The sequence below is a fragment of the Lactobacillus johnsonii ATCC 33200 genome (genome assembly GCF_000159355.1).
In the GTDB taxonomy this organism is placed as follows: Bacteria; Bacillota; Bacilli; order Lactobacillales; family Lactobacillaceae; genus Lactobacillus; species Lactobacillus johnsonii.
Map to the genome: position 1 here is coordinate 450,353 of NZ_GG670120.1, position 57,671 is coordinate 508,023.

General features: G+C 34.3%; 50 protein-coding genes, 5 pseudogenes, 1 riboswitch and 1 other annotated feature (1 of these 57 cut by a window edge). Of the genes and pseudogenes, 44 read left to right on the forward strand and 11 right to left on the reverse strand.

The window, feature by feature from the left end; all coding sequences use genetic code 11:
• Positions 1–61 precede the first annotated feature (61 nt).
• The 7 genes from HMPREF0528_RS02235 (at position 62) to HMPREF0528_RS02270 (ending at position 9,696) form a co-directional block, all read left to right on the forward strand.
• The gene (locus tag HMPREF0528_RS02235; RefSeq protein ID WP_004894520.1) at positions 62–3,403 is read left to right on the forward strand and encodes a DEAD/DEAH box helicase family protein; all 3,342 of its coding nucleotides are present in this window, start codon (positions 62–64) and stop codon (positions 3,401–3,403) included.
• Positions 3,404–3,487: 84 nt separating this feature from the next.
• Positions 3,488–3,901, forward strand: a complete 414-nt coding sequence (locus HMPREF0528_RS08835) for a hypothetical protein (RefSeq protein WP_004894523.1) — start codon at positions 3,488–3,490, stop codon at positions 3,899–3,901.
• Between the two features lie 88 nt (positions 3,902–3,989).
• On the forward strand, positions 3,990–4,886 hold the full coding sequence (locus HMPREF0528_RS02245; RefSeq protein ID WP_004894524.1) for a restriction endonuclease: 897 nt from the start codon (positions 3,990–3,992) through the stop codon (positions 4,884–4,886).
• A gap of 357 nt (positions 4,887–5,243) precedes the next feature.
• Positions 5,244–5,444, forward strand: a complete 201-nt coding sequence (locus HMPREF0528_RS09285) for a hypothetical protein (RefSeq protein ID WP_162252112.1) — start codon at positions 5,244–5,246, stop codon at positions 5,442–5,444.
• 9 nt (positions 5,445–5,453) lie between these two features.
• A complete protein-coding gene (locus tag HMPREF0528_RS02260) occupies positions 5,454–6,008 on the forward strand; it encodes a hypothetical protein (RefSeq protein ID WP_004894531.1) in 555 nt (184 codons plus the stop codon).
• Positions 6,009–6,368: 360 nt separating this feature from the next.
• The gene (locus HMPREF0528_RS02265; protein ID WP_004894537.1) at positions 6,369–6,794 is read left to right on the forward strand and encodes a (deoxy)nucleoside triphosphate pyrophosphohydrolase; all 426 of its coding nucleotides are present in this window, start codon (positions 6,369–6,371) and stop codon (positions 6,792–6,794) included.
• Positions 6,784–9,696 (forward strand): DEAD/DEAH box helicase, encoded by a 2,913-nt coding sequence (locus HMPREF0528_RS02270; protein ID WP_004894539.1) that lies wholly within the window; start codon positions 6,784–6,786, stop codon positions 9,694–9,696. The genes HMPREF0528_RS02265 and HMPREF0528_RS02270 overlap by 11 nt, the downstream gene beginning before the upstream one ends.
• Positions 9,697–9,815: 119 nt before the next feature.
• Here HMPREF0528_RS02270 and HMPREF0528_RS02275 read toward each other — a convergent pair whose 3' ends face one another.
• Positions 9,816–10,733 (reverse strand): prenyltransferase, encoded by a 918-nt coding sequence (locus HMPREF0528_RS02275; protein ID WP_004894541.1) that lies wholly within the window; start codon positions 10,731–10,733, stop codon positions 9,816–9,818.
• A 168-nt stretch (positions 10,734–10,901) separates the two neighbouring features.
• The gene (locus tag HMPREF0528_RS02280; RefSeq protein WP_004894543.1) at positions 10,902–11,792 is read right to left on the reverse strand and encodes a YitT family protein; all 891 of its coding nucleotides are present in this window, start codon (positions 11,790–11,792) and stop codon (positions 10,902–10,904) included.
• Between the two features lie 56 nt (positions 11,793–11,848).
• Between HMPREF0528_RS02280 and HMPREF0528_RS02285 the strand changes: the two genes are divergently transcribed.
• Positions 11,849–13,045, forward strand: coding sequence for a CCA tRNA nucleotidyltransferase (locus HMPREF0528_RS02285; RefSeq protein ID WP_034525079.1), 1,197 nt, complete (start codon positions 11,849–11,851; stop codon positions 13,043–13,045).
• 46 nt (positions 13,046–13,091) lie between these two features.
• On the opposite strand, the gene trhA is transcribed toward HMPREF0528_RS02285, so the two are convergent.
• Positions 13,092–13,757, reverse strand: coding sequence for a PAQR family membrane homeostasis protein TrhA (gene trhA / locus HMPREF0528_RS02290; protein ID WP_004894546.1), 666 nt, complete (start codon positions 13,755–13,757; stop codon positions 13,092–13,094).
• Positions 13,758–13,901: 144 nt separating this feature from the next.
• Between trhA and HMPREF0528_RS02295 the strand changes: the two genes are divergently transcribed.
• The 16 genes from HMPREF0528_RS02295 (at position 13,902) to HMPREF0528_RS02370 (ending at position 29,605) form a co-directional block, all read left to right on the forward strand.
• Entirely contained in the window at positions 13,902–14,759 is an 858-nt protein-coding gene (locus tag HMPREF0528_RS02295; RefSeq protein WP_004894549.1) for a DegV family protein, read from the forward strand.
• Positions 14,759–14,986, forward strand: a complete 228-nt coding sequence (locus tag HMPREF0528_RS02300) for a YozE family protein (protein ID WP_004894551.1) — start codon at positions 14,759–14,761, stop codon at positions 14,984–14,986. The genes HMPREF0528_RS02295 and HMPREF0528_RS02300 overlap by 1 nt, the downstream gene beginning before the upstream one ends.
• A 7-nt stretch (positions 14,987–14,993) precedes the next feature.
• Entirely contained in the window at positions 14,994–16,445 is a 1,452-nt protein-coding gene (locus HMPREF0528_RS02305; RefSeq protein WP_004894554.1) for a S41 family peptidase, read from the forward strand.
• Between the two features lie 2 nt (positions 16,446–16,447).
• A complete protein-coding gene (gene ylqF, locus HMPREF0528_RS02310; RefSeq protein WP_004894556.1) occupies positions 16,448–17,287 on the forward strand; it encodes a ribosome biogenesis GTPase YlqF in 840 nt (279 codons plus the stop codon).
• Positions 17,284–18,036 carry a ribonuclease HII gene (rnhB, locus tag HMPREF0528_RS02315; protein WP_004894559.1) on the forward strand — a complete coding sequence of 251 codons (753 nt, stop codon included), beginning with the start codon at positions 17,284–17,286 and terminating at the stop codon, positions 18,034–18,036. The genes ylqF and rnhB overlap by 4 nt, the downstream gene beginning before the upstream one ends.
• Before the next feature lie 52 nt (positions 18,037–18,088).
• Positions 18,089–18,934: a DNA-processing protein DprA gene (gene dprA, locus HMPREF0528_RS02320; RefSeq protein WP_004894562.1), complete on the forward strand. Its 846-nt coding sequence runs from the start codon at positions 18,089–18,091 to the stop codon at positions 18,932–18,934.
• A gap of 65 nt (positions 18,935–18,999) precedes the next feature.
• Positions 19,000–21,081 carry a type I DNA topoisomerase gene (gene topA, locus HMPREF0528_RS02325; RefSeq protein WP_004894564.1) on the forward strand — a complete coding sequence of 694 codons (2,082 nt, stop codon included), beginning with the start codon at positions 19,000–19,002 and terminating at the stop codon, positions 21,079–21,081.
• 97 nt (positions 21,082–21,178) lie between these two features.
• Positions 21,179–22,495, forward strand: coding sequence for a methylenetetrahydrofolate--tRNA-(uracil(54)-C(5))-methyltransferase (FADH(2)-oxidizing) TrmFO (trmFO, locus tag HMPREF0528_RS02330; protein WP_004894568.1), 1,317 nt, complete (start codon positions 21,179–21,181; stop codon positions 22,493–22,495).
• Between the two features lie 2 nt (positions 22,496–22,497).
• Positions 22,498–23,421: a tyrosine recombinase XerC gene (gene xerC, locus HMPREF0528_RS02335; RefSeq protein WP_004894570.1), complete on the forward strand. Its 924-nt coding sequence runs from the start codon at positions 22,498–22,500 to the stop codon at positions 23,419–23,421.
• Between the two features lie 4 nt (positions 23,422–23,425).
• Positions 23,426–23,950, forward strand: a complete 525-nt coding sequence (gene hslV, locus HMPREF0528_RS02340) for an ATP-dependent protease subunit HslV (protein WP_004894572.1) — start codon at positions 23,426–23,428, stop codon at positions 23,948–23,950.
• 10 nt (positions 23,951–23,960) lie between these two features.
• A complete protein-coding gene (hslU, locus tag HMPREF0528_RS02345) occupies positions 23,961–25,355 on the forward strand; it encodes an ATP-dependent protease ATPase subunit HslU (RefSeq protein ID WP_004894575.1) in 1,395 nt (464 codons plus the stop codon).
• 27 nt (positions 25,356–25,382) lie between these two features.
• Positions 25,383–26,270: an aldose 1-epimerase family protein gene (locus tag HMPREF0528_RS02350; RefSeq protein WP_004894577.1), complete on the forward strand. Its 888-nt coding sequence runs from the start codon at positions 25,383–25,385 to the stop codon at positions 26,268–26,270.
• Between the two features lie 60 nt (positions 26,271–26,330).
• Positions 26,331–26,933 (forward strand): LysR substrate-binding domain-containing protein, encoded by a 603-nt coding sequence (locus tag HMPREF0528_RS02355; RefSeq protein WP_034525201.1) that lies wholly within the window; start codon positions 26,331–26,333, stop codon positions 26,931–26,933.
• A 152-nt stretch (positions 26,934–27,085) separates the two neighbouring features.
• Positions 27,086–27,649, forward strand: coding sequence for a metal-dependent hydrolase (locus HMPREF0528_RS02360; protein ID WP_034525081.1), 564 nt, complete (start codon positions 27,086–27,088; stop codon positions 27,647–27,649).
• 267 nt (positions 27,650–27,916) lie between these two features.
• Positions 27,917–28,378: a hypothetical protein gene (locus tag HMPREF0528_RS02365; protein WP_004894587.1), complete on the forward strand. Its 462-nt coding sequence runs from the start codon at positions 27,917–27,919 to the stop codon at positions 28,376–28,378.
• A 195-nt stretch (positions 28,379–28,573) separates the two neighbouring features.
• A complete protein-coding gene (locus HMPREF0528_RS02370; protein ID WP_034525083.1) occupies positions 28,574–29,605 on the forward strand; it encodes a YeiH family protein in 1,032 nt (343 codons plus the stop codon).
• A 47-nt stretch (positions 29,606–29,652) separates the two neighbouring features.
• Here the strand turns inward: HMPREF0528_RS02370 and HMPREF0528_RS02375 are convergent, their stop codons facing one another.
• On the reverse strand, positions 29,653–30,135 hold the full coding sequence (locus HMPREF0528_RS02375) for a hypothetical protein (RefSeq protein WP_004894592.1): 483 nt from the start codon (positions 30,133–30,135) through the stop codon (positions 29,653–29,655).
• 102 nt (positions 30,136–30,237) lie between these two features.
• On the opposite strand from HMPREF0528_RS02375, the pseudogene HMPREF0528_RS09370 reads away from it, so the two are divergent.
• Positions 30,238–30,282, forward strand: a pseudogene (locus HMPREF0528_RS09370) (hypothetical protein); the annotation flags it as partial.
• 171 nt (positions 30,283–30,453) lie between these two features.
• Here HMPREF0528_RS09370 and HMPREF0528_RS02380 read toward each other — a convergent pair.
• Positions 30,454–30,912, reverse strand: coding sequence for a pyridoxamine 5'-phosphate oxidase family protein (locus HMPREF0528_RS02380; protein ID WP_004894595.1), 459 nt, complete (start codon positions 30,910–30,912; stop codon positions 30,454–30,456).
• 188 nt (positions 30,913–31,100) lie between these two features.
• Here HMPREF0528_RS02380 and alsS point away from each other — a divergent pair.
• Positions 31,101–32,781, forward strand: a pseudogene (gene alsS / locus HMPREF0528_RS02385) (acetolactate synthase AlsS).
• 92 nt (positions 32,782–32,873) lie between these two features.
• Positions 32,874–33,505: pseudogene (budA, locus tag HMPREF0528_RS02390) on the forward strand (acetolactate decarboxylase).
• A 45-nt stretch (positions 33,506–33,550) separates the two neighbouring features.
• Here the strand turns inward: budA and HMPREF0528_RS02395 are convergent.
• Together HMPREF0528_RS02395 and HMPREF0528_RS02400 are read right to left on the reverse strand one after the other, a co-directional pair.
• Positions 33,551–33,964, reverse strand: a complete 414-nt coding sequence (locus HMPREF0528_RS02395; protein WP_004894612.1) for a DUF3021 domain-containing protein — start codon at positions 33,962–33,964, stop codon at positions 33,551–33,553.
• A 1-nt stretch (position 33,965) separates the two neighbouring features.
• Entirely contained in the window at positions 33,966–34,400 is a 435-nt protein-coding gene (locus HMPREF0528_RS02400) for a LytTR family DNA-binding domain-containing protein (protein WP_004894614.1), read from the reverse strand.
• Between the two features lie 325 nt (positions 34,401–34,725).
• Between HMPREF0528_RS02400 and HMPREF0528_RS09375 the strand changes: the two genes are divergently transcribed.
• A complete protein-coding gene (locus HMPREF0528_RS09375) occupies positions 34,726–37,137 on the forward strand; it encodes a DUF1542 domain-containing protein (RefSeq protein WP_004894630.1) in 2,412 nt (803 codons plus the stop codon).
• A gap of 108 nt (positions 37,138–37,245) precedes the next feature.
• Here the strand turns inward: HMPREF0528_RS09375 and HMPREF0528_RS02410 are convergent, their stop codons facing one another.
• The gene (locus HMPREF0528_RS02410; RefSeq protein ID WP_004894633.1) at positions 37,246–37,929 is read right to left on the reverse strand and encodes a TMEM175 family protein; all 684 of its coding nucleotides are present in this window, start codon (positions 37,927–37,929) and stop codon (positions 37,246–37,248) included.
• A gap of 171 nt (positions 37,930–38,100) precedes the next feature.
• Here HMPREF0528_RS02410 and HMPREF0528_RS02415 point away from each other — a divergent pair, with 171 nt between their 5' ends.
• The 9 genes and pseudogenes from HMPREF0528_RS02415 (at position 38,101) to brnQ (ending at position 47,080) form a co-directional block, all read left to right on the forward strand.
• On the forward strand, positions 38,101–38,652 hold the full coding sequence (locus HMPREF0528_RS02415; RefSeq protein ID WP_004894636.1) for an aldo/keto reductase: 552 nt from the start codon (positions 38,101–38,103) through the stop codon (positions 38,650–38,652).
• Positions 38,653–39,003: 351 nt separating this feature from the next.
• Positions 39,004–39,603: an HAD family hydrolase gene (locus HMPREF0528_RS02420; RefSeq protein WP_004894638.1), complete on the forward strand. Its 600-nt coding sequence runs from the start codon at positions 39,004–39,006 to the stop codon at positions 39,601–39,603.
• A 22-nt stretch (positions 39,604–39,625) separates the two neighbouring features.
• On the forward strand, positions 39,626–40,249 hold the full coding sequence (locus tag HMPREF0528_RS02425) for an NUDIX hydrolase N-terminal domain-containing protein (RefSeq protein ID WP_004894642.1): 624 nt from the start codon (positions 39,626–39,628) through the stop codon (positions 40,247–40,249).
• A gap of 139 nt (positions 40,250–40,388) precedes the next feature.
• Positions 40,389–41,084, forward strand: a complete 696-nt coding sequence (locus tag HMPREF0528_RS02430) for a response regulator transcription factor (RefSeq protein ID WP_004894644.1) — start codon at positions 40,389–40,391, stop codon at positions 41,082–41,084.
• Entirely contained in the window at positions 41,077–42,429 is a 1,353-nt protein-coding gene (locus tag HMPREF0528_RS02435) for a sensor histidine kinase (RefSeq protein WP_004894647.1), read from the forward strand. Before HMPREF0528_RS02430 ends, HMPREF0528_RS02435 begins: the two co-directional genes overlap by 8 nt.
• A 129-nt stretch (positions 42,430–42,558) precedes the next feature.
• On the forward strand, positions 42,559–43,206 hold the full coding sequence (locus HMPREF0528_RS02440; RefSeq protein ID WP_004894650.1) for a PepSY domain-containing protein: 648 nt from the start codon (positions 42,559–42,561) through the stop codon (positions 43,204–43,206).
• Positions 43,207–43,357: 151 nt separating this feature from the next.
• Positions 43,358–44,401, forward strand: a pseudogene (locus HMPREF0528_RS02445) (zinc-binding dehydrogenase).
• A gap of 161 nt (positions 44,402–44,562) precedes the next feature.
• On the forward strand, positions 44,563–45,309 hold the full coding sequence (locus tag HMPREF0528_RS02450; RefSeq protein ID WP_004894655.1) for a DUF4097 family beta strand repeat-containing protein: 747 nt from the start codon (positions 44,563–44,565) through the stop codon (positions 45,307–45,309).
• Positions 45,310–45,390: 81 nt separating this feature from the next.
• Positions 45,391–45,636: a binding site (T-box leader), on the forward strand.
• A 64-nt stretch (positions 45,637–45,700) separates the two neighbouring features.
• Positions 45,701–47,080 (forward strand): branched-chain amino acid transport system II carrier protein, encoded by a 1,380-nt coding sequence (gene brnQ / locus HMPREF0528_RS02455; protein ID WP_375710879.1) that lies wholly within the window; start codon positions 45,701–45,703, stop codon positions 47,078–47,080.
• Between the two features lie 96 nt (positions 47,081–47,176).
• Here brnQ and HMPREF0528_RS08975 read toward each other — a convergent pair.
• The 3 genes and pseudogenes from HMPREF0528_RS08975 to HMPREF0528_RS02465 form a co-directional block, all read right to left on the reverse strand.
• Positions 47,177–47,961 (reverse strand): annotated as a pseudogene (locus tag HMPREF0528_RS08975) (transposase).
• Positions 47,962–48,189: 228 nt separating this feature from the next.
• Complete coding sequence (dapF, locus tag HMPREF0528_RS02460; RefSeq protein WP_004894664.1) at positions 48,190–49,191, reverse strand: diaminopimelate epimerase; 1,002 nt, start codon at positions 49,189–49,191, stop codon at positions 48,190–48,192.
• A 14-nt stretch (positions 49,192–49,205) separates the two neighbouring features.
• Positions 49,206–50,558 (reverse strand): aspartate kinase, encoded by a 1,353-nt coding sequence (locus tag HMPREF0528_RS02465; protein WP_004894666.1) that lies wholly within the window; start codon positions 50,556–50,558, stop codon positions 49,206–49,208.
• Positions 50,559–50,716: 158 nt separating this feature from the next.
• Positions 50,717–50,898, forward strand: a riboswitch (Lysine riboswitch).
• Between the two features lie 90 nt (positions 50,899–50,988).
• Here HMPREF0528_RS02465 and lysA point away from each other — a divergent pair.
• The 7 genes in view from lysA to HMPREF0528_RS02500 are tightly spaced (at most 18 nt apart) and all read left to right on the forward strand, a layout consistent with a single transcriptional unit that may run on beyond the window.
• Positions 50,989–52,293, forward strand: coding sequence for a diaminopimelate decarboxylase (gene lysA / locus HMPREF0528_RS02470; RefSeq protein WP_004894667.1), 1,305 nt, complete (start codon positions 50,989–50,991; stop codon positions 52,291–52,293).
• Positions 52,294–52,311: 18 nt separating this feature from the next.
• On the forward strand, positions 52,312–53,022 hold the full coding sequence (gene dapD / locus HMPREF0528_RS02475; protein ID WP_004894669.1) for a 2,3,4,5-tetrahydropyridine-2,6-dicarboxylate N-acetyltransferase: 711 nt from the start codon (positions 52,312–52,314) through the stop codon (positions 53,020–53,022).
• 2 nt (positions 53,023–53,024) lie between these two features.
• Entirely contained in the window at positions 53,025–54,173 is a 1,149-nt protein-coding gene (locus tag HMPREF0528_RS02480) for an N-acetyldiaminopimelate deacetylase (protein ID WP_004894673.1), read from the forward strand.
• Between the two features lie 2 nt (positions 54,174–54,175).
• Positions 54,176–55,114, forward strand: coding sequence for a 4-hydroxy-tetrahydrodipicolinate synthase (dapA, locus tag HMPREF0528_RS02485; RefSeq protein ID WP_004894674.1), 939 nt, complete (start codon positions 54,176–54,178; stop codon positions 55,112–55,114).
• A complete protein-coding gene (dapB, locus tag HMPREF0528_RS02490) occupies positions 55,107–55,886 on the forward strand; it encodes a 4-hydroxy-tetrahydrodipicolinate reductase (RefSeq protein WP_004894675.1) in 780 nt (259 codons plus the stop codon). The genes dapA and dapB overlap by 8 nt, the downstream gene beginning before the upstream one ends.
• A gap of 15 nt (positions 55,887–55,901) precedes the next feature.
• The gene (locus tag HMPREF0528_RS02495) at positions 55,902–57,083 is read left to right on the forward strand and encodes an aminotransferase class I/II-fold pyridoxal phosphate-dependent enzyme (RefSeq protein WP_004894677.1); all 1,182 of its coding nucleotides are present in this window, start codon (positions 55,902–55,904) and stop codon (positions 57,081–57,083) included.
• Positions 57,080–57,671: the 5' portion of an aspartate-semialdehyde dehydrogenase gene (locus tag HMPREF0528_RS02500; RefSeq protein ID WP_004894679.1), read on the forward strand. It continues 467 nt past the right edge of the window; the window shows 592 of its 1,059 coding nt (coding positions 1–592); its start codon is at positions 57,080–57,082; its stop codon lies off the right edge, out of view. Before HMPREF0528_RS02495 ends, HMPREF0528_RS02500 begins: the two co-directional genes overlap by 4 nt.

Sequence of the window (57,671 nt, forward strand, 5' to 3'; positions counted from 1 at the left end):
TTTGAAAATATAGTATACTTAAATAAAACGCTCTCAAGCAAAATTCTCAGTCAAATAGGAGATGTTATCCGTGACTAACTTTGATTATTTACTAGAAGAACCACAATTTAAAGATTTTGTGCAAATAGCAATAGCAGCAGAAAAAGTGGCTGTTATTGATCCTGCAACATCAGTTATTGACTGTAGACGTGCAATGGAATTGGCAGTTAAGTGGATGTATTCAGTTGATTCGGACCTAAAGACCCCCTATCAGGATAAACTAGTAACCTTAATCAATACCTTAGATTTTAAAGATATTGTTGATCCTAATACTTGGCAAGGTCTAGAATTAATTCGCCGTTTAGGAAATGTTGCCGTACATACCAATAGAAAAGTATCACTAGATGAAGCTATTTTGTGTTTGAAGGCTTTGTTTAGTTTTTTTGACATGCTTGATTATTGTTATGGAAGCAATTATCAGAAGAAAGATTTTGATAAGTCGATTGTTGGAAATTATCGTCTTGAGTTTATTCCGAAAGTATCGCCGATAGAAGAGTCAACAATTTCTCTTGAAAAACTTACAAAGAAGAATGAATCTTTACAAGAATCTTTAACTGCACAAAGAAAAGCACAAGAGGAGAGCTATACTCCAAAACCATTTGGAATCTCTGAGTTTAAAACTCGAAAAATCTATATTGATACTATGCTAGCAGAAGCAGGTTGGATTGAGGGACAAAACTGGTTAAATGAGGTTGAGCTTAAAGGAATGCCTAACAAAACTGGCAAAGGATATGCTGATTACGTCTTGTATGATGATGCGCATTTACCCTTAGCAGTTATTGAAGCCAAGAAAACTTGTAAAGATGTAGCAGTTGGGCGCCAGCAAGCTAAATTATATGCTGATATATTAGAGAATAAGTATGGTCGTAGACCAGTTGTGTTTTTAAGTAATGGGTTTGAAACACGAATTATTGATAATCAATATCCAGAAAGGCAAGTTTCATCAATTTATTCTAAGCGTGATTTAGAAAAATTGTTTAATTTGCAAAAAGTACGTCAGCCTTTAACGAATATTGTAGTAGATGATAATATTGCGGGACGTTATTATCAAAAGGCTGCTATTCAGGCTGTTTGCGAAAGTTTTTCAAAAGAAAATAGACGTAAAGCTTTGTTAGTCATGGCGACGGGGTCGGGTAAAACAAGAACTGCAGTTGGATTAGTAAAAGTTCTTTTAAACGCTGGTTGGATTAAACATGTTTTATTTTTAGCTGATAGGGATGCTTTGGTAACACAGGCTAAAAGAAGCTTTGTCAATTTACTACCCGATCTTTCTGTAACTAATTTAGTTGAAGATAAGAAAAACTATAATGCTCGATGTGTTTTTTCTACCTATGCAACAATGATGAATGTCATCGATACAGCAATAGATGATGAAAAGCAAAAACTGTATACAGCAGGCCATTTTGACTTAATTATTGTCGATGAGGCACACCGATCAATCTATAATAAATATAGAAATATCTTTACTTACTTTGACGCTCCATTAGTTGGTCTAACTGCTACACCTAAAGATGATATTGATAAAAATACTTATTCTATTTTTAACTTGGAAGATGGAGTGCCTACTTATGGCTATGATCTAGCCCAAGCTGTTGACGATGGATATTTAGTACCCTATAAATCAATAGAGACTCACTTAAAATTTATGGAGAAGGGCATTAATTATGATGATTTAAGTGATCAAGAAAAGGAAGAATACGAGGAAACTTTCACGGATGAAGATGGTGAGTTACCGAAGAAGATTGAATCAGGAAAGTTGAATAAGTGGCTGTTTAATAAAGATACGATTCGCAAAGTTCTAAATATTTTAATGAGTCAAGGATTAAAGATTAATTATGGCGAAAGAATAGGTAAAACTATTATTTTCGCTAAGAATCATCGCCATGCTGAAGAAATTCTAAAAGTCTTTAATGAAGAATATCCTCAATTTTGTAAAAATGGCCATGGGCAACCTTATGCAACCGTAATTGACAATTATACTAATTACTCGCAAAGTGCAATTGATGAATTCTCCGATCCAAATAAATTACCGCAAATTGCTATTTCCGTTGATATGTTGGATACAGGAATTGATGTCCCAGAATGTTTGAACTTAGTATTTTTTAAAAAGGTAATGAGTAAGGCCAAGTTCTTCCAGATGATTGGTAGAGGAACCCGTTTATGTCCAAATTTGTTAGATGGAAAAGATAAAAAAGAGTTTTACATCTTTGATTTTGGTGATAACTTCCAATTTTTCCGTATGGAAAAAGGACATGAAGCTGGTGTCCAAGAAACGTTGCAAAGTGCTTTGTTCAACTTAAAAATGGAATTAGTACGAAAATTACAAGAAGCACCATATCAAACGGAAGACTTTAAGCAGTATCGAAAATCTTTGATTGAAGACCTATCTAAGAAAGTTAAAGAATTAAATAGAAAAAATTTTGCTGTTAAACAACATCTTGCTTATGTTGATAAATTCTCTCAAATCGACAACTATAATAATTTAACTTATGAGGACATCGTAAATGTTCAAAAAGAGCTAGCACCTTTAATTCTTCCAGATAATGATGAACCAAATGCCCTACGCTTTGATGCTTTAGTCTATAAAATGGAACTGGCAAAAATGTCACAAGAATCCTATGGACGATTAAAAGTAGATCTTTGTAATAAGATTTCTAAATTATCTGATTTAATGACCATCCCACAAGTTAAAGCAAAAGCCGAATTGATTAAAGGTATATTAGAGCCAGAATATGTCGAATCTACGAATGTTCAAGATTTAGAACATATTCGTCAAAATATACGTGATTTAATTCAGTATCTTCCAAAAAAGGGAGTAGTGTACTATACAAATTTCACTGATACTATATTAGATTCAACTATTCATGATGCTGAGCTTGAAACTGATACTTTAAAAAATTATAAAGCAAAGGCAGAATTTTATATAAAGCAGCATCAAAGTGAAAATTTAATGTGTAAGATTAGGGATAATGAGCCTTTAAGTAGTGAAGATTTGAGAGAATTAGAAGATATTCTATGGCAAAAATTAGGAAGCAAAGAAGAATATCAAAAAGAAATTGGGGATAAAACTCCTGGTGAATTTGTGCGTAGTATTATTGGTTTAGATATAAACGCGGCCAAGAAAGCCTTTAGTAAGTATTTAGATACAGTTCCACTCAATAAACAGCAGATATATTTTATCAATGAAATTATTGAATATATTGTTAAAAATGGAACATTAACTGATATGCATGTATTACAGGAATCTCCATTTACAAATCAGGGGTCAATCTCGGAACTCTTTGAATCAGATATAACTATCTGGTTCAAAGTGAAAACAGCAATTGATGAAATTAATAGTAATGCTGGAGTAGGCGCAGCTTAAAAATAGAGAGAGTTAGAATTAATGCAGTATCTAAACTGTAAATTGACGGTGTAAAAGGGGTATTGATTTGGAATAATAAGTATTATGCTTGAAGGAAAATATTATTTAATTAAGAGAAGTGACCATAAATGGAAATTTTATTGGACACCGTATGAGCCAGCACCGAAAAAAGATTTTGATGATTGGGGAGTAGCAGTAATTGATACTTCCTGGAAAACAGAGGACCCACGTCCTAAACATTTACGGGGTAAGCCTTTAGATTATCAATTACAACCTTGGATTCAAGTGTTACGTGATCCTAATGTATATTCTGAAAAATATGATATGTATGGTAAGGACTGGCGTGGGTACTCATTAACATATGAAGTTATGCGCTGTCTAATTCATTCAAACAAGAATTGTCGTCGCATGTTATCAGTTGGAGTATGTCAAATGGCTTTTCCGGATAGCTGGCCAAAACAAGAATGTAGTTTTTTCTATAAAGAAAATTTAACTTAAATAATCAGATTTTTATCTTTAACATGTTTAAGTAGATATTAGATTGATAAACCTATGGAAGAGTAACATAATGACGAGCTTCACAAATATGAATAGACAAGACCAACAAGCTTATCTAATGAAACCCATAATTGATGAGTTAAAACAAGTTGGCGGCCAAGCAACTACAAGAGATTTAAAGCGGGCAGTTGTTGAAAGAGAAGAAAATATTCCAGAAAATATCTTAACGATGTATAAAACATCAAGAAATGGGAGAAAGTATCTCCCATTTAATTATGCATTTAACTTTGCAATCTCTAACTTAATTATGGCTGGGATGCTTAAAAGACCTAAACAAGGAATAGTGGTTCTGACTGAAAAGGGACGAGAATATAAAGGAAATAGAACTGAACTTAGTGATACAGTTTATAAAATCTCCCTTCCGCAGTGGCAGAAGAAAATTGAACAAAATAAAAAGAGTAAAGAATCTAACATTGACATGAGAGAAGAAGAATCATTAGACAACCTTGAAGAAGATTGGAAAGGACCTCTCCTGAATGCTCTACTTAATCTAAGTCCAGGAAAATTTGAACTTTTTTGTCGTGCTCTAGTAGCAAAAATGAATGTCGACATTGATGAGACTATCGGAACTAGTCTTACTGGTGATGGTGGTGTAGACGGCTATGGTTACATTAAGACAGATGATTTTAGAACTGCGCGTGTAGCGATTCAAGCTAAAAGATGGAATCCTAGCAATTCAGTTTCATCCCCTGAGATTGATAAATTTCGTGGTGCAATGGATAAATTCAGAGCTGAATATGGAATTTTTATTACTACTTCTACTTTTACTAGAGATGCAATTAAAGCATCTCGTGCAGGAACAAGAGTAATTACCTTAATCGATGGCGATCACTTACTAGAATTAATTGCTAAATATGAACTCTATGTGACTAAGAAAGTAATTACTACTTATGAACTAGATGACTTTTTTGAAGATGAAAATTGATTAATAAATTAAAGTCTTTAGTGTCAAAGTTCATCAAAATTACTAATTTATATGAGATAGCTGATGATTTTTTATAGGTATTAAGAATGATAAAACTTATGAGGGCCTAACCGATAATACATTTGATTCAAAAACTGAGAAAAAATTGGTACTTTTTCTTTATGACATTGATGAGGAACATAATAAATTAAGGAGTAGCAAAGGAACTAGTATTTTCATTCCACTTAAAAAAGTTACTCAAGTAGAAGCAATAAGATTCAGTAATCCCCGTTGGGGAGGTCCACTGACTAATAAATTTGAGACTGTGGAAGAATGGAGAGAAAGAATGAAAAAGTATATTGATAAATAAAGTTCAAAGTGAATAAAATGATACCAATAGATAAAAAACTCCAGACCAAAAATCACAAAACTGTATCTTTAAATCAACAAGTTTCTCAAGAAACTCAATACTTATTATCTACTTCAGCAAATCGAAAGGCATTGCAAAAAGGGATAGTGCAATCGCATAGTAATAAAATCTTAACTCCAGAAGAATGGGATAAATTAAAGATCTTTTGAGGAATAAATATGTATGCCTGGATTATACCTAAAGATATGAGTAAACCCTACTTATCACCAATCTTTGCTCGGGCAATTCATAGTGGAGATTGGCCGGAAAACGAAAAAGTCTGGCATGAATTTTGCATAGCTCTAGATTGCTCTAAATCCAATTTGATAGAAATAGATACCTACGCTAAGGATGGAGTTATGCATGTTGTGACTATTGACAGTGATAGCTCTAACTGGACTCCTAAAAATGTATATTTCGGTTCAATGGATTTTTTAAATAAATATAATCCTGAAAAAATTTGTGAAGAAATATCATCGCAAGATTTAGGAGAATGTATCAAAATAGATAAAAAATATGACTATCAAGAAATTAGAAAAATAAAAACTCAAAAAGATATCGATGATTTGATGAGTAGTGCCTTGAGCTTTCATGATGCGCATATTGAAAGTATTGAAGCTAAAAATGATGAAATTCATGTAATTTTTAACTCATATTGGAATAGAAAAATAGAATTATGGTTTGAAGAAAAGCCGAAATATGAAAATAGACTTGAAGATCCTGAATATTATTAGTGGGATGGTGGATCAATTTTCATGAATCAAGGTTATATATACTTGTGTGATGAGATTAATGCGCATTCTCTGGATGAAGGTTACTGGGGCATGAATTTTGCAGGTAAAGAACTGTTTTATAGAATTTTACCTAGTGATAATAATTAAAAATTAAATAAATTTACAAATGGCTACTTTTTCAAATAAGAAAAAAGTGGCTTATTTTTTATCTTGATTTCTGGTAATAATACTATAAATCCTCTCAGCTACTTCTTTCACTTTGTTAGAACTATCCTTATGAATACTGACTCCAACATCAAGATTAAGCGCAGATTTTTGGTATACTTATTTTGTGATTTTAAAGATGAAAGTTGATTAACAATGAAAAAACAAATTAAAGTTGTTGGTGCTGCAATTCTTAATCAAAAACAAGACAAAATCTTAGTAGCTAAAAGAGCTTCAAACCGGATATTGCATGATATGTGGGAGTTTCCTGGTGGTAAAATTGAAGCTAATGAAACACCAAAGCAAGCTCTTCAAAGAGAAATTAAGGAAGAACTAAATGTAAATATTGAAGTAGGTCCACAAGTTGGAAGAAGTACAGAATTTGAGTATGATTTTGGAGTAGTTCAGTTAACAGTTTTTTATGCTAAACTTCAGACACATGATTTTAAATTAGTTGCTCATAGTTCAATTAAGTGGGTAAGTGAAGAAGAACTAGCTAATCTGTCTTGGCCGAAAGCAGATGAAGAGATTGTTGAAGAATTAGGAAAACAAAAATTAGAGGATATAAATTTTGCAAGATAATATAAAAGGCGACTTACTAGAGACAGTAAAAAATAATTTTATTGATAAAGATGACTATCTGGAGGTTGGTAATTTATCAGCTGGCTTGATTTTGAATCAATCAAAAGGTACTAATGTTTATCGTGTTTTAAAAATGGAATTAGCTACTTGTAAGTCTTTCACTTTTGCTGTTGCATTTATTAACCAACAAGGATTAGCATCATTAAAAACAGTATTACATGATCTCTATAAGCGTGGCATAAAGGGACGTATTCTAACTTCAACTTATTTATATTTTAATAAACCGGCAATTTTTAGAGATTTACTTGAGGTTCAGAATGCTGAAATTCGGTTATTTAATGAACGAAATGATAATGACGAGGTTCTTCCTTTTCATGCTAAGGGATACTTATTTGACCATGATAAATATACTTCTGCAATTATTGGAAGTTCAAATTTAACCTCTAGTGCTATTTTTGGTAATTACGAGTGGAATTTACGTCTCAATTCTCTTTCAAATGCAAAGATCACTCAAGAACTTACTTTTCAAATTGAAAATGAATGGAATAAGGCAATTCCTTTAACTAAAGAATGGTATGAAGCTTATAAATTAGAATATAAAAAAATAAAAAAGAAAAACAACCTAGATCATCTAAATGATTATCAAATTGCAGATCAGAATATAATTGAGCCTAATTTAATGCAAAAGGCTGCCTTGGGAGAAATTGCAAATCTACGTCGAAAGGACATTAATAAGGCTTTGATTATTTCTGCTACTGGTACTGGAAAAACTTACTTAGGTGCGTTTGATGTTAAAAATTTTAAACCTAGAAGATTTCTTTTTGTTGTACATCGTGAGCAAATTTTAGAAGATGCATTAGAAAGTTTTCATAAGGTAATAGGTGGAACAAAAAAAGAATATGGGATATTCAGTGGAAATGATCAAAGTGGAATTAAAGCTAAATATGTTTTTGCCACTTCTCAAACTTTATCAAAAGATATCAATTTGAAACAATTTGCTAAGGATGAATTTGATTATGTGATGTTTGATGAGGCTCATCACTTAGGTGCAAGTCAATATCTAAAAATTTTTAATTATTTTGAACCTAAGTTTTGTTTAGGAATGACTGCAACTCCGGAGAGAACAGACGATTTTAATATATTTAAGCTATTTGATTATCACATTGCATATGAAATCAGGTTGCAAGATGCTTTAGAAAATAAAATGCTAGCTCCCTTTCAATACTATGGGGTTGAAGATTATGTTTATGAAGATCATGTTATCAGTGATACAAGTTCTCTAAGTGATCTAGTGGCTGATGAGCGCGTGGATTATATAATTGAACAAACGAAATACTACGGCTATTCCGGAGATATACTTCATGGATTAATTTTTTGTAGCAGAAATAAAGAAGCAGAGGAGTTAGCTGAAAGTCTCAGACAAAAAGGGATACAAGCAAAATCCCTATCAGGAAAAGACGATGTTGAAACTCGTGACGAAGTAGTTGAAGAACTAGAAAAAGGAAAGATTAATTACATTGTAACAGTTGATATTTTTAATGAGGGAATCGATATTCCTTGTATTAATCAAATAGTATTATTACGTAGTACTAAATCAAGTATTGTTTTTGTACAACAATTAGGTCGTGGACTACGTAAGTTTCCGGGTAAAGATTATTTAACAGTTATTGATTTTATTGGAGCATATGATAATAACTACATGATTCCAATGGCTTTATCAGGCGATAAATCACATAATCGAGATAATTTAAAAGACGATCTTGAGGTAGAGCCTATTTATGGTGTATCGGTTATTAATTTTACTCATGTTGCTAAAGAAAGAATATATGAATCGATTAATCATTCTAATTTAACGGTTAAAAGGAAGCTCCGTAATGAGTATTTGAATGAGAAAAAGAAAATTGGTCGCATTCCTATGATGGCTGATCTGCAAGCTAATTCAATTGATTGTCAAGTAATTGCCGATAAATATAAGAATTACTATAAGTTTCTACTTGAAATGGGAGAAGAGATACCTAAATTAGAGACTTACCAAGAGAAAGTCTTGACATTTTTGACTGTTGTCTTAGCTAATGGAAAACGACAACATGAACTATTGCTTTTACAAGAATTATCAAAGAGAGAAAAAATAAGTAAAGAAGATTATAGTAAGATATTAAATAAAAATAATTGTTACTTTGATCAAAAAACTAGTGAATCTATAGATTGCATTTTGTCTTTAAGCTTCTTCGACGGAAAAGCACTTCCTAATAAAGAATCATATGGTGGACGATCACTTATTAGCAATGAAGATAATTTTTATCAACTTGATTCTGTTTTAAAAGAAAGTTTAAATAATACTTTCTTTAAAGATTTATTTGTAGATGCCCTTAAAACTGGAATACTACGATCAAAAAGATATAATTCAAATCAAAGTTTTACAGTTGGTGAGAGGTATACTCGTGCGGATGCATGTCGATTATTAAATTGGAAACACATTGTTTCAGGACAAAATATTGGTGGGTATCGCTTTGATGATAACTTAAAGAATTGTCCAATTTTTGTAACATATGATAAGCGCAAAAGTCACTCGATTAATTATCCAGATCACTTTATTAGTCCCAGTTTGATGAATATTTATTCAAAGACTAATCGAAAATTAGATAGTAATGAAATAGCTAAATTTAAAGACCCAGATATTGATTTGCATTTATTTGTAAAAAAATCTGATGATGATGGAGTTAGCTTTATCTATCTTGGTGAGTGTAGTTCTATTAAGAATAGTTTTGTTCAAGAATATCAAAAAGTCATCAATAAAAAATCATTGGAGGAGAAAACGGTACCTGTGGTTTCTTTTAATCTTAAGTTGAAAATACCAGTTGAATTAAATAGATACTATATGTTAACTAAGCTCCAATATTAAGTAAAAAATGAATTTATTCCATTAAAACGGTTGATTAGCTAATCGACCGTTTTTTCAACCGAAAAACGCGCGCAAAAATAAAAACTACCGATTTTTAACTTAAAGTCGGTAGTTTTTTGCTATCTTTTTATTAAGGCTAAAATGAAAAATAGGCCAATGTAAATTGTGAAGTACAGTGACTCGTTTTTGATGAAGATCATATAGGTTTTGTGCTTGTCCGGATTATTGAAGAAAGTCTGTAAATTTTTCCATAAAAATGGGGTTATTAGCACAACTAGGGTATTAAACCAGCTAATTTGGTTTATAGCTGCTAAAAGAATGGGAGTAAGAAAGCCCAGAATGGTAAGGATTTTCAATAAATAAATCGATTTTTTAGTTCCAAGATAACTTGCAAAGGTCTTTCTACCATTAATAAGATCTTCACGTAAATCGCAGGTATTATTAGCTAGTTGGGTGGCAAAAAATAAGAAGAATATTGGTAAACACTTAAGTAGGGTCGTTAAGAAAGTGTTCCAGGTAAAAGTGTATTGTCCGCAAATGGCAACATACACGCCGACTTCAATAATAAAAACTGAAATCATCCCACTAACAATTAATTCACAAAATTTGGTTGCATTAAGTGGCTTAGGACCAGCAGTATAAAAAATTCCAAAGAAATAGCCAATCATCCCCAGTATTAAAACAATATAGTTAGTTCGGTATACTAAAATTAGACCTGGAATAGCTGAAACCATATACATAATGATCATTAATTTTTTAAGCGCCGGTAGTGAAAGTTTCATGCGCCCAATAGTATTAGTAACAATTAAGAAATGCGGATCTTTGCCGTGCAAATAATCAAAATAGTCATCTGCAATATTAACTGCTAGATCAAATAAAAAGACATCTAAAAAGCAGAGTAAAATATTGATAATGTTTAGATAGTGAAAGTCTTGATAGGCAATTGCACTGGCAAATAAAAACCAAATTAGATTTAAAGGCGCAATATAAATTTCTGATAGTTCGTAGAAGGCTGCCCAAGTAATTTTATTTCCCATTGTTTTCCTCGATATTATAAATTAAATCCTTAATTTATAATATTCATTTTTTAATTGATGTAAAATAGGGCGCTATAATTGACAGACAAAAATTTGGAGTTAACTCCAAACTTTTTACCTTTAAAGATAAAAAAGAAACTAGCAACAACTAGTTTCTTCCTTAAATTACTATCTTCTAAAGAAAATATGTCTCTTTTTTCTTTCGTAAGTAAAGCCTTGACCTAGTGCTTCATGAACATCGATAACTGAAACAAAGGCATTAGGATCTTCACGCAAGATTAATTCTTTAACCTGACTAATTTCACGCGGTGAAATTACACAGTAAATGATTTTTTTAGCTGATCGATCAAATCCACCCTCTGCATTTATGAAGGTATATCCTCGATCTAGCTGAACATCAATCATTTTAGCGATCTGTTCATATTTATCAGAAATAATAAACAATCCCCGTGCAGCATAGGAACCAGCTTGAATAGAATCAGTAATTCTAGCTAAAACAAAACTAGCTAGCAAAGTATAAATCATATGCTTAATATCAAGATAACTAAGAGAAATCGTTAATACAAATGCATCAAGAGCGAGTAAAGATTTTCCAACCGGAATTCCTAATTTTAAGTCTAAGATTCTCGCAATAATATCTGTTCCACCTGTGGTTCCGCCATATTTAAATACAATACCGATTCCAACACCAGAAAACAAACCTGCTAGTACACCAGCAATAAAAAGATCATGATCTAAATTTAATTGGTTTATAATAGGAAGATGAAGCCAAAAGGATAAGAAGAAGGATAGACAAAGTGTACCCCAGATTGTCAAGGCAAGGAGCCGTTTGCCCATAAAGCGATATCCGATTATAATTAGGGGGATATTTAGAAGTAACGTAGATAAACCTGGATTGATGTGGAACCAATACCGAAGTAAAAGGGCAATACCACTAATCCCGCCATCAGCAAGTTTGTTAGGGATGCTGATGGCATCTAAGCTAAAGGCATATATGCTGCAGCCTAGAGTAATAAAGAAGATTTGTTTAAAGAGTTGTTTATTAAATAATTTAGTCATGTTACTTCCTTCTTTCTATATTAAGACGTGTGAAAATTAAGGGGAATAGGGAATATATGAAGATTAATAATTTACCTAAAGTTTTTACTGCCGCGCTTCCAGTTTTAAAAGAGATTAATGAGGCGGGGTATGAGGCCTATTTTGTCGGCGGGAGTGTGCGAGACTTGCTTTTAAATCGGCACATTCATGATGTCGATATTGCAACTAGCGCCTATCCAATGGAAATTAAGCAAATTTTTAAGAAAACAGTTGATACTGGAATTAAGCACGGAACCGTCACTGTTCTTTATGAGGGTGAAAGCTATGAGATTACAACTTTCAGAACTGAATCTGGCTACCAAGATTTCCGTAGACCCGACCATGTAACTTTTGTCCAAAACCTATCAGAAGATTTAAAGCGGCGTGATTTCACTATTAATGCTCTAGCAATGGACGTAGATGGTAATATTATTGATCACTTTGACGGACTAGGTGACTTAGAAAAGCATTTGATTCGTGCAGTTGGAAAAGCTGAGAATCGTTTTCATGAAGATGCCTTGAGAATGATGCGTGCAGTTCGATTCATGAGTCAATTGCAATTTACGCTTGAACCAGAAACAGAACAGGCAATTAGTGACAATCATGAGTTACTAAGTAAAATTTCTGTTGAACGTATCAGAGATGAATTCGTAAAAATGGGTATTGCTCTTGGCAGCCAAAAGGCATTCCAAATCTTTTTAGATACTGGTTTATCAGAAGAAGTACCTGGTTTTAGGGGTAAAAAAGAGAATTTAGCTCTTTATCCTCAACTTAATTTTAGCCCTACTAATGAAGCTAATCTATGGGCTTTGATGATTATTTTACTAAAATTACCAAATGACAAGATTCCTCACTTTATGCGGATGTGGAAGAATTCTAATGCAATGGAGCGTCAAGTAGCTGATATTGTTGCTTTCTTTGACTTAATTAGTTCGCATGCTCCAAATAATTATGATCTGTATAAAGCTGGTTTAGAAACAATTGTTTCAACAATCGATTTAGCTCATATTTTGGGCCAACCAATCAATGGGAGTGCCTTGGTTGATAGTTACGAAGCATTACCAATTAAGAATAATCGTGACTTAGTAGTAGATGGACACTTTTTATTAAAAAATGGTATCCCAGCTGGACCAAGAGTTGGGCTTTTATTAGAAGAAATCAAAAAAGCCGTTTTAGAGGGAGTAATTAGTAATAACGAGGCAGCGATTACTGAATTTATTTCTTTAAATCATTAACTAAAAAAGCAGGCAGTGATAATTGTGTTCACTGTCTGCTTCTTTTTTAAACATAGAATAGAATTGAAAAATACATCAGAATTGAGCCTAATAAAACAAACATGTGCCAAATCACATGAATGTAGGGAACACCGCGCATTGAAAATAAAATTGCACCGACAGTATAGGCAATTCCGCCCCAGACTAAGAGCCAAAATCCAGTTGGCCCAAGAACTGGGTAAAGGGTACTGGAAGCAATAATCACAATCCAGCCCATTAATACGTAAAGGATAGTATCTAAAACAACATGTTTTCCCTGATTAAAGATATAAAATAAAATGCCAAAAATGGCTAGGGCTAAAATAATACCAAACATTACCCATCCCTTTACCCCGCCAATTGCGACTAAGGTATAAGGGGTGTAGGTTCCAGTAATTAAAATAAAAATTGAAGAGTGATCGAATATTTGAAATACTCGCCTAGCTCGGGTAAAAATCAAACTATGGTAGAGTGTTGAAAAAAGATAAAGGATAACCAAACTAGAACCATAAAGAGTAAAAGCTGTCACCCTCAGGGCACTTCCTGTATGGGCAGCTTTCACAATTAAAATTACTAATCCTGCAACAGCTAGCCCAAAGCCAATTCCATGAGTAATAGCACTAAAAATGTTGTTCAAAATGTTATAGGTTTTAGACCGATTTTTAGGTTCTTGCCACAATTGTTTAAAAGACATTCATTTATTCCGCCTTATATAATAACTTTATAATCTATTTAATAAATTTTAACTCATTTTTGTATTTTTGATATACTTGAGATTGTACTTAATAAATTCTAACATAGAATAATAATTATAGAAGAATAGGGGATAGCACTTAGAATGGCTAAGATTAAAGTAGTAACTGATTCCTCAGTTCAATTAACTCCTGAAGAAATTGATAAATACGATATTACAGTCGTTTCATTAACTATTACTATCGATGGTAAGACTTACACAGATGGCATTGATATCAGTCGAGAAGAATTTGTAAAGAAGATGGATGCGTCTGAAGAATTACCAAAGACAAGTCAACCATCAATTGGAATTTTTGAAAAAATATTTAAAGAATTAACTGCCGATGGAAGCCAAGTAGTAGGAATTTTTCTTGCTCGTTCTTTAAGCGGGACAATTGAAGCTGCTAGACAGGCTGCTGACATAATTGGAAAGACTAAAGAAGTAACTTTAATTGATTCTGAACTAACTGATCGTGCAGAAGCTTATCAAGTGCTGGCCGCTGCTAAGGATGCGCAAGCAGGCAAGAGTCTTGAAGAAATTGTAAATCAAGTTGAAGACCTTAAAAAGAAGCAAAAATTACAGATGATGGTAGTTAACCTAAATAACTTGATTAAAGGTGGACGTCTTGGCCCATTAGCTGGTAAAATTGCTACTTTACTAAATATTAGAATTGAATTGCATATGCCAGGTGGAAATTTAGACGTTGCTAAGAAAGGCCGCGGAAAGAAGTTTTCTAAGAACTTTAATAAACGTGTTTTAAAAGATATTGAAGAACATAAACAAGATATCAAAGAAGTAGCAATTTCTTATGTTGATACGCCTGAAGATATGGAAGTTTGGACTAATAAAATTAAAGAAATTAACCCTGATATTAAAGTGTTAACTCGTGTTACTAGTCCAATTATTGCAACTCATGCTGGTAGTGGTGCTTATGCAGTATTCTACACAACGGAGGACTTTTAATGGCTTATCGTGAGAGCTTTTATCGTTTTTTAATGACTCAAAGAAATCCTGATTCTTTAGATGATATTGCTGAATTTGCTAACAATGCTCAACATGACAGTTCTTTTCCAAAACAAGAAGAAGACTATGAAAAATTGTCAGAATATTTAGAATTAAATGCTGGTTATTTACCAAGCATGAGCGTTTTTGACAAGGCATATCAATTATATTTAGATAATATGAACTGAGGCTAATATGGCAGAAGTAGAACCAAATAATTCTCATCAAAATAAAGAAATTTCAAATAATAAAAAGAAGCATCTTCCCAAATATGCTCAATTTTTGTTAACTGGTATAGCTGGTGCGGCAATTGGTGCAGGTTTGACCTTTGGAATTATGGAAGTTAAGGAACTAAAGTCACCTTTTTATCAAGTTGAAAAAGTGTATGAGCAATTACAAGGTTCATATTATAAAAAAGTCTCACCACAAACGTTGCGCCAAGGGGCAATTAACGGGATGCTTAATAGTCTTAATGATCCTTTTTCTGAGGGATTAAGTGGGGCAAACCAAGAACAAGTTAATAATATTTTAGAGGGTTCGAGCTTTGGCGGAGTAGGTATTCAGATGGCAGTACGCAACAATAAAGTTGTTGTGGACTCTATTGTTGCTGACTCTCCAGCTTCAAAAAGTACTATTAAACCTGGCGATGAGATTGTTGCTGTTAATAATAAAAAAGTAAGTGCAGCTCAGTTTAGTAAAGTAGCTCCTTTAGTTAGAGGAAAAATTGGTACAAAAGTTACCTTGAAACTTAGACGTGCTAATTCTACTTTCAACGTTACCTTAAAGCGCGCTAAAATCTCCCAATCTAGCTTAACTAAGCGAACTGAAGGTAACGCAACAATTATTACAATTACACAATTTGACGTTAATACCGCTAAAGATTTAAAGAGTGCTTTAAAGTCAATTAATACTAAAAAATATCCTAAGTTAATTATTGACTTACAGGATAATCCTGGTGGCGCAATGGATGCTGCTTTGAAGTCTGCATCATATTTCTTGCCAAATAATAAAATTATTATGCAATATCAGGACCGCAAACAAAAAGAAGTTATTCGCTCTGATAAAAAGCTTTCTGGGGGCTACCATACAAACCTAAAGCCAATTATTTTAATTAATGCAAATACAGCTAGTGCTAGTGAAATCTTTACCGCAGCTCTTGTTCAAAATCATCGGGCAGTTTCTGTCGGTCAAACAAGCTATGGTAAGGGAACAGTGCAGGAAGTAGGGCAGACGCAAGATTCTGAATATAAATATACAATTGCTAAGTGGCTTACTCCAAATGGAACTTGGATCAACCAAAAGGGGCTAAAGCCAACCTATCCTGTTCCTGAATCTTCTTTAGCTAAACTACCTCAATTCCAAAGTATGAGTATTTTGAAGAAATCAATGACTGGTGTTGATGTGGCAACTCTGCAGCAATACTTGACTGCCTTAGGTTATATGCCAAAGTATGTTACAGGAGTTTTTGATGATAAAACCAAGAATGCGGTTATTGAGTTTCAAAAAGCTCATGGCTTGACAGCAGATGGTATAGTAAATGGGCAAGTACAAGCACAACTTTATTTAGCAGTTGCACAAAAACTGCAAGATGATAATTCTGCTTTAAAGAAGGCAATGAGTTTAAATCTAAAGGATATGGAGGATTAAAAATGGCAACTATTCAATGGTATCCAGGACATATGAATAAGGCTAAAAATCAGTTAGAAGATAATCTAGACCTGATTGATGTCTTAATCGAAGTTTTAGATGCGCGTTTACCAGTTTCTTCTCGTAATCCAATGATTGGACAATTAACAAAGAAGAAACCGCATATTATTGTTTTAAATAAGGCTGATTTGGCTGATCCAATTCAAACTAAAAAATGGACCCGTTATTATCAAGATGAGGGTAACTTCGTGATTTCGATGGATGCCCAGCATACTACAAATATGACTAGTCTATTTAAAATTATTAAGTTGGCTGGTAAGGAAAAGACAGATAAATTAATTGCAAAAGGTGCATCAAATCCAATGATTCGAGTAGCTATTGCAGGAATTCCAAACTGTGGTAAATCTACTATTATTAATCGTATGGTTGGAAGAAATGCTGCAATTGTTGGTGATAAGCCTGGTGTAACACGTGGACAGAGTTGGTTAAAGACAAAGACTAATGTTCAGATTTTAGATACACCAGGGATTTTGTGGCCTAAGTTTTCTGATCAAGAAGTAGGTTACAAATTAGCAGCTTGCGGGGCAATTAAAGCGGATATTTTTCATCCCGATGACGTTGCCTTATTTGTGATTGAATTTTTGAAGCAAAATTATCGCGATGATCTTGTTAAATTTGCACGAATTTCAAGTGAAGAGATGGACAGTATGTCTAATCCAGATTTATTGTTAGCAATGACCAATAAATACGGTATGCGAGATGACTATGATAAGTTTTCACTCTTTATGCTTCAACGCTTACGTAAGGGAAAATTGGGAAGGATTACGTTCGATCTTAGATGACGATTACTGAAATAAAAAAATTACTTCAAGGAGAAATAAGTAAAGAGCAGTTAGAAGAATTAAAAGCAGATGAACGAAAGGGTGTCCAAAAGCTCTTAATTAGCTATGAAAAAAGACAAGCTAAATATGCTAAAGCATTAGCTCAATTTCAATCCCGTTTTTCTTATGAAAAAGAATTTTGGCAAAAGGATCGACTTGTTGCTGGGGTTGATGAAGTAGGGCGTGGACCGCTTGCTGGCCCTGTAGTTACAGCTGCGGTTATTTTGCCACATGATTTTGACTTAATTGATGTTAATGACTCAAAAAAATTATCACCTAAGAAGAGGCAGGCGCTTTTTCCAAAGATTCTAGAAAAAGCTGTCAGTGTTAGTGTCGGCTTAGCTAATAATGATGTAATTGATCAGATTAATATTTATGAAGCAGATCGTGTGGCAATGGCTCATGCTGTTCAAGGTCTAAAAGTAAAGCCGGATGCCTTATTAGTTGATGCGATGAATGTACCTTTAAACATTCCCCAAGTTAAATTAATTCATGGGGATGCTAAGTCTAACTCAATTGCTGCCGCTAGTATTGTAGCTAAAGTGTTTCGGGATAACTTAATGGATGCTTATGGTGAGCTCTATCCAGAATATGATTTTAAACATAATGCAGGCTACGGAACCCGTGAGCACATGGAGGCTCTTAAAAAATACGGTCCAACCCCGATTCATCGGAGATCTTTTGCTCCAGTTAGTGAATACGAAAAATAATTAAAAAATAAACCTTCACTTTTGCGTACATGATAGTGGAGGTTTTATTTATATGAATTTGAAAGAATTTTGTTTAAGGTTAAAATTACAGCAAGGTCTTGGCATTACTACTATAGGAAAAATTGTAGCAAATTTTACTGCTGGTGAAGAAGTAACAGTTGACAAAATAGAGAGTTTATCATTAAAATCAAATATCCAAAATCTTGTTTTAGCTGCAATGAAAAATGATAAGTTTAATTCTTGGATTGAAAGAATTGAATTACAGTGTGATGTTATCACTATTTTTGATACAATCTATCCAAATGCACTCCGTGAAATGTATAATGCACCAACACTTCTTTTTACTAGAGGAGATTTATCCTTGCTTAAAAAGGAGATTACAGTTATAGTTGGCGCAAGACAGCCGACAAATTATAGTCGTTTTGTCTTAAAACAATTAATTCCGCAGCTGATACAGCAAGATTTTGTTATTGCTAGTGGCTTAGCACGCGGAGTGGATGGAATTGCTCATCAAGAAACATTAAAAAATAATGGTAAGACAATTGCCGTAATTGGAAATGGACTCAACCATTTTTATCCGCAAGAAAACAAAATGCTCCAGGAAGAAATTATGGCCAAGGGACTATTGATTAGTGAATATTTACCGGATACTCCTCCAAGGCCTTATAGATTTCCAGAGCGCAATAGAATACTTGCGGGCTTAAGCAAAAATATTATTGTGACTGAAGCTAGAAAAAGATCGGGCTCCTTAATTACTGCAAATATTGCTTTAGAAGAAAATCGCAATATTTTTGCAGTTCCGGGACCAGTCTCAAGTCCTTTGTCAGAAGGCCCTAATGAGCTAATTGCCGCTGGTGCTTATCCATTGGTTAATGCTGATTTTAAAAATTTGCTTTAGTTGACAAGAGTAAAATTTTTGGTATTTTAGAATTTGGTAGAAATTGTGCAAGGAAGGGGCATTCTATGCCTACTAAACGAAAAAATAAAAAGAATTTAGTTATTGTTGAGTCTCCTCATAAGGCTAAGACAATTGAAAAATATTTAGGAAGAAATTATCATGTTATCGCTTCAAAAGGCCATATTCGTGATTTACCCAAGTCTCAAATGGGAGTTGATGTAGAACATGACTATGAACCAAAATATATCTCCATTCGTGGAAAAGGCGATACGATTAAAGAATTAAAGAGCGAAGCTAAAAAAGCAAAATATGTTTATCTTGCTTCCGACCCGGATCGAGAAGGAGAAGCGATTGCTTGGCATGTCGCTCATGCATTAAATTTAGATCCAAAAGAACATAACCGCGTTGCTTTTAACGAAATTACTAAAGATGCTGTTAAGAATGCCTTTAAGAATCCAAGAACTATTGATATGGATATTGTTGATGCTCAACAAGCTCGTCGTGTCCTAGATCGTTTGGTTGGTTATTCAATTAGTCCGATCTTGTGGCAAAAGGTAAAGAAAGGCTTGTCAGCTGGACGTGTTCAATCCGTTGCCTTGAAGTTAGTAATTGATCGTGAAAATGAAATCAAGAACTTTAAGCCAGAAGAGTACTGGACTATTGATGCTGATTTCGAAAAAGGCACAGAAAAGTTCAAAGGTGCTTTTTATGGCATTAAGGGCAAAAAGCAAGAGTTGCCAAATAACGAAGCAGTTCAAGATGTTTTAAAGCGAATTGATAAGCGGAAAAACTTTGAAGTTACAAAAGTAGTTAAAAAGGAAAGAAGACGTCAACCGGCTGCTCCTTTTACCACTTCAACTATGCAACAAGAAGCAAACAAGCGCTTAGGCTACAGAACTCGTCGAACAATGAGAATTGCTCAATCTCTTTATGAAGGTGTGAACCTTGGTAAGGGATCTGTCGGTTTGATCACTTACATGCGTACTGACTCAAAGCGTATTGCCAATGTTGCAAAGCACGAAGCTTCAAAATTTATTCATGAAGAATATGGTGAAAATTACGCAGCAGTTAAGCCACAACATTTTAAAAATGATGCAGATGCTCAAGATGCCCATGAAGCAATTCGTCCTACTTCAGCTTTTAGAACTCCAGCTTCTGTAAAAGAGTATTTAACAACCGAAGAATATCGACTATATACTTTAATTTGGTCAAGATTTATTGCTAGTCAAATGACTCCAGCTGTTTACGATACAGTTAGAGCTGATATTGAGCAAAATGATGTAACCTTCAGAACAACTGGCTCAAAACTTAAATTTGCTGGATTTACGAAGGTATACGATAACCAAAAAGAAAAGAGTAATGAACTTCCTGAGTTAAATGAAGGCGATAAGGTTAAGCTTAAGAAGACTGATGATCGTCAACACTTTACTCAACCACCTGCACGTTATACAGAAGCTAGTTTAGTTCGTGCTCTTGAAGAAAACGGCGTTGGTCGTCCATCAACTTATGCACCAACAATTGATACCATTCAGAAACGTTACTATGTAAAACTTGAAGGTAGATCAATTGTACCTACAGAATTAGGTGAAATCGTAGATAAGTTAATTGAAGAATTTTTCCCTGATATTGTTAATGTTGACTTTACAGCTCAACTTGAAAATGACCTAGATGGGGTTGAAGTAGGGAAGAAGAACTGGATTAAAGTAGTTGATGAATACTACAAGCCATTTTCTAAAGAATTAGATAAAGCAGATCAACAAATTGAAAAGGTTCAAATTAAAGATGAACCTGCAGGCTTTAACTGTGATATTTGTGGAGCTCCAATGGTTATCAAAATGGGACGCTATGGTAAGTTCTATGCTTGCTCACGCTTCCCAGATTGTCGTAATACTAAACCAATCGTTAAGAAGATTGGCATAACTTGTCCTAAGTGTGGTAAGGGCGAAGTTATCGAAAAGAAATCAAAACGTAACCGTAAATTCTACGGCTGTTCACGCTACCCAGATTGTGACTTTGTTTCATGGGATCAACCAATTGGTCGTAATTGTCCAAACGATGGTCATTTCTTAGTTCAAAAGAAGAACAAGAAAGGACTAGTAATCCTTTGTCCAAATGGTGATTACCGTGAAGAACCAGAAGAAAATTAAATTATAATAAAAATCAATGATATCATTAAAACGAAAGCGGTTTAATGATATCATTTTTATATAGACTTGAAATAGTCGAGCAGAAAGGAAAGATTGCATGGTAAAGAATGTAACCGTAATCGGCGGAGGTCTTGCAGGGAGTGAAGCTGCATGGCAATTAGCTAAGCGTGGCATTGAAGTAGATTTATATGAAATGCGACCTAAGAAAAATACGCCTGCTCATGAAACTGCAAACTTTGCAGAATTAGTATGTACTAACTCAATGAGATCTAACCAACTGTCAAATGCTGTTGGTTTATTAAAAGAAGAAATGCGGCAGCTGGATTCCTTAATTATGAAAGCAGCGGATGAAACTGCAGTACCTGCTGGTGGAGCTCTAGCTGTTGATAGAGATAAGTTTAGTGCAGTTGTAACTAAAACTTTGAAGGACTTGCCAAATGTTCATGTTCATGAGGAAGAAATCACTGAGATTCCAAAAGATGGTATCACGATCATTGCGACTGGTCCATTAACCTCAGATACACTCGCAGAACAAATTAAGGAGTTTTGTGGTACTGACTCACTTCATTTCTTTGATGCGGCTGCTCCAATTGTGGCAGCTAGTTCCATTAATCGTGATATTGTGTATAAAAAATCACGTTATGACAAGGGTGAAGCTGCATATTTGAATTGTCCAATGACTAAAGAAGAGTTTTATAATTTCTACAAAAATTTAGTTGGGGCCGAGACAGCTACCTTACATGGCTTTGAAGATAAGAATGTTTTTGAAGGATGTATGCCAATTGAAGTAATGGCCAAAAGAGGAGAAAAGACAATGCTCTTTGGTCCACTCAAGCCAGTTGGTTTAGAAGATCCTAAGACTGGAAAAACTCCTTATGCAGTTGTGCAATTGCGTCAAGATAATGCAGCTAGCACAATGTATAACATCGTTGGTTTCCAAACTCATCTAAAATATGGTGAGCAAAAGAGAGTCTTTTCAATGATTCCAGGTCTTGAAAATGCAAAATTTGTTCGCTATGGTAAAATGCACCGCAACACCTATATTGCTAGCCCTGAAGTTTTGAATGCAAATTATGAAGCCAGAAAGCAAACTGGTCTCTTCTTTGCGGGACAAATGACAGGGGTAGAAGGTTATGTTGAAAGTGCCGGTTCTGGGTTAGTTGCCGGAATTAATGCGGCTAGAGAAGCTTTAGGAGAAGAAACGCTAGTCTTTCCTAAGTCAACTGCCTTGGGTTCTATGGCCAACTACATCACAACCACTAGCGCAAAGCATTTCCAACCAATGAATGCTTCCTATGCACTCTTGCCAAAATTAGATTACAAGGTAAGAAACAAACAAGAACGACACTTAGAAATTTCAAAGCGAGCATTGAAAGATCTTGAAGCCTTTAAGGAAGAGAAGAAGCTTGATTAATAATGTCTAAAGAAAATGATAAATTAATCAAACAATTTCAAGATTACTTGAACTATGAACGTAATTATAGTAAAAATACTGTAAACTCTTACTTAAATGACCTAAATGAAGCTAAGGAGTTTTTTAAAGAAAATGGAGGCTTTAGCGGCTGGGATCAAGTCAAAAGTCGCGATGTTGAAATTTTCTTACAAAACTTAGCGACTCAAAATAGGTCAAGAACTACTCAAGCGCGTAAAATGTCTAGTTTAAGATCTTTTTATCGCTTTCTCGTTAAGCGAGAAGTGCTAGATAATGATCCAATGCAGACAATTAGTTTAAGATTAGGCGAAAAGAAATTACCACAATTTTTCTATGAAAAAGAAATGCGGCAGGTCTTTGATAGTCTTGCTGGTCATGAAAAGTTGGTAGTAAGAAATCGTGCAATGTTTGAACTTTTTTATGCGACTGGGATGCGTTTAAGTGAGATGGCATCTTTAAAGCTAGATCAGATTGATTTTGATTTAAAGATTATCTTAGTTCATGGGAAGGGTAATAAAGACCGCTATGTTCCCTTTGGAAAAGATGCGGCCAATGCTTTAAAAGAATATTGTGATGAAAGTCGACTAGATCTACTAGGTAAAAATGAAGATCTAGGCTATGTATTTTTAAATAACCGGGGACAAAAGTTAACTGGTCGCGGAATTGAATACATTATGCAGCAAGTTTTTATTAAAGCGGGAGTTGGTGGAAAGGTTCATCCCCATATGCTTAGACACTCTTTTGCAACTGAAATGCTTAATAATGGAGCAGACCTAAGGAGTGTGCAGGAGCTTTTAGGCCATGAATCTTTGTCAACGACGCAAATCTATACTCATGTCACAATGAAGCATTTACAAGCTGATTATCAAAAATTTTTCCCAAGAAAAGATAAGAAAGACGAGGCATAATAATATGACAACAATTTGTTCTGTTAGATATAACAATAAAACCGCCATCGCTGGTGATGGTCAAGTTACCTTAGGTGAAAAAGTTATTGCTAAGGCAACTGCTAAAAAGATTAGAAGAATTTATCATGATCAAGTAGTAATCGGCTTTGCTGGCGGTGTTGCAGATGCAGTTAGCTTGCAAGATATGCTTGAAGGAAAGCTTGAAACTTATTCTGGTGACTTACGTAGAGCTGCCGTTGAAATGGCGCAAAGCTGGCGTAAAGATCCAACTTTAGCTAAATTACAAGCTATGGTAATTGCTTTTAATGATAAAGACTTATTATTAATTTCTGGTAATGGTGAAGTACTTGAGCCAGATGAAGACGTGGTAGCTATTGGTTCTGGTGGTAACTTTGCCCAAGCAGCTGCAATTGCCATGACTCGCCACAGTAATGGGATGAGCGCAAGTGAAATTGCTAAAGAAGCTGTTAAGATTGCTTCTGGAATTGATGTGTTTACAGATGACCACATTACTACTGATGAAATCTAGGTGAAATATTTTGACTGAGAAAAAAACTCCAAAACAAATTGTAGAATTACTTGATAAATATATTATTGGCCAAAACGAAGCTAAAAAGTCTGTTGCTGTTGCATTGTATAATCGCTATCGTAGATTGCAACTACCAAAACAAATGCAACAAGATATTACGCCAAAAAACATGTTAATGGCAGGTCCTACTGGTGTAGGTAAGACCGAAATTGCACGTCGACTTGCTAAAATTGTCGATGCACCTTTTGTAAAGGTTGAAGCAACTAAGTTTACTGAGGTTGGTTACGTTGGACGTGATGTTGAATCAATGGTTCGTGACTTAGTTGAAGAAGCAGTTCGAATGGAAGAAAAAGATCAATTTGAACATGTTAAAATGCAAGCTACTAAGAAAGCTAATAATCGTCTAGTGAAGTTAATTGTGCCCGGAATTAAGCGTGAAAACCGTGAAAATTCCATGCAACAAATGATGCAAATGCTTTCCGGTAACTTCAACATGAATCAACCTCAAGATAATGAAGAAGTAACTGATGATATTCGTAATGAACGTCTTAGCGTAGCTGATCAACTTAATAAGGGATTACTTGAGAATCGTGAAGTTACCATCGAAGTAGAACAAGCTCCAAAGGTAAACCCAATGGGCGATATGATGGGCCAAATGGGAATTGACATGTCAAGTTTGATGGGTGACCTAATGCCTAAGAAGACTGTTAAGCGTACATTAAAAGTATCAGATGCACGTGAAGTTTTAATTCAAGAAGAATCAAAGAAGTTAATTAACTACGATTCTCTCTACCAACGTGCAATTGAGCGTACTCAACAAAATGGTATTATCTTTATCGACGAAATTGACAAGATCACTGCTGGTAACAAGAAGACCTCTGGTGAAGTTTCTCGTGAAGGTGTACAAAGAGATATCTTACCAATTGTTGAAGGTTCAACTGTTTCAACTAAGTATGGTCCTGTATCTACTGACCACATCCTCTTCATTGCAGCGGGTGCTTTTGCCGAAAGTAAGCCAAGCGATTTAATTCCAGAATTGCAAGGACGTTTCCCAATTCGTGTTGAATTAAATGCCTTGACTCAAGAAGACTTTGTTAAGATCTTAAAGGATCCACAAAACTCACTTTTGAAGCAATATATTGCACTTCTTAAGGCTGATGGTATTAAATTAGTCTTTACTCAAGAAGCAATTGATCGAATTGCTCAAATAGCTTTTGAAGTAAATCAGGGAACTGACAATATTGGTGCACGTCGTTTAGCAACTATTTTAGAAAAATTACTTGAAGATGTTCTTTACGAAGGACCAGACATGAATATGGGTGAAATCACTATTACTCAGAAGTATGTTGATCAAAAATTGAGTGATATAATTATTAATAAAGACTTAACAAAATTTATTTTGTAATTTTAGTAGATAAAGAGAAGTTAAATTATGGATTATCAATTAAAGAATAATTTTTTAACAGTAACACTTTCTGATAAGGGTGCTGAAATTCAAAGTGTTAAAGATGTAAATAGTGGTCGAGAATACATGTGGCAGGCAGATCCCGAAATTTGGGGACGGCATGCTCCGGTTTTGTTCCCAGTAGTTGGACGTTTAAAGGATGATCAATATACTTATGATGGTAAAACTTACCATATGGGACAACATGGTTTTGCTCGGGATGCACAATTTACTGTTGAAGAACAAGATGATAAGCACATTGTTTTTCTTCTAACTTCTAATGAAGATACTAAAAAAATGTATCCATTTGATTTTGAACTGAGAGTATCTTACAGTTTAATGAATAATTTGCTGGAAGAACACTTTACAGTAACTAATACTGATACTAAAGAAATGATCTTTGGTATTGGTGGCCACCCAGGTTTTAATTTACCAACTGATAATGGGTTGAATAAGAATGATTACTACTTTAAGTTTGATCCTTCAATGGACCATGTGAAGATTCCTTTAAAGGCACCATACCTTGACTGGGAAAATCGTTCTTTGCTCGCAACTGATTCAATGTTTGAAATTAGTGATGAATTATTTAAGGATGATGCCTGGGTCTTTGAATTAAAGCAACCTAACAAGATTTCTATTAGAACTGATAAGAGTGACTATCACATTAATGTCAAAATGGAAAATGCACCATTTGTGGGTTTGTGGTCACAATATCCTAAGACTGGCAACTATATCTGTATTGAACCATGGTGGGGCATTGCAGATACTTTAGATAGTGATGGTAAACTAGAACATAAACGTGGCATGAACCATCTTGCTCCAAGTGAAGTTTGGGAGAATGGTTTTACAATTGCGTTTCATGATAAAGCTAAGTAATTAAGATAAATAAGACTTTGGTTGAAAGATCAAAGTCTTATTTTGTATACAGGTGAAAAAATGAAGATTGGATATTTAAAAAATTTAGGTAGACATGAGTTGGAACAGGCAGCAGGTAAATGGCAAACTTTACATAAAGACGAAAAGGTGAGTTTAGAGCCTGTTTTATATGATGAGATTGAAGTTAAGATTCAAAACAATGAGTTAGATGCAGTCTTAGTTAATTCAAGGCATACTATCTATCAGCAACTAGCTACTTATCCGGTTGATGAGGTTGCTTTAGTGGCCCTGGTGCAAGCGGGTAATTTTAATAAATATCAACAAACTGTTGAAGTGAGTGATTTAAAGAATTTGCCTTGCATTATGGTAGCGGGAGTAGAGGAGGAAAAGAGTGAATACCACTATTTAAAAGATGTTCTTCAAGTTGATAGTGATTTACTTGCGGTTGAAACCTTAGGAGAAGCAATTTTAATGGTTGAATCTGGATCTGGCTACTTAATTATGAATGAAAAAACAGCCACCCATATTGAGGATGACCAAGTACAAAAGTTGTTCTTGTTGCGAGATGGAAAACAACTCACTGAAGAATATGCTTTTATTGCTAAACCAGAAGATCAGCGAGTAGAAGAATTGAGCAAAATATTAAAAGAAGATAGCAATTAAAAGTAAAATAATTATGTAAAGCTATGAAATAATATTACTTAAAAACTCTAGTGCAAAACTAGAGTTTTTTTTATACCTTGGCGTATACAAGTTCCCATTCTGGTGGGAATTTTGTTAAAATAGAATATATGTTCTAGAGAGGGTGAAAAGAAATGCTAACTAGGTCACATCGAATTTGCAGTATTGCAATCGTGGAACTAAGCTTATTATTAACTAATCGTCTATTGATCGATCCAGTTAACAACATTATTATTCTGGCTGCGACTGCGATTGGCGCTTCTTTACCTGATATTGATGAATATAACAGTTCTGCGAGCAAGAAGTCAGTGATCAATTTTAGTCTTTTTCTTAAACATCGTGGGATTACTCATTCTTTCCTTGGCTGGGCCGTTTTTTCTGGTGGTCTATATTATTTAATGAATAAATTTATTCCTATTCATATCAACAACTTAACTTCTCAGAATTATTGGAGTGCGCTTTGGTTTGGGCTAGTAATTGGCTATTTTTTGCATCTAGTTGAAGATAGTTTCAGTAAGCAAGGAGTAGAGTGGCTAGCGCCATTCTATAAGAAAAAGAGAAAATCACCAATTCATTATAAAGTTGGAGGTTGCTTTGAGAACTTTTTAACTATGATGTCTTATTTAGCAGTAATTATGATGACTTTTTATTGGATTTGGCTTTCTTTGACACCTGCAACACAAGTCTTTTTATTTTGAAAAGTAGACTTAAGCCTGTAAGATAGGTACTGAGGGGAAGATTCCAAGAAGGGAGTCCTGAATATGTCCCAATTATTAGTAATAGCCGGTTTAATCGGTATTTTGTATGGTGCAGTTGAGCTTAAAGCCCAGCCAATTCCAGTTGAAAATGACACAGTTCATAAAGGACGTTAATTGACCTTGATGACCAAGAGTTAAAATTGCTCTTGGTCATTTTTAGTTTAACCAGTATACTGGTAGAAAGAAGAATATTAAAGGATATGAAGTATGGATTCGAATGAATTAATTTTTATTAAATTAGAAAATAAACGTTTACGTTATAATTTGCTTGCGGACATCTTGCTAATTCTTGGAGGCATTTTAATGTTTAGACAGCCTCCAATGAGCCTTTTATTTCAATTACTTGGAGCCGGCTTAATTATTATTGGAACCGTATTTACTTTTTTATCATTTCGAGTAAGGACTAGTAAGCAATATCATGACCTATCTTTATTAGTTAAAAATGAGCCAAGCAGTTTTAAGGAGGTCGTTAATTTATTTGGAGCAAAGTTAACTGCTTTAGCTTTGTTTGTGGGAATAGGGCTTATAGCATTAGCAATTTGCTTTTTCTTTTTACTTAGTCGATCTTGGATTAAGGCTTTACTGTTTTTCTTAACATTTGAGACTGTAATTGATTTGAAAGATTTTATGAATAATATCACAAAATTGAAGGATGAAAGTACAATTTAGGCTTTCATCCTTTTTATATCGATAAAAATATTTGTGATTTTATGAGCATATTATTTTACTTTAATTATTGAATTGGATATTATAGTACTATAATAATTTTGCTTTCGAGAAAGAATCACTTTAAAACACTATATGATTGCTTATTCTGTAAATTTTCCTAGGTGGGAATAAGTAATTAAACTGGAGGTATTTTTATTGATAAGTATTGTTAAGAGTAGATCATTTTGTCTTGCAGCTGCAATGACTTTAATTTGTTCCGTGGCAGGTATTTTTCTAGCAAAATTACCTTATGTCAACTTGATTGGTGCGTTGGTAATTGCCCTTTTATTAGGAATTTCGCTGCAGGTGTTACCAGTTGGGGTAAGAGAAGAAGCAGCACCAGGGATTGGTTTTATTTCTAATAAGTTTTTGAGATTAGGAATTATTTTACTGGGTTTTAGACTTAATCTTACTAAGCTAGCTGATGCTGGTATTAAAACAATTTTAGTTGCAATGCTAGGGGTAAGTGGAACGATTGTTTTGACTTACTGGCTTAGTAAAAAATTTGGGGCAGAAGATGAACTAGCAGTGTTATCAGCTTGTGGCTGCGGAATTTGTGGAGCAGCTGCTGTAATGGGCGTTTCCCCTCAAATTGAGAGTAGAGATGAAGAACGTAAAAGAGAAAACGAGGTACTTGCTGTTGCCGTAGTTTGTGTGATGGGAACAGTATTTACACTCTTAGAAATTGTGATTAAACCAATGCTTGGGTTAACAGATTCACAATTTGGTATTGTTGCTGGTGGATCTCTTCATGAAATTGCCCATGCTATTGCAGCTGGTAGTGCTTTTGGTGAAGCAAGTTTAGATAGTGCGTTAATTATGAAATTATCACGTGTTTTACTGTTAGCACCAGTTGCTTTAGTAATTGGATACTGGTACCAAAGAAGACTGGTAAAAGAAAGTGCGCAAGATCATACACAAGCACCTAAGAAATTACCAATTCCTTGGTTCTTAGGAGGATTTATTTTAACCAGTATTTTAGGTACTTTCTTACCATTCCCACCAGTAGTTTTAGATGGCTTAGTTCAAGCAGCATATGTCTTTTTGGGGATGGCAATGGCCGCTTTAGGTATTTCAGTTAACTTCAGTGTTATCTTCAAACGTGGTGGTACCGTATTTGGGGCTGCTGCAATTAGTTCTACTTGCTTGATGATCTTCATGATTATTATGAGTAAGTTATTCTTTTAAATTAATGATAAAAAGCCGATTGCTTCTCCACCAAGCAATCGGCTTTTTTACATTTGATCATATTTACTCCATTGATCCTGCAATTTTTCAATTAAAGGCATAAGACGAGTTTGGTTTTGCTTTAAGTAGCAAGCATAGAACTTTTGATGAGCCACCTCATCTGATAAGGGACGAACGGAACGGTTATTAGGAAGATTATTACCCCATTGTGAGTCTAAACTAGTTAAATTAGTAGTAAAGAAGGGGAGGACGGAATACTGTAAGATTTCGCTATAATCTGTTGACTCATCTTGGAAGATTATTTTGCTATCAGGAATTTCATCATGATAAATCTGGGTCCAAAAACCGATGTTAGCAGGGCTTAAAATTGTTTTTCCTTTTAGCATTCTAAATGATAATTCTGAATTTTCATTAAGCTTACATTCGGTAGGTAAGTTAACTGACATGGATTCTGTACCTAAATAAGTAGAGGTAATATCACGATCTTCAATAGGGAAATTAAGTAGTAGTGATGGTAGGGTTGATAACAAGTCATACCTTTCATTGCAGTATCTTGTTAGTGGGGGTAATAATACTTATCGTGTTTTGAAGATTAACGCAAAAATGCACAGCATTCAAAGCTCCATGATAATTCGCAAGTTGATAAAGCTCTCATTAAGTTTGTGTGGAATAAGTGATGTGTTTATATAAGCAATAAAACCAGCAATGCTTTTAATTGACCATGACCAGTATTTTATTGAACAAGTTGCCGATAAAAGAATTAAATTAGCTAACTAAACCATATTAAAAAATGGATAGGGTAAAAGAAACCTATCCATTTTTATTTAGTTATGCGAAAAAATGATTAATTAAAATTCAAATTTTCTTGTAAAAATAGGGTGAGTACGGTGATCTAAGTAGGCTGCTTCTTTTGGTGTAATTTCTAAAACCCGCAGATCTTCTTTTGCCCCTTCAATATCATCTGCATATATTTCATTTAAATAATCATTTTTTTCAAAAATCTCGTCAATATATTCATGTTCGACATTTTTAATTGTTCCCCGAATTGAAAAGCCGCATGAATCCATCGTGCCATCCCCTTTGTATCCATTGATAATCACCTTAGGTTGATGGATCAAATCTTGAAAGAAAGGATTTTGACTAGAGGTAACAATGTAGAGCTTACCATTTTTATTCAAAACTAGATCACAGACTTGAGCAGAAGGTGCACCATGATGTGTTGTAGCAACATCAACATTGTGGACCTCATTAGTCGCAAATTCTAAGAACTCTTCATTACTAGTTTGATTATTTAAGATCCTAACCATGTCTATTCCTCGCTTAAATTTATTTTTATTCAAGTTCTATTATAGAATGGATTTGTGATATATCTATATTAGAAGTATTTGATTTAAAGTTTTCTATAATTATATTTACTTAAAAGTATGGTAGCTTGTAAGTATACTTTTAATTTGTAAGTAGATATACAACCTATATTGGAAGAAGGAAGATTGCTGTGGCAGAAGAAAAATATTACGGTGCAAATGCAATTGTTGATAGCTTAATTAATCATGATGTTAAATTCGTCTTTGGAATTCCAGGTGCCAAAATTGATCGAGTATTTGAATTACTTGAACATTCTAAAGATCCACGTACGCCTAAATTTGTTTTAACGCGGCACGAACAAAATGCGGCCTTCATGGCGGCTGGAGTTAGGAAGGATTACAGGAAAACCAGGTGTTGTTCTTACTACCTCAGGTCCGGGTGCATCAAATTTAGCAACTGGCTTAGTAACTGCTACAGCAGAAGGTGATCCCGTACTAGCTATTTCTGGCCAAGTGCAAAGAACTGATCTTTTGCGTTTAACTCACCAAAGTATGAAAAATGCAGCTTTATTTGCTCCGATTACTAAATATAGTGCCGAAGTTCAAGAACCCGAGAATATTTCTGAGGTGATTGCTAACGCATATCAAGAAGCAGAGGCATCTAAGCAAGGGGCAAGCTTTGTTTCTGTTCCGCAGGACGTAACTGATGCAGAAGTAAAAACGAGCGTGATTGCGCCACTTGAGCCCCCGAAGCTAGGCCCAGCTAGTCCAATTGAATCAACTTTGCTTTCACAGCGTATTAAAGCCGCAAAGCTTCCTGTACTTTTGTTAGGAATGCGGGCATCTGATCCAGAAACTACCAGAGCTATCAGACGTTTAATTGCGGAAACTCATCTACCTGTAGTTGAAACTTTTCAAGGTGCTGGAATTATCCCACGTGAATTAGAGGATGATTTCTTCGGTCGTGTAGGTTTGTTTAGAAACCAACCAGGGGATCAATTGCTTAAAAAGAGTGATCTGGTTATTGCAATTGGTTATGATCCAATCGAATATGAACCTCGAAACTGGAATTCTGATAGAAGCGCAAATATCGTTGTAATTGATTCTATGCGGGCAGAAATTGATAAAAATTATCAGCCTGAGAGAGAATTGGTTGGAGATATTTCTCAAACTTTAGACTTTCTTTTACCATATATGAAGGGCTGTTCAATGCCGAATGAATCTAAAGAGTATCTTGATTCATTACGTAAAACCCTGCAAAAACGTGATACTCCACCTGCTGTTACTAAGGATCAAGTGAAGAGTCATCCCTTGAGTATTATTCAGGCTCTACAAGACCGAGTTACTGATGACATGACGGTAACAGTGGATGTTGGTAGTTTTTACATCTGGATGGCACGGCACTTTAGAAGTTATGAACCACGGCATTTGCTCTTTAGTAACGGAATGCAGACACTTGGAGTTGCTCTTCCTTGGACAATCGCAGCAGCTTTGGTAAGACCAAATACAAAAATTGTTTCGGTTTCTGGGGATGGGGGATTCATGTTCTCGTCACAAGATTTAGAGACTGCTGTTCGGCTAGGTTTGAATATTGTCCATATTATCTGGAATGATGGAAATTATGACATGGTTAAATTCCAAGAAGAATTGAAGTATGGCGATTCAGCAACTGTTAAATTTGGCCCTGTAGACTTTGTTAAATATGCAGAAAGTTTTGGTGCTAAGGGCTACCGTGTAGAGAAGGCAGCTGATTTAGATAAGATTTTGGATAAAGCCTTTAAAGAAGATGGACCAACTGTTGTTGATATACCGGTTGATTATAGTTTCAATCAAGAATTAGGAAAGACAATTTTAGAGGATCAGCTATATTAATAGAAGGTAGGAAAATTATGGCAAAATATGAAAGCAAGGTTTATCAGCATGGTACCTTGGGGATGCTGGTGCCAGGATTGTTTGAAGGGACAATGACAGTTGCAGATCTGTTAAAGCACGGTGGCTGGGGCATTGGAACAGCTAGTGGCCTTGATGGTGAAATGATTTTACTTGATCATGTACCGTATTTAGCTCAAAGCAATGGTGAAATTAGAATCTTAAAACCAGAAGAAAAGATCCCATTTGCGACAGTTCATTTTGAAGAGATAAAAGATAGTTTTAAGGTCGAAAATTTAACTCAAAAAGAATTAGAAGATAAGATTTTAGCTGACTATCCTTATAAAAATGTCCTTTTTGCAGTTAAAATTGTGGGGAATTTTTCAACTGTTAAAACAAGAGTAGTTGAAAAGCAGACAAGACCTTATTGCAAGTAGCAAATGAACAAGCCGTTTTTGAATCTACTGATGTTTCTGGTACAGTTATAGGTTACTTTGCACCGAAGATGTTCCAAGGTATGGCTGCTACTGGATACCATTTACATTTTTTAGCAGATAACAAATCAATTGGTGGACACTTATTAGACTTCAAGATAAAAGAAGCAACTGTTTATTTACAGCCATTTACTAGTATTGAGCAACATTTGCCAATTGATAATCAGAAATTTTTGAACAAAGATTTGGATATCGCTGATATGCATGATCAAATCCAAAAGGCTGAAGGATAAAAAAGCAGATCATTACCGTTTAATTATGGTAGTGATCTGCTTTTTTTATAATTTATGGTTTAACTGCTTTACTTGGATTTTTATTTGATGGTAGATACAGAGCCAAATGATTAAGTAGCCGATGATATAGAGTACCGTAAAAACCAGAAATGGGATAATTTGTAACTCAATCCAATTGTTAAAAAAATAAAAGAGAAGGTAGTCAATGTAAATTACAATCGCATCAATCATATTTGCAAGTCCAAGAGAGATTTTTTCAACTTTAAAGACTGCACTAATACCTCCGGCGATAAAGGCTAGTAATAAACTGGAAAGAATATTCTTATTTACGTTTTGAATCGAAATAGTATGGAAGTTAATAGTAAAAGAATAAATATAATAAAAAATCACAAGAATTAAAGGACCAAATCCTGCAGCTTTCATGCCACTTTTAATAAAATTTTTGATAAAATCTTTCATTTTAATTCAGTTCCTTCCTAATTTTAGAAAAACAGCGTCTTGAAACATAGTCGCTTAATCCATTTGTCATAATGACATTTACCCCAGAAGTTTTTGTTTCCTTAAATTGATCGATATAGGAACGATTTATAATAGTGGATTTATTGATACGCCAAAAATTAGTGGGGAGAGTATCTTCTATTTGGTAGAGTCTTTTTCTGATGTGATATTGCTTATTGTTACAGATAGCAAAAACCTTATTTTCAATAATTGTAAACATAATAATATTCTCTAAGTTAAGCATAATTAAATCTTTGTCATCATAAGCAGGTATCTCATTTGAATTACCGTTTGATAAAACAAATTGCTCTAATTGAGTAGAAAAATTACTTTTTCGATGAACGGTAGCCTCGACAATTTCTTGACTGTTTGGATTAATAAATAACTTAAATTTCATATCTTACTCCTTTCAAGTTAAATTATATCGATATGAGGCATTTTTACTTTATTTTTGTCAGTCATCGGTTGAAAATGACTTTTAATCGGTAATAAAATTTTGATTCCAAAAATGTAAAATTATAAAAGTAAGCTCTGATATTTTTGTTATTTAAATAGAATAATATTACGTACTAATAAAATGATTATTTAAAAATTATGTCATTATGCTTATTATCAGACCAGTATTTAATGGGAAGATTTAATTCTAAAGAAAGTCATATAAATTATATAAGAGTATAGAATAAGAAAAGATTACATGTTACTATATCACTTGTAATTAATTTATGAAATTAATTACTGATACTAATACTCAAAATAACGAAGATAAAACAAATAATAATCAAGCTCAAAATACAGTAACTGATAATCTTGATCACAGTACTGTTGTTGCTAGTTACAAGGCTGATACTACTAATGCTAGTGAAGCTAACAAGAGTAGTGAAAATACTGAAAGTAAGTCAGATGAAAAGCAGGCTGTAACTACTGAAACTGCTAAAACTGAAGCAGCTGCTACTACGGAAGCAGAAGCAAAGAACAATGCAACTAATGATGTAGCTAAGAAAAAAGATGAAGCAGCTGCTAAGGCAGATACTAAGGTTGATGCTAATAAAGCAGTAGAAAATGTAAAGACTGAATCAGCTACTACTAATGCAGATACTAAGAATACTGAGACTCAAACTGTAAAGATTGATGAAGAAAAAGTTGCTGATACTAATACTTCTTCTGATTTGAATAATGCAGTAAACGATGCAAAGACTGAAGTTTCAACTAATGCACTTAACGTAAATAAAGCAGTTCAAAATGCATCATTCCTTAGTGCAAATAATCTTGCTGAAAGTAAGGTAGCAGCTACAGCACTTGCAGCTGAAGCAGAAGATCCTAATGCAGTAACAGTTAGTGACGCTAAGGGATTTATTAATGCAATTCAAAATGGGACTGCTACTACTATTAATGTTGCTAAAAATCTTAATTTAGCAGACCAAACAGATAGTACATATATAGAAATTCATATCAAGAATACGCGTAATATTGTAATTCAATCAGATAATCTAGAAGAAAAACGTACAATTGATTTCTCCGGATATTCATTTGATATGAATACACAAAATTCTGTAACCTTTAAAGATTTGAATATTTATGCTCGTAGTTACTGGGGCCTTGTTTATAATGCTGTTGGATACACATTTGATAATGTTAACTTTACTGGTTCACAACTTATTTATACTAAACCAAGTATTAATTCAACCTTAACATTTAAGAATACTATTACTGCAAACTCTGTTTCATCTTATTTAGGACCACTTGATGGTAGGACACGCGCTACTCAACAAAACGGTGGGCAGCAAATTCTTCAATTTGAAGGTGGAACAAATCAAATTATTTTTGATGAAAACAGTAATGTGACCTTAACAACAGAAGATGATAATGCTCTTGAAATTGATGGTGGGACCACAACAATTGATGTAAAAGATGGTGCCAATGTAGCAATTAATCCACATTCTAAAGGTAATCCTCAAAATCGTAATGGAATTGGAACTGGGAAGGTTGCTCGTGCTATTGTTGCCAATGCTGCTAAGGATGCTATCAACAATGCAACTACTAATGCGACTGTTACTGCGGCAGAAAACAAGGGAATTGAAGATATTGCAAATGTTAATGTTTCAAGTTTAGCTGAAACTAAACAGGTAGCAATTGACGCAATTAAACAAGTTCAAAATGCTAAGAATAGTCAAATTGAAGAAGCTGAGAATCTAAGTGCAGATGAACAAAAGAACTTAATTGATCAAGTGAATAAGATTGCTCAAGACGCAATTAATAAGCTAAACGATCCAGCAACAACTACAAATGAAGTTATTACTGACACTCGTGATAAAGCAATTGATCAAATTACTAACTTGTTCATTCCAACCTTAGATAGTGTCAAAAAAGATGCTCAGGAAGCTAAGATTGATGAAATCAATAAGGCTGATAATTTAACTGATCAAATGAAGCAAAACTTAATTGACCAAGTAGATCAAGTTGCTGATAATGCTACTAAGGCCATTAATAATGCTCAAACAAATGATGATGTTAAAGAAGCAGAAACCAAGGGCTTAGAAGACATTAATAGTATTCAAGTTCCAAGCTTAGTTGAAAGTAAGGATGATGCTATTAAGGAAATCGATGATGCTTTGGAGAAGAAGACTGATGAGATCAATGCAGCTGATCTTGATCAAAAGCAAAAAGATGAGTTAATCAATCAAATTACTGATATTGCTACAGAGACTAAGACCAAGGTATTCACTGCTACAACTAATGCAGAAGTTGATGCTGAAGCCGAAGCTGGTATTAAAGCTATCGAAGCTGTGAAGATTCCAGCTCGTACTGCTGACAACAGCAATGCTGAAAGTCATAATTCTTCAACTAATGTAACTCCAGATCACAATAATGAAAAAAATAATGCTCAGAACACTAACCAAGTAAGCACTAAGACTGAGAGTGAAAGTAAGGAACAAACTGTAATTACAAATTCAGTTCAGCCTAAGAGAAATGCTGTTCGTCATAAGAATGGCACTCCAGTAAACAAGAAGGGTACTTTACCACAAACTGGTAAGAAGGATAACTCTAACTTAACGTTAGCAGGAGCTGCACTTCTTGGGTTAGCAGGTGTATTTTCATTGTTTGGATTAGGAGACAAGAGAAAAAAGAATAAATAGTCAACATTGTTGATACGAAAAAGAGCGATACTCCCTAAAGTGGAATATCGCCTTTTTTGTTTGGAAATGTTAAAAAGACAGAAGCATTTAATTGTGCTTCTGCCTTTATTACATGATTTTATTACGCTTAACAGGGAATAAAAATGAAATAACTGGTATAACTACATAAAGAATCATGGCAAGTCTAGGAAGAACAAACGATAGACCAATGAGAACAATATTTAAAAATAAGGTGACAGCAACCTTTCTAATAAAAGATCGACTGATAATAATGTTCATAATTTGGGAATATTTCGCCGTCTTCTTAGCGCCAAAATATTGAATTAAATATTCTAAAATTTTAGCAATTAAAAAAACTACTCCAAAATTAGCTACCGCAAATGTTGAACCTTCTGCCATAATCCATTTTGTCATTACCGGAAGAAGAGAAAGGTCAGCTAAGAAAAAGAAGTCTAAGACAGCAATTGTTTTTGAGGGCTTAAATATATAGTAGGAAAAAGCTAAATGCAGATCATACCAAAAATCCGCCACGATGAAGAATGTAATTAAAAATACAATAATATTTGCGAGAAATTGTCCATAGTGAACTTCATTAATAGCTGGCTGGATCTCTAATACAATAATTGTAATAATGATTGCCATTACCCCATCATTAAAAGCTTGGAGGTGCTCACGTAAGCTTTCTGGTTCTTCTTTTTGTGCTTGAATAAGTTCTTGGCGAACAGTCTTTAATTTTTCTTTTTCTTGCTTTGAAAAATCATTGAAATTGTGTTCTTTTCTGTTTCTTTTCATTTTATCTTTCCTTACAATTTACTAATATTAGCATTTTACAACATTTAAAGACGGTGATTAAGATGAAAATAAGCAAAATATGCATTTAAGTTATAGAAATTGATGCATTCTAAATCTTAGGTAGTTAAAAAATTTTTTTAAAATGAAATTAGCAAAGAAAGGGATGATTCTATGTCTATTTTTGATGAAACTTTAACCATGAATAACGGTTTAAAAATTCCTAAGATGGCACTTGGGATATGGGAGATTCCTGATGATCAAACACCTAAAGCAGTCGAAGAAGGAAAGTTACGTACAATTGGTGTCCCCAGCTTTGAAAAAGAAGATTTAGATAACTTAATGCAGAATAGTTCTACTAAACCTGCTGTTAATCAAATTTTAGTTCACATTGGTGAAACCCCGATGAACTTAATTGATTACATTCAAGGAAATGATATTGTAGTTGAAGCTTTCTCACCAATTGCTCACGGTGCTCCTCTAAATGATCCAAAAATTAAAAAGATGGCTAATAAGTATGGTGTAACCGTATCCCAATTATGTATTCGTTATGATTGGCAACTTAACTGTGTTGTATTACCTAAGTCTGCAAATCCTGCACATATGAAGAGTAATGCTGAAATTGATTTTGTAATCAGTGATGAAGATATGGATAAACTTAAGAAGTTTACCCCAGTTGATTATGGTAAAGCAGGCGTCTTCCCAGTATTTGGCGGCAAGTTGTAAATTTAATTGTTCCAGATTATAGGGAAAAGTACAATTTTTATTAAAAAATTAGTATTGAACTTACTTTTAATTAGTATATAATTATAGCTAACAAAAAGTAAGAGGGGATACTTTACTTATGAATCAGATTTTAGCAATTGCAGTGTTACTAGGAACTTTATTCTTTTCAGTAAGTATTAAACCCTAACGAGTTCCCATAAGAATTAAAAATAATACTCTTCATCGCGGTCGATAAGATAATAATTAATCCTTAAAACGAGAGTTTATCAAATCTCTCGTTTTTTCTTGCAAGATTCTAGCAAAAAGAGCAATATTTTTACTATAGACTATTAAAGATAGAGGGGAAAGTTAATGCTTAAGAATATTATCTTTGATTTTGGAAATGTCATTATGAACTACAATTCAGATGAAATTTTAAATCATTATGAATTGAGTCCCGAGGATCATGATTTAGTTAGAAAAACTATTTTTAAATCTAAAGAGTGGGGCGAAATCGACTCTGGAAAAATTACAGAGGAAGAAGCCACTGAAATTTTTACTAGTAAAGTTCCAGAAAAACTAAAAAGTAAAGTTAAGCAAATTATGGCAACTTGGCCAGAAAATGTTGATTTCTATGAGCCAGTTTTTAATTATATAGAGGAATTACGTAAACAAGGTTATAAGATTTACGGTTTATCCAATACCGGAATGCAGTTTGCTAATTTTGTTAAAAATTCTGAGATGGGTAATTATTTTGATGGCTATGTTTTTTCTGCCCAAGAGAAATTAATGAAGCCAGATAGAAGAATATATGAAAGATTAATTGCTCGCTATATTTTAAATCCAGAAGAGAGTATATTTATCGATGATTTAAAAGCAAACACCGATGCAGCAAAGAAGCTTGGTATGTTAGCTTTTACCTTTAAGATTGATAAACTTGGCGAATTACAAGAATATATTTCTAGCCATTAAGTAAATTTTAGGTGATTGAAAAATGAAAACAAATGATCAAATTGCAAATTGGGCAATGGATTTGCAGAGCCTAGCGCAAGCCGGGTTAAGATATGGCCATGATGTTTTTGATCGTGAACGCTATGAAGAAATTCGGCGTATTGCTGGTGAAATGATGGCTGCTAGGACTGGAATTCCAGAAGAAAAACTTAAAACCTTGTTTCTCGGGGATGAGGGATATCAAACCCCAAAAATTGAGACTCGAGCCGCAATTTTTAAAGATAATAAAATCTTATTAGTTCGTGAAAAAATGTCTCAAGAATGGTCATTGCCCGGCGGCTGGAACGATTATGATCAAACTGTCGCAGATAACTGTGTTAAAGAGGCTTTTGAAGAATCTGGTAGAAAAGTAGAACCAGTTAAAATTATTGCAGTTCAAGATCGTAATCATCATAATAAGCCAATTTTAGCGACTAACGTTACTAAGATTTTCTTTTTATGTAAAGAATTATGTGGTACATTTACTCCTAATGATGAAACAGATGCTTGTGACTACTTTGCTCTAGACAACTTACCAAACTTATCTATTGATAGAAACACAGAAGAACAAATTGCAATGTGTTTTGAAGCAAATAATGATCCAAATTGGGATACTAAGTTTGAATAAAAATTTATTACAAAATAGCTCCAAGCAGTTTACTTGGAGCTATTTTAATAGACATTTAAAATAAAAAGAATCAAATTAATATTGAATTTACTATTTTAAAGCAATTCTAAAGGTGAGTTGGAAAGCAGGGCGGTAAGATATGGAAAAAACAAAAATTCTTTTAATTGAAGACGAGGAGAGCCTAGCTAGTTTTATTCAACCAGAGCTTGAATTAGAAGGATATGAGGTAGTCTGGGCTAAAGATGGTAAAGAAGGTCTTGAACTTTTTGAAAAAGAAAAACCAACTTTAATCCTTTTAGATTGGATGTTACCTGTTTATGATGGCATCACTGTCTTAAGAAGAATTAGAAAAGTTAGTGACATTCCTATCATTATGTTAACTGCCCGTAACCAAGCTTCTGATATTAGTAATGCTTTAGATCAAGGCTTAGATGACTATATGACCAAGCCTTTTGAAATAGAAGAACTTTTTGCCCGAATCAGAGTGATTCTTAGAAGATTAGAACGAGAAAAGAGACAGGTTGTCAGTTCTACCTTAGAATTTAGTGTTTTAAAAATTGACTTGGTTTCTCATAAATTTTGGTGCAAGGGTGAGGAAATCTATTTAACTCCAAAAGAATATGCATTGCTATGTGAATTAATGAATGATCCTGAAAAAGTTAAAAGCCGAGATGAATTATTAGATATCGTGTGGGGATATGATTTTGTCGGTCAAACTAACACAGTTGATGTCTATATAAGAGCACTGCGAAATAAGTTGGGAAAATATCGTAATTTGATTAAAACAGTTCGTGGATATGGCTATTGCTTAAGAAAGGTGGACAATAATGAATAAAAAAATAAGGACAACCTCCCAACAATTAACACAGTTGTTTCTGACTTTATTCATTATTATTCTCTTCCTAGTTAATCTAGCATTTGCTGGTATTTCAACAGCATTCATTTATAACAATGCTCATGAGCAAGCAGAAGAAGTTATTGATACAGTTAGTGATAATATCAGCGATCATGATGAGCATAAGAATAAAAATGAATGGAAATTATTTCTCAATGCTTATCTTGCTAGACAAAGTAATGATGCAATTTCACTGAAAACTCCTAAGGGTAAGACTGTCTATTCGGAAGATGGGGAAGAATTATTTAAAAAAGTAAAGAATCATAGGAATTACAATAATGTTGTTTTTATGGAAAATAGCGTTTATTATTTACGGACTGCAACTGAAGACGGCTATCAAATTTCTGTAATTTTAAATGTTGATGATCTTTTCACCTTAATTACCCATTTATTACTTGCAATCACTATTTTAAATTTAATTGCCATCATTTGTTCGATTCCTTTAATTAAACGTTTTTCAAGAAAATGGAGTCAGCCAATAGAGAAAATAGATCAAGATATTGAGGCCATTGAGCATCAAACAACGGCAAAAAAGAAAGTATTCGTGCCGAAACAACCAGCAGAAATTCACCACTTAGCACAGTCTTTTAATAAATTGCTAGAGTATCAAGATAAGGCAATTCAGCGTGAACAGCAATTTGTTACTGATGCATCTCATGAATTGAAGACTCCGCTTGCTGCAATCCGCGGCCACATTAATTTGATTAAAAGACGCGGTAAAGAACATCCCGAAATTATCGCAAAGTCGCTCCAATATATTGACTCTGAATCAAGTAGGATGGAAATACTGGTTAATGAACTTTTGGAATTAGGACGAGCTAAGAAACAACACCAATCAATTGGTCCCATTGATCTAGTGCCAATAGTTCAAAAAGAGAGTGAAATTCTTGAACAAGAATATAATACTTGCAGCGTCTATATTTCAAGTCCAACAAAAGTTTTCTACCCAATTGAAGTGAAAGATTTCCGCTTAATTATCCATAACTTGTTAGATAATGCAGCTAAGTATTCTCAAAACAATACCAAAATAAAGATAGAATTACAGAAAGATAATGGGTACTTAACTTTAAGAGTTAAGGATCAGGGAATTGGTATTAGAGAAGAAAATTATGATAAGATTTTTGATCGTTTTTATCGAGAAGATCAAGCTCACTCTAGTCAGGTTAAAGGTACTGGAATTGGCTTAGCTATTGTAAAAGATATTGTTACCAAGTATCATGGAAAAATTAGTGTTTCTGCTAATACTCCTAAAGGGACGATTTTTGAAATAAAATTACCACTCTAATGATTAAAATGAAAAAATCTTCATTTAATTTATATTTGCTCTTAGTTTTTTCATCCTCGTTTTTTCGTAAACTAAATATATAAAGTTAAGCAATAAAAATAAATTTGAAGAAAAAGTGAGGATTCTATTATGAGAACAAACATTAAGAGATTATCATTAGGCGCAGCTGTTTTAGGTTTAGCCTTAGGTGGAACTAGTCTTACTTTAATTAATCAAGCTCAAGCCTCTACTGGTGGACAAGCTACGAAACAAACACAAACTTCTAACTCAATCAATCTTTCTCAAAGTGATGCAATTAATAAATTTAATGAAAAGTATGGCTCAAAATCAATTAAGGGGATTGAACTAAAGAATAAGAAAAATAAATATATTTATGAAGTAGAGGGCTTTGATTCAGAAAAAGAATATAAAGTTAAAATTGATGCAAGTAGTGGTGAAATTTTAAAAGCTAAGTCAGAAAACTTAGATGCAGATGATAAAGAAGAGGCCTTAGATCTAAATGGCTTAATAAGTCGTAGTGAAGCTACAAAACTTGCCCAAACTAAGGCATCTGGTAAGGTAGTTAAGTGGTCTTTAGAAATGGACGACAAGCAACCAGTTTGGGAAGTTGAATTAAAAGATGGCAATAAAGAAACTGAAGTTAAGATTGATGCTAAAAGTCAAAAAATCTTAAGGACTAAGACTGATGGAGACAAAAAAGATAAGAAAGATAGTGAAAAGAAGGATCAAGTAGATCACAAAGAAAATAAGGCCAGCAAAGAAGATAAGAATAATTAAGAACTTAGAATCGGATCGTATAGATCCGATTTTTTGCTTGCGAGTGTGTCATACGTGAAATGAATAGTAGCATGTTTTTTTAGCAATTGTATGTAGTACTTTTTTAATTTAGACTATCTGTGTAAGTTAATGAAACGAAAGGATATAGAATATGAAAGCAGCAGTTTTTGTAGAACCTGGTAAAGTTTAAGTAAAAGAAGTAGAGAAGCCAAAGATTGATAGAGAAAATCAAGCTATTATTAGGGTGATTCGTGAGAGTGTTTGTGGTTCAGATTTATGGTGGTTTAGAGGTATTGCCGACCGTGAATCTGGTTCATTGATTGGCCATGAAGCAATTGGTGTGGTTGAAGAAGTTAGTGATGATGTAACAGATATTAAACCAAATGACTTTGTCATTGTTCCATTTAATCATGGTTGTGGCCACTGTGTAGCATGTATTAATGGATTTGAAGGCAACTGCTTAAATCAAAAGACTGGAACAAATGGTGGATATCAAGCAGAATACATGAAGTATCAACCAGCAAATTCAGGTTTAGTTAAAATTCCTGGAAAGCCTGAAGACTACACTGATGCTCAATTGGCATCCCTTCAAACTTTATCAGATGTAATGGCAACTGGTTATCATGCAGCTTTAAATGCTGAAGTAAAACCTGGCTACGCTGTAGCCGTAATTGGGGATGGTGCTGTTGGTCTTGCCGGTGTAATTGGTGCCAAGTTATTGGGTGCTGAAAAAATTATTCTTTTATCTCACCATGATGATCGTGCACAATTAGGTAGAGAATTTGGTGCAACTGATATTGTTTCTAGTCGAGACAAAGAAGCTGTTAAGGATGTGCTGGCCTTAACTAAGGAAAATGCTGGAGCTGATGCAGTGTTAGAATGTGTTGGTGCAGAAAGTGCTATTGAACAAGCTGATCAAATTGCTCGTCTTGGTGCTGTGATTGGTAGAGTGGGTGTACCACATGCAGAACCTAAGTCAAACCAATTATTCTGGAAGAATGTAGGTTTGCGTGGTGGTATTGCTTCTGTAACTAAACCTGATAAAGAAGTTTTATTACAAGCAGTTCTTGATGGCAAAATTAATCCAGGTAAGGTATTTACCAAAAGTTTTGATTTAGATCATATTCAAGATGCGTATGAAGCAATGAGTAATCGTGATGCAATTAAGTCGTTGATCATTGTTAATGATAAGTAGAATCTTAAAAGACAACTTAAATTTTATGTTTAGGTTGTCTTTTTTGCATCTTAGTTATCAATTTTAGCCACTTAGTAAGAAGTTATTGAAAAATATTTGTATGATAGTAAAATTAAAGCCAAATAAGAATAATGAATGAATAATAAAACGAGGTGGCTAAAATGCTTTTCAATACAAGTGAGAAAACTAAGAAGGAATATGTTAATGAGATCTTAAGTAATGATAGTTTTACTAATTTGAAACTTGATTTAATTGATCTAGACCTAAAAATTAAAGCAGGAGATCATTTTGAAGTTCACTATCGGGGACCAGTCGATAAGAAGCCAAGTATAGTCCTTAATGAAAACTTGCTTGAAATTAAAGAACCTAGAGTAGAGTGTAAACCAGGTAAGTTTTGGAAAAAAGGGATTATTGAAATAAACATAGTTACAGATAAAGACAGAGCAGAGTTAGTAATTACTGTTCCAGAAGATCATAAATTACACATGTTAAATGCGAGCTCGATAAGTGGAGATTCAAGTTTAGAAAACTTAAAATTAGAAGCTTTAATGGGGTTTGCAGTAAGTGGAGACCTAGATTTGAAGAAGGTAGAAGTTGAAGATGCTAAATTAACTACTACATCAGGTGATATTGATTGTACGGATGTAGTAGTAAATCAGGGAAAAGCTAAGTTAGTAAGCGGAGATTTTAAGATGAAGAATAGTGAAGTAGGCGATGAACTTAGGGTTTCAACTACTTCTGGTGATACTTTGGTTGAAAATACTAAAGTAGCGCAGTATCAACTCTCTACTTTAAGTGGAGATAATTCACTTTTTGGAAAACGCGGTACAGCTACACAAATAGGGAACGAAAATGATAAATCCCGTCTTATTTTGAGTACTTTATCAGGGGATAATACAGTTAGATAATAAAATTAATTTTTTAACAGGAAAAAATTGTTGACATTTATGATGCTTATATTAAAATAATTATTAACAAATTTAATTAATCTGAAGACAAAGAGAAAGAAGAGTAGTTTAGTCTTAATTTACAGCGAGTCTCGTTAGGTGTGAGGAGATAAATTCTAAGATTAAATGAAAATCACTTTCGAGTTCTAATTCTTAATCTTGAGTAAGAAGAAGTGGGAGCACCCATTATAGTGCCAACGTATCGCCAAGTAATTGGCCGCACGTGAAAGGTATTGTTAGTGATAGCAATATAAATAAAGGGTGGTACCACGCTGAAGCGTCCCTCAATCAAAGTAATTTGGTTGAGGGACTTTTTTTGTATTCAGATATTTATTTTCTGGAGGGAAAGAATATGATGACAGAATATACATCGCGTAAATTAACATGGAAGGATTACCTAGTAGTTGCTTCCTTGCTATTTGGTTTATTCTTTGGAGCTGGTAACCTAATTTTCCCATTACATTTGGGCCAACTTGCCGGAGCCAATTGGGGAACAGCTGCTGTTGGATTTTTAATCACTGGTGTATTACTGCCTTTATTATCAGTGTTAGCAGTTGCAATTACCCACGCTGATGGGGTTTATGACATTGGAAAGCCTTTAGGTGCAGGATTTGCAGTTGTATTTATGGTGTTAATCCATGCTACAATTGGACCTTTATTTGGTACTCCAAGAACAGCCACTGTTTCATTTACAGTGGGAATGGCACCATTTATTCCTAAGAACATGCAAGGAACAGCCTTATTAGTCTTCTCTGCTTTATTCTTTTTAGCAGCCTTTGCATTTTCTTACCATCAAAACAACATCTTGTCTAACGTTGGTAAAGTATTAAATCCACTATTTTTATCTCTATTATTTTTAGTATTCGTTGTTGCTTTTGCTCGTCCTTTGGGTAACCCACAAACTGCAGCTGTAACAAGTGCTTACAAGCATGGAGCATTAGTTAACGGATTCCTAGAAGGCTATAACACAATGGATGCTTTAGCAGGTTTAGCCTTTGGTATTACAGTTGTTACTGCTGTTCGTGGTATGGGACAAAAAGATGCTAAGAGCGTCTCTAAAGTAGTTGCTAAATCTGGTTTGTTAGCAGTTTTGGCTATCGGCTTTATCTATTTATTGTTAATCTTAATGGGTGCAATGTCATTAGGTCGTTTTAAGGTTTCCGATAACGGTGGTGTTGCATTTAACCAAATCGTTAATGTTTATGGCGGTGTATTTGGTCAAGCCTTACTTGCTTTCTTATTAACTGTTACTTGTTTAACTACTGCTGTTGGATTAGTTGCAGCTTTTGCACAAGACTTCCATAAGCACTTCCCACAAGTCAGCTACCATGCTTGGTTGGCACTTAGCTGCTTAGCATCATTCTTAGCAGCTAACTTTGGATTAGACACAATCATCGCTTGGTCAACTCCAATGTTGATGTTCTTATACCCATTATCAATGGTATTAATCTTATTATCTGTTTTTTCACCATTATTTAAAACAGATGGAGTTGTTTACTTCTTTGTAATCCTATTTACAGTTGTTCCTGCTTTAGGTGACATGGTAGTTGCTTTTCCAAGCGTTGTAAGTCAAAGCTCATTTGGTTTAGCTGTTGCTTCTCTTAGAAATAATTTGCCATTAGCTAATATGGGACTTTCATGGCTCGTACCAGCTTTGGTTGGTTTAGTAGTTGGATTAGTTGTTCATTTTGTTAAATCTAAAAAAGTAGCTTCCGTTTTAGAAGAAGATTAAATATTTAGCTCTGCTGAAAATCAGCAGAGCTTTTTTGGAAAATAAATAAAATTGGCTGTTTGTCAAATCTGGTTGATGAATAGTTTGTAAAGAGAGCTAAGCAACTAGAAAATAGTTGTTTGGCTCTTTTTCTTTGACCAAATTTTCCTCTAGTCTAATTCTAATTAATAAATGTCTAAAATTATTGTATCCGTAAGTGGTACGCTCAATCTGCTTCGGTATAATTATGCTTAAAGGTCAGTAGTGTTTGATGCATTTGCTTGCCTACAGTTTGTTTTGAGTTAAGTAAGTGAATAATCTATTTTTCATTTTTATTTTGAATAGCAGTCATAAAGTCCTGCATAATCCAAGTGGATAATAGCAATTAAGATCCATGGTCACTGTCTTAACCATTGAGCGAGCCTTAGGAGTAAACTTATAAAAATAGTGCAGAATATCAGGCTTGAAACGAGTCCTAAGAATTTGAACAACTTTGTGAGTATCACCATCTAGACAAATGAAGTGAAGCTTTTTGCTTACACCTTTGAACTTACCAAAAGCTAATTGTTTACGTAGATGATCAAAATCATCATAGAACTTAGAAGAGCATAAAGTATTTTTCGCTTAGAAGTGTTAGAGATATAGCAGCCTTTATTAATAAGATTATACTGAGCTAGTGATCTTTTAAGGCAGGCATTACATAAAACGCGCTGTTTTTTAAACCTGATAATAACTGGATAGCTAGCATCAGCAGTAATAAAGCGTACGTTAGAAGTATAATGACCATTATGCTTAAGGTTAGAGGAAAGACAGTAAGGACAATGCGGCTGAATACGTTCAGCTACATAGAGATTATGATATTCGCCGTTAATATATTTTTTAAAATAATCAGAAAAAATAATATTAGGATCTTAAATATTGAGATGAAATTTAATACAATCATTAAGAGAGGACATAGCAAAAACTCCTAGTAAACTTAATTGAATTGGTCGAAGAAGGATTTTAAGTTAAGAGAGGCTATGGCCTCTTTTTTATGCAATAAAAAATCCTGTCGATAGAATATCATAGATATTTATCAACAGGAAAAGTATAGAACCATTAAAAAGAGAGGAATGTAATTCCTCTCTTTTTTAGTTTGCACTGAAATTATTGAAATGGGGCAAGTTTTGAATGAAATTTTGATAGTCACTTTCTTCTTCAGTAGAAGTTGTATTTATGTTTGAAAAATCACAATTATGTAAGTCAGCTTCACTAATTTCAATTTGATCAGTGAAGGTAGCATTCCCAATTAATTCGATCCAATAAGTATGATTTTCGTGATGGACAATTGTTTGAACTTTTCCACCCGGATTGTAAACGTCAATTGATTGATTAAAGAAGCCTTTCTCCGGATAGGTCAAACAAAATGCCAAAGATGTGGCTGACATTCCAGTTCCGCAGGCATTTGTAAAACCTACTCCGCGCTCATAGGTACGTACAAAGAGCTTATTTTTATCAATGATTTGGGCAAAGTTGACATTGACTCCATCTGGGAAGTAAGGATTATCACCGTTTAAATATTCTCCAACTTCTTTTAAAATATTACTTTTAATTTGATTCTGATCCATAAAACTAATCAAATGGGGATTGGGAACGGCAATTGAGGTAAAACGTAGACCGGGATAAATTTCTGGTAAATATTGGTCAATGATTCGATTGTAACCTAAATTTTGAAAGGGAAGGGAGCTTTTATTAAAAGATACCGGAGAAATCTCGACTGCGAAGGCTTTTACTCCTTTAGCTAAATTATCATGCTTACGAACACGTAAATTAGCATTCATGGTGTCTACTAAAAAGTTGTCTTGATTATATTTTTCGAATAAATAGCGAGCGACAGTTCTTAGTCCATTCCCACACATTGAGGCCTCACTACCATCGGCATTGATAACTCGCATTTGCGCTAAAGCTTGTGGCCGTGTAGGAGAATTAATTGCTAAAACACCATCGGCTCCATTTAAAATTCCTGATGAGGGATTGGTGATTTTTTTAGTAAATTCAACTAATTCTGTATTTGTAAGAGGAGTGGAAAGTTCTGTTTGATCTAGAATAAAAAAATGGTTTTGAGAGCCGTGCACTTTATATAAAGTTGACATGTAAAGAATCCTTTCTAGAAAAATTGTTTGTAGATTGTTTTAACTACTTGATCAGCTTCTTCTTTCTTGGTTCCAATCATGATTGAAATTTGTGAAGCGCCTTGGTTGATCATTTGAGGTGAAATATCCTCTTTATTTAGAGAGGATAAGATTTGTGAACTAATTCCATGTTCATATTTCATTCCTTCGCCGACGATCATAATAATGGCATAATCATCAATCCATTCCAGTTGATCAGGATTAATTAAAGACTGAATTTCGTTACAAATTAAATCAATTAATTGATCGTTTAAAAACTGGCGATTAAAGATAATTGTGATATCGTCGATCCCAGAAGGCATATGTTCGTAAGGAATATTATGCTTATAAAGAATTTGTAAGATACGTAAAGTAAAGCCGGCCTCTTTATTAAGCAAATATTTGTGCAAATAAAGAGCAGAGAAGTGTTTTTGACTAGCTACTCCTGTAATGGGATTAAGAGGCTTAAATCGCTTGTCAGGCACAATCATGGTACCAGGATTGTGAGGATCATGAGTGTTTTTGACGTTAATTGGAACTTCTCCTTCAATAGCTGGGATTAAAGCTTCATCATGAAAAACAGAAAATCCTGCATATGACAATTCACGCATTTCACGGTAAGTCATGGTCTTTATAGATTGGGGATGATGAATGATAACGGGATTAGCTGCGAAGATTCCATTGACGTCAGTAAAGTTTTCATATAGGCCTGCATGCAATCCTTTAGCTAAAATTGCCCCAGTGATATCCGAACCTCCTCGAGAAAAAGTGGCGATATGGCCAGAAGGTGTAATACCAAAAAAGCCTGGAAAGATGATATGCTCATCAGAATCTATTTTGATTTTATCAAGGTTGAGGTAGGTCTCAGGACTCACAATGGCATCATTCGGTTCACCAGTAACGGTTAGCCCAGCTTCATGAGGATCTAAATATTTAGTTTTAATTCCCTTTTGATTTAAAATCATTGCAATTAATCGTGCATTTAATCGTTCGCCATGAGCTTTAAATGCGGCAATTAGATAATCATTAGTTGGATAAGAAGATTCGGGTAAAGAAAGTAGAATGTCTTTAATTATGTTAAGTTGAGTCTCATCTAATCCAAAAAAATGACCAATTTCTTGATAGCGACTATAAATTTCGTCAACTATTTTTGAATAGTTCTGATAATTTAGGACAGTTTTTGCATATTTAATTAAAAGATCTGTAACTTTAATATCTGAGCTATTTCTTTTACCAGGAGCTGAGACAACCATCACTTGTCGAGATGGATCAGCTAAAATAATCTCAAGTGCTTGATTCACACTAGTGCCGGTGGCTAGCGAACTGCCACCAAATTTTACTACTCTCATATCAGTACTTCCTTTTAGTTTAATTAAAGCTGCAAGTAAATGGGCTTTAGTTAAAAGATTTTTATTGCAAGTTTAACATTAATTTTCAAACTTGCAATAAAAATTAAAAAATCATGTAAAACTATTGACTCTGTTTTTAATAAAATATACAATTTAGTCAAATTCGAAGAGGCGCAACTGACAAAAGTAGCAATTAGGAGTTTAGGCAAAACTATGATGAATTGTGAAAGGGGAGGTTGCCGAAGTGATAATATGAGGCCAAGTATTATTTGCTGGGATGCAATTTAAGAGATTGTAAACTGTCGCGAAAATTAAAATTCGCGGAGCGCTATCGATCATAAGATTAAAAATAATTTAATCCGTTGTTTGTTGAGCGCAGACAATGGATTTTTTTATTAGCGCTTCTATTTTTTAGAAATGCAGGCAAAATATGAATTCACAAATTACTAATCAGATTAATCAAGCAGGCCATTTAACTATTGGAGGAGTGGATAGCCTTAAGCTAGCCAAAGAATATGGAACTCCTTTAGTTGTATATGATGTTAGCCAAATTCGTAATCAAATTCGTGCTTTTAAAAAGGTGTTTGAAGAAGAACAACTTAATTATGCAGTGAGTTATGCTAGTAAAGCTTTCGCCTCAATTGCGATGTATCAAGTTGCCAATGAGGAGGGAGCTTATACCGATGTTGTGTCTGCAGGTGAGCTTTATACAGCTATGAAGGCCAATTTTCCAATGGAGCGGGTTAGTTTTCATGGCAATAATAAATCAAAAGAAGAGCTTGAAATGGCTGTCAAAAACCACGTTGGCAAGATTATGATTGATAATTTCTATGAAATTAATTTACTTAATCAGGTGCTTGAAGAACAAGATAGTGAGATCAACGTCATGCTTAGAATCACGCTGGGTATTTCAGCTCACACTCATGAATATGATCAAACTGGTCAAGTAGATAGCAAATTTGGTTTTGATTTAAAGTCTGGTCAAGCCGACAAGGCCTTACAAGAAGTTTTGAAAAATCAAAGAATGCATATGTTAGGAATCCATGCTCATATCGGTTCACAAATTTTTGAACTTAATGGTTTTGAAATGGCAGCAGCTAAATTAGTTGATGTCGCAGCATCTTGGAGAAAAAATTATGATTATACAGCTCAAGTAATCAATGTCGGCGGTGGTTTTGGAATTAAATATGTTCAAGAAGATCATCCTCTAAAGCCAGAAGAATTTGTAAAAGCTATTGTAAAAACCATTAAAGATGAAGCAACTAAACATAATTTCCCGCTTCCTGAAATTGATATTGAACCTGGTCGCTCCATTGTAGGACCAGCAGGGTACAATCTATACAAAGTAGGAAGCATGAAAGAAATTCCCGGCTTAGTTCCTTATGTTGCTGTTGATGGAGGGATGGGAGACAACATTCGGCCAGCTCTTTACCAAGCAAAATATGAAACGGTTTTGGCTAACGATCCGCAAAGAAAGGCTAGTCAAGAATTTCATGTGGCTGGTAAATATTGCGAATCTGGCGATATTTTAGCAGATGCTAAGTTACCTTCACTAAAAGCAGGTGATATTTTGGCAATGCTTGATACTGGTGCTTATGGGTACTCAATGGCTTCAAATTATAATCGTAATCCTCGTCCCGCTGTCGTTTTTGCAGAAGATGGGAAAGCACAAGTAGTTATTAGAAGAGAATCCTTAGAAGATTTAGTTCATTTAGACCAAGATTACAATATTTAATGTAGAAAAGAGATAAAAATGTCAAAACTAGATGCTCAAAGTATTATTAATTATATTGGAAATGCTCCTAAAAAAACGCCAGTCAAAGTTTATCTTAAAGGAGAGTTGGAAAATATTGACTTTCCAGAAGAGATTCAAGATTTTGTCACTGCTAAAAGTGGTGTGATTTTTGGAGATTGGCAAGTAGTAAAAGAATTTTTAGCAAACCATTCGCAAGAGATTGAAGATTATCATGTCGAAAACGATGCCCGTAATTCTGCTGTACCTTTACTTGATTTAAAAGAAATCAACGCTCGTATTGAACCAGGCGCTTTAATTAGAGATCAAGTCGTAATTGGTAATAATGCAGTAATTATGATGGGAGCTGTGATTAATATTGGTGCTGAAATTGGTGATGATTCTATGATTGATATGGGTGCTGTCTTAGGAGGGCGTGCTATTGTAGGAAAGCATTGCCACGTGGGTGCCAATGCAGTTTTAGCAGGGGTAATTGAACCTGCTTCTGCGGAACCAGTAAGAATTGATGATAATGTTTTAATTGGTGCTAATGCAGTAGTAATTGAAGGCGTTCATGTTGGCGAAGGTGCTGTAATTGCGGCGGGGGCAATTGTAACTCATGATGTAGCTCCTTATACTGTGGTAGCAGGTGTGCCAGCTAAAGTTATTAAAAAAGTTGATCAAAAAACTGAAAGCAAAACTGGTTTAGAAGATAATTTAAGAAAGATATAGCAATGATTTTAACAGAAAAAGAACTCATTCAGATTAGACGTCATTTACATCAAATTCCAGAATTAGCTCTTAAAGAATTTAAAACTCATGATTATCTTTTAAATACTATCAGGGGCTTTAATCAAGATTATTTAAAAATCGAAGTACCACAATCACTTCCAACTGCCATTTTAGTATTAGTAAAAGGTAAAAATCCTCAAAGAACTATTGGTTATCGCGCAGATATTGATGCTTTACCTGTTAATGAAAAAACTAATCTTCCGTATGCTTCTAAAAATCCTAATGTAATGCATGCGTGCGGACATGATATTCATATGACAGTTGCTTTAGGACTTTTAAATTATTTTAGTGAAAATCAACCTCAAGATAATTTGTTATTTTTCTTTCAACCAGCCGAAGAAAGTGAAAGCGGCGGCAAACAAGCATATGAAAAAGGAATTTTTCATGATGAATTTAAACCAGATGAATTTTATGGTTTACATGACAATCCAGCTTTGCCAGCAGGGGCAATTGGTTGTCGAATGGGGACTTTGTTTGCCGGAACCACTGAGGTAAATATTGATATTACTGGTAAAAGTGGTCATGCTGCTTTTCCGCAAAATGCTAATGATACGGTTGTGGCAGCAGCTAGTTTAATTATGCAAATTCAAACTATTATTTCTAGAAGTATCGATCCCATTCAAAGTGGGGTAGTAACTTTAGGAAAAATAGAAGCGGGTACAATTCGAAACGTAATCGCAGGCCATGCCAGAATTGAGGGAACAATTCGTGGATTAACTCAAAAAATGATTGTTCAAATTGATCAACGCTTAAAAGATATCTGTGAAGGTATTGCTCGTAGCTATAATTTGGACGTTGAATTGCAGCTGAATCAAGGAGGCTATTGGCCTGTTGAAAATAATCCTGAATTAACTAAGCAATTTATCTCGTATATGAAAAATAATCCCCAAGTCAACTATGTTGAAACAGCGCCAGCAATGACGGGAGAAGATTTTGGATTTTTATTAGCTAAATTCCCTGGAGTGATGTTTTGGTTAGGAGTAGAAGATAACTCCGAACTTCATTCGGCAACGTTAACACCTAATGAAAGCAGTATTATGCGAGGTATAGAAGCTATTAAAGGATTCTTGATTTATAGAATGGAGAAATAAAATTGACAAGATTAATTGATACTGATTTATTAACGGCACTTGTAACTCCTTTTGATGAAAATGAAGAAATCGATTATGACAGTTTAAAGAAGCTAACTAATTATTTGATTAGTCAAGGGACCAATGGTTTTGTTATTGGGGGAACAACTGGTGAGACACCAACTTTATCTCATGATGAAAAAATTGAGCTCTATACTAAATTTGGTGAAATTGTAAATGGCCGTGTTCCAGTCATCGCCGGAACTGGAAGCAATAACACCGCTGAAACAATTGCATTTACTAATGAAGTAGCAAAAATTAAAGGAATTGATTATGCCTTAGTTGTTGTTCCTCCTTATAACAAGCCAAATCAGCGTAGTATGGTAGCTCACTTTACTGCAGTTGCCGAGAATGTTGATCTTCCAATTTTGATTTATAACATTCCAGGCCGTGTTGGAGTCAAAATGAATCAAGAAACTGTGGTTCAACTCTCTCACATTGAAAATATTAAAGGAATTAAGCAATGTGCCAACTTAGAGGAATTGGAATACATTATTGATCATAAGGATAGTGATTTCCAAGTCTTTACTGGTGAGGACAGCCAGGCTTTGACCGCGCGTTTGCTTGGGGCAAATGGTGTTGTATCAGTGGCTTCACACGTTTATTCTAAGCAAATGCGTGAAATGTACGATGATTTGTACGCTGGAAACTATCCTGAGGCTGCACGCTTTCAACGATGGTTAACTCCAAGAATGGCCGCATTATTTATGTATCCATCCCCATCGCCAGTTAAGGCAGTTTTGAATGCCCAGGGATTTAAGACTGGTGGTTGTCGTTTGCCATTAGTAAGTTTAAACGAAGAAGAAAAAGTAACCTTAGCACAACATTTAGGTTTAAAAGATGATGCTTTAATGCACGAATTACCACTAGATTTAGGAAAAGAAGTGGAAGAAAATGACTAAAAAAGTTTTAATTGCTGGTTTTGCGGGTGCCATGGGGCAAAAAGTAGTGAACTTAGTAAATAACATGGCCGATTTTGAAATTGTAGCAGGTCTTAGTCCCCATGCTAATCATGATCCTGAAGAATATCATCTTCCTAAGAGTGCTCAAATTTTTAATCAATTGAGCGATATTCCTGAAAATATTGCCGATATTTGGATTGACTTCACTACTCCTAATGCAGTTTATGAAAATGTAAAATATGCAATTCTGCATCATATTTCGCCGATCGTGGGAACGACTGGTTTAAGTGATGAACAAGTGACAGAACTAAAGGACTTAGCCCAAAAAGAAAAAGTAGGAGGGATAATTGCTTCTAATTTTGGAATGTCTGCGGTCTTACTGATGAAATTTGCAAAAGAAGCTGCCAAATACTTTCCAGATGTTGAAATTATTGAAATGCACCATGCTGATAAGAAAGATGCTCCCTCGGGAACGGCTTTAAGCACGGCAAAATTAATTGCAGAAAATCGTCCAAAACATGAAAGTGCTCCTAATGAAGTTGAAAGCTTAGCTCATGTTCGTGGTGGTGATTATGAAGGAATTAAGATCCATTCTGTTCGTCTTCCAGGTTACATTGCTCATGAACAAGTTTTGTTCGGCGGTAACGGAGAAGCTTTGACTATTCGACAAGATTCGTTTGATCGTGAATCATTTATGAGCGGAGTTAAAGTAGCACTTGAAAAAGTTGATTCTTTACATGAATTGATAGTTGGATTAGAAAATATTTTATAGATTGTGAGGCCTAAAATGCCAGAATTAGCTGATAATCTTCATTTTAGTGAAAAGGTTGAAAATTTAAAGCCATCAGGAATTCGGATTTTTGATAATAAAGTTTCAGAAATTCCCAACATTATTAAGTTGACTTTAGGTGAACCAGATTTAAATACACCTGAACATGTAAAAAAGGCGGCTGTTAAAAGTATTGAGGAAAATGACTCTCATTATGCCCCTCAAAAAGGAAAGAAAGAGCTTTTAGAGGCTATTAGTCGTTTTTTAGACAAAACCATTCACGTTAAATATGACCCTAAGAGTGAAATTGTAGCTACAGTGGGAGCTACAGAAGCAATTAATGTCGCTATTTTTGCTTTATTTAATCCCGAAGATAAAATTTTAGTCCCTACACCTGTTTTTTCACTTTATTGGCCAGTTGCTAATTTAGCTGGTGTTCAATATTCTTTAGTGAATACAGCAAGCGATGATTTTAAACTTACTGCCGAAAAATTGGAAGAGGTAGTAAAAAATGATTCGACTATTAAAGGGGTAATTCTCAACTATCCGACTAATCCAACTGGAGTTGAATATAGTCATGAAGAAATCAAGCAACTGGCTAAAATAGTCGAAAAATACAATCTTTACGTGATTACTGATGAAATTTATAGTTCATTAACTTATGGTGTTGAGCATTATTCAATTGCTACGGAGATTCCAGAGAGAACTTTATATATTTCTGGTTTATCCAAGTCTCACGCAATGACGGGTTACCGTTTAGGCTATATTGCTGGACCAAAAAAGGTAATGGATCAAATTAGTAAGGTTCATGGCTTAATGGTTACTACCACTACTGATTCCTCTCAAGCAGCGGCGATTGAGGCACTTACTAATGGAATTAACGATTCAGAAGAGTATAAAAAGATTTATCAAAAAAGACGTGATTTTGTAGTAAATGAATTAAGTAAAATGGACGTTGAATTTGTTAATCCCCAAGGTGCATTTTATATTTTTGCAAAAATTCCAGAAAAATATGGCACCGATGATATGCAATTTGCACTAGATTTAGCTTTTAAGAAAAAAGTTGGGGTTACTCCAGGAAGTGCATTTGGACCTGGTGGAGAAGGTTACATTAGATTATCCTATGCTTCATCAGATGAGGCTTTGCAAGTTGCGTTAAAGAGAATTGGGGAGTTTTTAAAAGAAGGTAATGAAGAATGAGTAAGGAATATAATGTTGCAATTTTAGGTGCTACTGGTGCAGTTGGGAGAAGAATGATTGACCAATTAGCTAAGTCAACGATTCCGGTTAAAAGCGTGAAGCTGCTTGCTTCATCACGTTCAGCGGGCACGCATCTTAAGTTTCGTAATCAAGATTTAGTAGTTGAAGAAACCACTCCTGATTCTTTTGATGGTGTTGATTTAGTGTTATCTTCAGCTGGTGGCAGTGTATCAAAGAAGTTTTTACCAGAAGCAGTTAAAAGAGGAGCCGTTTGTGTAGATAACACCAGTGCCTTTAGAATGGATGAAGATGTGCCTTTAGTCGTTCCAGAAGTTAATCCGGAAGCTTTAAAGAATCATCATGGCATTATTGCTAATCCAAATTGTTCCACTATTCAGATGGTGATGGCGCTAGAACCAGTTCGCCGAAAGTTTGGCTTAAAGCAAATTATTGTTTCAACTTATCAAGCTGCGTCTGGTGCAGGCCAAGCCGCAATCGATGAGCTTAAGAAAGAATCGCAAGCCTACTTAGATGGGAAGAACATGCAAGAAGATGCCAAGATTTTGCCAACTAAAGGTGATAAAAAGC

What these genes read in the sequence shown, in the direction of transcription:
- HMPREF0528_RS02305 (WP_004894554.1), top strand. Translation starts at nt 14,994, where the DNA reads ATGGCAGAAGTAGAACCAAATAATTCTCATCAAAATAAAGAAATTTCA.
- HMPREF0528_RS08835 (WP_004894523.1), top strand. Translation starts at nt 3,488, where the DNA reads ATGCTTGAAGGAAAATATTATTTAATTAAGAGAAGTGACCATAAATGG.
- HMPREF0528_RS02275 (WP_004894541.1), bottom strand. Translation starts at nt 10,733, where the DNA reads ATGGGAAATAAAATTACTTGGGCAGCCTTCTACGAACTATCAGAAATT.
- HMPREF0528_RS02245 (WP_004894524.1), top strand. Translation starts at nt 3,990, where the DNA reads ATGAATAGACAAGACCAACAAGCTTATCTAATGAAACCCATAATTGAT.
- HMPREF0528_RS02380 (WP_004894595.1), bottom strand. Translation starts at nt 30,912, where the DNA reads ATGGTTAGGATCTTAAATAATCAAACTAGTAATGAAGAGTTCTTAGAA.
- HMPREF0528_RS02280 (WP_004894543.1), bottom strand. Translation starts at nt 11,792, where the DNA reads ATGACTAAATTATTTAATAAACAACTCTTTAAACAAATCTTCTTTATT.
- HMPREF0528_RS02480 (WP_004894673.1), top strand. Translation starts at nt 53,025, where the DNA reads ATGATTTTAACAGAAAAAGAACTCATTCAGATTAGACGTCATTTACAT.
- HMPREF0528_RS02465 (WP_004894666.1), bottom strand. Translation starts at nt 50,558, where the DNA reads ATGAGAGTAGTAAAATTTGGTGGCAGTTCGCTAGCCACCGGCACTAGT.
- HMPREF0528_RS02420 (WP_004894638.1), top strand. Translation starts at nt 39,004, where the DNA reads ATGCTTAAGAATATTATCTTTGATTTTGGAAATGTCATTATGAACTAC.
- HMPREF0528_RS02295 (WP_004894549.1), top strand. Translation starts at nt 13,902, where the DNA reads ATGGCTAAGATTAAAGTAGTAACTGATTCCTCAGTTCAATTAACTCCT.
- HMPREF0528_RS02265 (WP_004894537.1), top strand. Translation starts at nt 6,369, where the DNA reads ATGAAAAAACAAATTAAAGTTGTTGGTGCTGCAATTCTTAATCAAAAA.
- HMPREF0528_RS02425 (WP_004894642.1), top strand. Translation starts at nt 39,626, where the DNA reads ATGAAAACAAATGATCAAATTGCAAATTGGGCAATGGATTTGCAGAGC.
- brnQ (WP_375710879.1), top strand. Translation starts at nt 45,701, where the DNA reads ATGATGACAGAATATACATCGCGTAAATTAACATGGAAGGATTACCTA.
- dapD (WP_004894669.1), top strand. Translation starts at nt 52,312, where the DNA reads ATGTCAAAACTAGATGCTCAAAGTATTATTAATTATATTGGAAATGCT.
- HMPREF0528_RS09375 (WP_004894630.1), top strand. Translation starts at nt 34,726, where the DNA reads ATGAAATTAATTACTGATACTAATACTCAAAATAACGAAGATAAAACA.
- HMPREF0528_RS02395 (WP_004894612.1), bottom strand. Translation starts at nt 33,964, where the DNA reads ATGAAAGATTTTATCAAAAATTTTATTAAAAGTGGCATGAAAGCTGCA.
- HMPREF0528_RS02430 (WP_004894644.1), top strand. Translation starts at nt 40,389, where the DNA reads ATGGAAAAAACAAAAATTCTTTTAATTGAAGACGAGGAGAGCCTAGCT.
- HMPREF0528_RS02285 (WP_034525079.1), top strand. Translation starts at nt 11,849, where the DNA reads ATGAAGATTAATAATTTACCTAAAGTTTTTACTGCCGCGCTTCCAGTT.
- topA (WP_004894564.1), top strand. Translation starts at nt 19,000, where the DNA reads ATGCCTACTAAACGAAAAAATAAAAAGAATTTAGTTATTGTTGAGTCT.
- HMPREF0528_RS02435 (WP_004894647.1), top strand. Translation starts at nt 41,077, where the DNA reads ATGAATAAAAAAATAAGGACAACCTCCCAACAATTAACACAGTTGTTT.
- HMPREF0528_RS02410 (WP_004894633.1), bottom strand. Translation starts at nt 37,929, where the DNA reads ATGAAAAGAAACAGAAAAGAACACAATTTCAATGATTTTTCAAAGCAA.
- hslV (WP_004894572.1), top strand. Translation starts at nt 23,426, where the DNA reads ATGACAACAATTTGTTCTGTTAGATATAACAATAAAACCGCCATCGCT.
- xerC (WP_004894570.1), top strand. Translation starts at nt 22,498, where the DNA reads ATGTCTAAAGAAAATGATAAATTAATCAAACAATTTCAAGATTACTTG.
- lysA (WP_004894667.1), top strand. Translation starts at nt 50,989, where the DNA reads ATGAATTCACAAATTACTAATCAGATTAATCAAGCAGGCCATTTAACT.
- trmFO (WP_004894568.1), top strand. Translation starts at nt 21,179, where the DNA reads ATGGTAAAGAATGTAACCGTAATCGGCGGAGGTCTTGCAGGGAGTGAA.
- HMPREF0528_RS02450 (WP_004894655.1), top strand. Translation starts at nt 44,563, where the DNA reads ATGCTTTTCAATACAAGTGAGAAAACTAAGAAGGAATATGTTAATGAG.
- HMPREF0528_RS02355 (WP_034525201.1), top strand. Translation starts at nt 26,331, where the DNA reads ATGAAGATTGGATATTTAAAAAATTTAGGTAGACATGAGTTGGAACAG.
- HMPREF0528_RS02260 (WP_004894531.1), top strand. Translation starts at nt 5,454, where the DNA reads ATGTATGCCTGGATTATACCTAAAGATATGAGTAAACCCTACTTATCA.
- HMPREF0528_RS02440 (WP_004894650.1), top strand. Translation starts at nt 42,559, where the DNA reads ATGAGAACAAACATTAAGAGATTATCATTAGGCGCAGCTGTTTTAGGT.
- HMPREF0528_RS02365 (WP_004894587.1), top strand. Translation starts at nt 27,917, where the DNA reads ATGGATTCGAATGAATTAATTTTTATTAAATTAGAAAATAAACGTTTA.
- ylqF (WP_004894556.1), top strand. Translation starts at nt 16,448, where the DNA reads ATGGCAACTATTCAATGGTATCCAGGACATATGAATAAGGCTAAAAAT.
- HMPREF0528_RS02235 (WP_004894520.1), top strand. Translation starts at nt 62, where the DNA reads ATGTTATCCGTGACTAACTTTGATTATTTACTAGAAGAACCACAATTT.
- dapF (WP_004894664.1), bottom strand. Translation starts at nt 49,191, where the DNA reads ATGTCAACTTTATATAAAGTGCACGGCTCTCAAAACCATTTTTTTATT.
- trhA (WP_004894546.1), bottom strand. Translation starts at nt 13,757, where the DNA reads ATGTCTTTTAAACAATTGTGGCAAGAACCTAAAAATCGGTCTAAAACC.
- HMPREF0528_RS02415 (WP_004894636.1), top strand. Translation starts at nt 38,101, where the DNA reads ATGTCTATTTTTGATGAAACTTTAACCATGAATAACGGTTTAAAAATT.
- HMPREF0528_RS02350 (WP_004894577.1), top strand. Translation starts at nt 25,383, where the DNA reads ATGGATTATCAATTAAAGAATAATTTTTTAACAGTAACACTTTCTGAT.
- HMPREF0528_RS02300 (WP_004894551.1), top strand. Translation starts at nt 14,759, where the DNA reads ATGGCTTATCGTGAGAGCTTTTATCGTTTTTTAATGACTCAAAGAAAT.
- dapB (WP_004894675.1), top strand. Translation starts at nt 55,107, where the DNA reads ATGACTAAAAAAGTTTTAATTGCTGGTTTTGCGGGTGCCATGGGGCAA.
- HMPREF0528_RS02495 (WP_004894677.1), top strand. Translation starts at nt 55,902, where the DNA reads ATGCCAGAATTAGCTGATAATCTTCATTTTAGTGAAAAGGTTGAAAAT.
- HMPREF0528_RS02400 (WP_004894614.1), bottom strand. Translation starts at nt 34,400, where the DNA reads ATGAAATTTAAGTTATTTATTAATCCAAACAGTCAAGAAATTGTCGAG.
- dprA (WP_004894562.1), top strand. Translation starts at nt 18,089, where the DNA reads ATGAATTTGAAAGAATTTTGTTTAAGGTTAAAATTACAGCAAGGTCTT.
- HMPREF0528_RS02360 (WP_034525081.1), top strand. Translation starts at nt 27,086, where the DNA reads ATGCTAACTAGGTCACATCGAATTTGCAGTATTGCAATCGTGGAACTA.
- rnhB (WP_004894559.1), top strand. Translation starts at nt 17,284, where the DNA reads ATGACGATTACTGAAATAAAAAAATTACTTCAAGGAGAAATAAGTAAA.